At 37.6% G+C, this 57671-nt stretch carries 60 protein-coding genes and 2 pseudogenes (1 of these 62 running past the window's edge); 12 read left to right on the forward strand and 50 right to left on the reverse strand.

Features of this window, described 5'->3' with window-relative positions; translation table 11 throughout:
- Positions 1 to 171: 171 nt before the first annotated feature.
- Positions 172 to 1362: a coenzyme F420-0:L-glutamate ligase gene (locus BLR86_RS22540; RefSeq protein WP_090767116.1), complete on the forward strand. Its 1191-nt coding sequence runs from the start codon at positions 172 to 174 to the stop codon at positions 1360 to 1362.
- A 77-nt stretch (positions 1363 to 1439) separates the two neighbouring features.
- Here BLR86_RS22540 and BLR86_RS22545 read toward each other — a convergent pair whose 3' ends face one another.
- Genes BLR86_RS22545 through BLR86_RS22555 form a run of 3 tightly spaced genes read right to left on the reverse strand, consistent with a single transcriptional unit; the run spans position 1440 to position 3387 of the window.
- A complete protein-coding gene (locus BLR86_RS22545; protein ID WP_090767119.1) occupies positions 1440 to 2126 on the reverse strand; it encodes a hypothetical protein in 687 nt (228 codons plus the stop codon).
- Entirely contained in the window at positions 2123 to 3019 is an 897-nt protein-coding gene (locus BLR86_RS22550) for an ABC transporter ATP-binding protein (RefSeq protein WP_090767121.1), read from the reverse strand. Before BLR86_RS22550 ends, BLR86_RS22545 begins: the two co-directional genes overlap by 4 nt.
- Positions 3016 to 3387 carry a GntR family transcriptional regulator gene (locus tag BLR86_RS22555; protein WP_090767124.1) on the reverse strand — a complete coding sequence of 124 codons (372 nt, stop codon included), beginning with the start codon at positions 3385 to 3387 and terminating at the stop codon, positions 3016 to 3018. The genes BLR86_RS22550 and BLR86_RS22555 overlap by 4 nt, the downstream gene beginning before the upstream one ends.
- A gap of 304 nt (positions 3388 to 3691) precedes the next feature.
- On the opposite strand from BLR86_RS22555, the gene BLR86_RS22560 reads away from it, so the two are divergent.
- The 3 genes from BLR86_RS22560 (at position 3692) to BLR86_RS22570 (ending at position 5845) form a co-directional block, all read left to right on the forward strand.
- A complete protein-coding gene (locus tag BLR86_RS22560) occupies positions 3692 to 4501 on the forward strand; it encodes a DUF3888 domain-containing protein (protein WP_254782431.1) in 810 nt (269 codons plus the stop codon).
- A 338-nt stretch (positions 4502 to 4839) separates the two neighbouring features.
- Complete coding sequence (locus BLR86_RS22565) at positions 4840 to 5139, forward strand: hypothetical protein (protein ID WP_090767127.1); 300 nt, start codon at positions 4840 to 4842, stop codon at positions 5137 to 5139.
- A 565-nt stretch (positions 5140 to 5704) separates the two neighbouring features.
- Complete coding sequence (locus tag BLR86_RS22570; protein WP_090767130.1) at positions 5705 to 5845, forward strand: YjcZ family sporulation protein; 141 nt, start codon at positions 5705 to 5707, stop codon at positions 5843 to 5845.
- 627 nt (positions 5846 to 6472) lie between these two features.
- Here BLR86_RS22570 and BLR86_RS22575 read toward each other — a convergent pair.
- The 4 genes from BLR86_RS22575 to BLR86_RS22590 form a co-directional block, all read right to left on the reverse strand.
- Complete coding sequence (locus BLR86_RS22575) at positions 6473 to 6895, reverse strand: VOC family protein (protein WP_090767133.1); 423 nt, start codon at positions 6893 to 6895, stop codon at positions 6473 to 6475.
- A 223-nt stretch (positions 6896 to 7118) separates the two neighbouring features.
- Positions 7119 to 7457, reverse strand: coding sequence for an ASCH domain-containing protein (locus tag BLR86_RS22580; protein WP_090767136.1), 339 nt, complete (start codon positions 7455 to 7457; stop codon positions 7119 to 7121).
- Positions 7458 to 7888: 431 nt separating this feature from the next.
- Positions 7889 to 8953: a DmpA family aminopeptidase gene (locus BLR86_RS22585; RefSeq protein ID WP_090767139.1), complete on the reverse strand. Its 1065-nt coding sequence runs from the start codon at positions 8951 to 8953 to the stop codon at positions 7889 to 7891.
- A gap of 435 nt (positions 8954 to 9388) precedes the next feature.
- A complete protein-coding gene (locus BLR86_RS22590) occupies positions 9389 to 11335 on the reverse strand; it encodes a PhoX family protein (RefSeq protein ID WP_090767142.1) in 1947 nt (648 codons plus the stop codon).
- A 289-nt stretch (positions 11336 to 11624) separates the two neighbouring features.
- Here BLR86_RS22590 and BLR86_RS22595 point away from each other — a divergent pair, with 289 nt between their 5' ends.
- Together BLR86_RS22595 and BLR86_RS22600 are read left to right on the forward strand one after the other, a co-directional pair.
- Positions 11625 to 12221, forward strand: coding sequence for a type II CAAX endopeptidase family protein (locus tag BLR86_RS22595; protein ID WP_217642426.1), 597 nt, complete (start codon positions 11625 to 11627; stop codon positions 12219 to 12221).
- Between the two features lie 19 nt (positions 12222 to 12240).
- Positions 12241 to 12639 carry a hypothetical protein gene (locus tag BLR86_RS22600; protein WP_090767148.1) on the forward strand — a complete coding sequence of 133 codons (399 nt, stop codon included), beginning with the start codon at positions 12241 to 12243 and terminating at the stop codon, positions 12637 to 12639.
- 377 nt (positions 12640 to 13016) lie between these two features.
- On the opposite strand, the gene BLR86_RS22605 is transcribed toward BLR86_RS22600, so the two are convergent.
- From BLR86_RS22605 to BLR86_RS22685, 17 genes are all read right to left on the reverse strand, one after another.
- On the reverse strand, positions 13017 to 13349 hold the full coding sequence (locus tag BLR86_RS22605; RefSeq protein ID WP_090767151.1) for a DUF3221 domain-containing protein: 333 nt from the start codon (positions 13347 to 13349) through the stop codon (positions 13017 to 13019).
- Between the two features lie 298 nt (positions 13350 to 13647).
- Positions 13648 to 14586, reverse strand: a complete 939-nt coding sequence (locus BLR86_RS22610; protein WP_368086820.1) for an ABC transporter permease subunit — start codon at positions 14584 to 14586, stop codon at positions 13648 to 13650.
- The gene (locus BLR86_RS22615) at positions 14576 to 15529 is read right to left on the reverse strand and encodes an ABC transporter ATP-binding protein (RefSeq protein ID WP_090767158.1); all 954 of its coding nucleotides are present in this window, start codon (positions 15527 to 15529) and stop codon (positions 14576 to 14578) included. Before BLR86_RS22615 ends, BLR86_RS22610 begins: the two co-directional genes overlap by 11 nt.
- Positions 15530 to 15737: 208 nt before the next feature.
- Complete coding sequence (locus BLR86_RS22620; protein WP_090767311.1) at positions 15738 to 16343, reverse strand: lysozyme inhibitor LprI family protein; 606 nt, start codon at positions 16341 to 16343, stop codon at positions 15738 to 15740.
- Between the two features lie 91 nt (positions 16344 to 16434).
- Positions 16435 to 17499 carry an undecaprenyldiphospho-muramoylpentapeptide beta-N-acetylglucosaminyltransferase gene (locus tag BLR86_RS22625; protein ID WP_090767161.1) on the reverse strand — a complete coding sequence of 355 codons (1065 nt, stop codon included), beginning with the start codon at positions 17497 to 17499 and terminating at the stop codon, positions 16435 to 16437.
- A gap of 123 nt (positions 17500 to 17622) precedes the next feature.
- Positions 17623 to 18501, reverse strand: coding sequence for a radical SAM/SPASM domain-containing protein (locus BLR86_RS22630; RefSeq protein ID WP_090767164.1), 879 nt, complete (start codon positions 18499 to 18501; stop codon positions 17623 to 17625).
- An 875-nt stretch (positions 18502 to 19376) separates the two neighbouring features.
- Complete coding sequence (locus BLR86_RS22635; RefSeq protein ID WP_217642427.1) at positions 19377 to 20822, reverse strand: right-handed parallel beta-helix repeat-containing protein; 1446 nt, start codon at positions 20820 to 20822, stop codon at positions 19377 to 19379.
- A 225-nt stretch (positions 20823 to 21047) separates the two neighbouring features.
- Positions 21048 to 23477 (reverse strand): beta-glucosidase, encoded by a 2430-nt coding sequence (locus BLR86_RS22640; protein WP_090767170.1) that lies wholly within the window; start codon positions 23475 to 23477, stop codon positions 21048 to 21050.
- 544 nt (positions 23478 to 24021) lie between these two features.
- Entirely contained in the window at positions 24022 to 24786 is a 765-nt protein-coding gene (locus tag BLR86_RS22645) for a sugar phosphate isomerase/epimerase family protein (protein ID WP_175493019.1), read from the reverse strand.
- A 96-nt stretch (positions 24787 to 24882) separates the two neighbouring features.
- A complete protein-coding gene (locus BLR86_RS22650; RefSeq protein ID WP_090767177.1) occupies positions 24883 to 25860 on the reverse strand; it encodes a Gfo/Idh/MocA family protein in 978 nt (325 codons plus the stop codon).
- A 73-nt stretch (positions 25861 to 25933) separates the two neighbouring features.
- Complete coding sequence (locus BLR86_RS22655) at positions 25934 to 26692, reverse strand: SDR family oxidoreductase (protein ID WP_090767180.1); 759 nt, start codon at positions 26690 to 26692, stop codon at positions 25934 to 25936.
- 15 nt (positions 26693 to 26707) lie between these two features.
- Positions 26708 to 27718, reverse strand: a complete 1011-nt coding sequence (locus BLR86_RS22660) for a zinc-dependent alcohol dehydrogenase (protein WP_090767183.1) — start codon at positions 27716 to 27718, stop codon at positions 26708 to 26710.
- 22 nt (positions 27719 to 27740) lie between these two features.
- Complete coding sequence (locus tag BLR86_RS22665) at positions 27741 to 28760, reverse strand: TRAP transporter substrate-binding protein (RefSeq protein ID WP_090767187.1); 1020 nt, start codon at positions 28758 to 28760, stop codon at positions 27741 to 27743.
- Position 28761: 1 nt separating this feature from the next.
- Positions 28762 to 29760 (reverse strand): 2-hydroxyacid dehydrogenase, encoded by a 999-nt coding sequence (locus BLR86_RS22670; RefSeq protein ID WP_090767190.1) that lies wholly within the window; start codon positions 29758 to 29760, stop codon positions 28762 to 28764.
- Between the two features lie 37 nt (positions 29761 to 29797).
- Positions 29798 to 31075, reverse strand: coding sequence for a TRAP transporter large permease (locus tag BLR86_RS22675; protein WP_090767193.1), 1278 nt, complete (start codon positions 31073 to 31075; stop codon positions 29798 to 29800).
- 3 nt (positions 31076 to 31078) lie between these two features.
- The gene (locus BLR86_RS22680) at positions 31079 to 31618 is read right to left on the reverse strand and encodes a TRAP transporter small permease (protein WP_090767196.1); all 540 of its coding nucleotides are present in this window, start codon (positions 31616 to 31618) and stop codon (positions 31079 to 31081) included.
- Positions 31619 to 31657: 39 nt separating this feature from the next.
- Entirely contained in the window at positions 31658 to 32344 is a 687-nt protein-coding gene (locus BLR86_RS22685) for a GntR family transcriptional regulator (protein WP_175493020.1), read from the reverse strand.
- Between the two features lie 644 nt (positions 32345 to 32988).
- Between BLR86_RS22685 and BLR86_RS22690 the strand changes: the two genes are divergently transcribed.
- The gene (locus BLR86_RS22690) at positions 32989 to 33735 is read left to right on the forward strand and encodes a type II toxin-antitoxin system Phd/YefM family antitoxin (RefSeq protein WP_090767199.1); all 747 of its coding nucleotides are present in this window, start codon (positions 32989 to 32991) and stop codon (positions 33733 to 33735) included.
- 522 nt (positions 33736 to 34257) lie between these two features.
- On the opposite strand, the gene BLR86_RS22695 is transcribed toward BLR86_RS22690, so the two are convergent.
- On the reverse strand, positions 34258 to 35220 hold the full coding sequence (locus BLR86_RS22695) for a helix-turn-helix transcriptional regulator (protein ID WP_090767202.1): 963 nt from the start codon (positions 35218 to 35220) through the stop codon (positions 34258 to 34260).
- A 110-nt stretch (positions 35221 to 35330) separates the two neighbouring features.
- On the opposite strand from BLR86_RS22695, the gene BLR86_RS22700 reads away from it, so the two are divergent.
- Positions 35331 to 35810, forward strand: a complete 480-nt coding sequence (locus BLR86_RS22700; RefSeq protein WP_090767205.1) for a GyrI-like domain-containing protein — start codon at positions 35331 to 35333, stop codon at positions 35808 to 35810.
- A 21-nt stretch (positions 35811 to 35831) separates the two neighbouring features.
- Positions 35832 to 36299 carry a phage tail protein gene (locus tag BLR86_RS22705; protein WP_090767208.1) on the forward strand — a complete coding sequence of 156 codons (468 nt, stop codon included), beginning with the start codon at positions 35832 to 35834 and terminating at the stop codon, positions 36297 to 36299.
- Between the two features lie 124 nt (positions 36300 to 36423).
- Here BLR86_RS22705 and BLR86_RS22710 read toward each other — a convergent pair whose 3' ends face one another.
- The 8 genes from BLR86_RS22710 to BLR86_RS22745 all read right to left on the reverse strand — a co-directional run bounded on the left by BLR86_RS22710 (position 36424) and on the right by BLR86_RS22745 (position 42184).
- Entirely contained in the window at positions 36424 to 36921 is a 498-nt protein-coding gene (locus BLR86_RS22710; RefSeq protein WP_090767211.1) for an LURP-one-related/scramblase family protein, read from the reverse strand.
- A gap of 116 nt (positions 36922 to 37037) precedes the next feature.
- Positions 37038 to 37901 carry an EamA family transporter gene (locus BLR86_RS22715; protein ID WP_254782432.1) on the reverse strand — a complete coding sequence of 288 codons (864 nt, stop codon included), beginning with the start codon at positions 37899 to 37901 and terminating at the stop codon, positions 37038 to 37040.
- 328 nt (positions 37902 to 38229) lie between these two features.
- The gene (locus BLR86_RS22720; protein ID WP_175493021.1) at positions 38230 to 39087 is read right to left on the reverse strand and encodes an alpha/beta hydrolase; all 858 of its coding nucleotides are present in this window, start codon (positions 39085 to 39087) and stop codon (positions 38230 to 38232) included.
- Between the two features lie 157 nt (positions 39088 to 39244).
- Entirely contained in the window at positions 39245 to 39442 is a 198-nt protein-coding gene (locus tag BLR86_RS22725) for a DUF4177 domain-containing protein (RefSeq protein ID WP_090767221.1), read from the reverse strand.
- Positions 39443 to 39593: 151 nt separating this feature from the next.
- Positions 39594 to 40016 (reverse strand): arsenate reductase (thioredoxin), encoded by a 423-nt coding sequence (gene arsC / locus BLR86_RS22730; protein WP_090767223.1) that lies wholly within the window; start codon positions 40014 to 40016, stop codon positions 39594 to 39596.
- A 36-nt stretch (positions 40017 to 40052) separates the two neighbouring features.
- Positions 40053 to 41111: an ACR3 family arsenite efflux transporter gene (gene arsB / locus BLR86_RS22735; RefSeq protein ID WP_090767226.1), complete on the reverse strand. Its 1059-nt coding sequence runs from the start codon at positions 41109 to 41111 to the stop codon at positions 40053 to 40055.
- Between the two features lie 25 nt (positions 41112 to 41136).
- Positions 41137 to 41415 carry an ArsR/SmtB family transcription factor gene (locus BLR86_RS22740; RefSeq protein ID WP_254782436.1) on the reverse strand — a complete coding sequence of 93 codons (279 nt, stop codon included), beginning with the start codon at positions 41413 to 41415 and terminating at the stop codon, positions 41137 to 41139.
- Positions 41416 to 41683: 268 nt separating this feature from the next.
- The gene (locus BLR86_RS22745) at positions 41684 to 42184 is read right to left on the reverse strand and encodes an arsinothricin resistance N-acetyltransferase ArsN1 family A (protein ID WP_090767231.1); all 501 of its coding nucleotides are present in this window, start codon (positions 42182 to 42184) and stop codon (positions 41684 to 41686) included.
- 269 nt (positions 42185 to 42453) lie between these two features.
- Between BLR86_RS22745 and BLR86_RS22750 the strand changes: the two genes are divergently transcribed.
- A complete protein-coding gene (locus tag BLR86_RS22750) occupies positions 42454 to 43185 on the forward strand; it encodes a class I SAM-dependent methyltransferase (RefSeq protein ID WP_090767234.1) in 732 nt (243 codons plus the stop codon).
- A gap of 79 nt (positions 43186 to 43264) precedes the next feature.
- On the opposite strand, the gene BLR86_RS22755 is transcribed toward BLR86_RS22750, so the two are convergent.
- The 5 genes from BLR86_RS22755 to BLR86_RS22775 form a co-directional block, all read right to left on the reverse strand.
- Complete coding sequence (locus tag BLR86_RS22755; protein ID WP_090767237.1) at positions 43265 to 43834, reverse strand: GNAT family N-acetyltransferase; 570 nt, start codon at positions 43832 to 43834, stop codon at positions 43265 to 43267.
- A 30-nt stretch (positions 43835 to 43864) separates the two neighbouring features.
- Positions 43865 to 44086 carry a hypothetical protein gene (locus BLR86_RS22760; protein ID WP_254782434.1) on the reverse strand — a complete coding sequence of 74 codons (222 nt, stop codon included), beginning with the start codon at positions 44084 to 44086 and terminating at the stop codon, positions 43865 to 43867.
- A 113-nt stretch (positions 44087 to 44199) separates the two neighbouring features.
- Positions 44200 to 44640, reverse strand: a complete 441-nt coding sequence (locus BLR86_RS22765; RefSeq protein ID WP_090767240.1) for a cell wall hydrolase — start codon at positions 44638 to 44640, stop codon at positions 44200 to 44202.
- Between the two features lie 171 nt (positions 44641 to 44811).
- Positions 44812 to 45201, reverse strand: coding sequence for a hypothetical protein (locus BLR86_RS22770; protein WP_090767242.1), 390 nt, complete (start codon positions 45199 to 45201; stop codon positions 44812 to 44814).
- A 258-nt stretch (positions 45202 to 45459) separates the two neighbouring features.
- Entirely contained in the window at positions 45460 to 45990 is a 531-nt protein-coding gene (locus tag BLR86_RS22775; RefSeq protein ID WP_175493022.1) for a YhcN/YlaJ family sporulation lipoprotein, read from the reverse strand.
- Between the two features lie 340 nt (positions 45991 to 46330).
- On the opposite strand from BLR86_RS22775, the gene BLR86_RS22780 reads away from it, so the two are divergent.
- Together BLR86_RS22780 and BLR86_RS22785 are read left to right on the forward strand one after the other, a co-directional pair.
- Complete coding sequence (locus BLR86_RS22780) at positions 46331 to 47413, forward strand: branched-chain amino acid aminotransferase (protein WP_090767248.1); 1083 nt, start codon at positions 46331 to 46333, stop codon at positions 47411 to 47413.
- Between the two features lie 527 nt (positions 47414 to 47940).
- Entirely contained in the window at positions 47941 to 49491 is a 1551-nt protein-coding gene (locus BLR86_RS22785; protein ID WP_090767251.1) for a multicopper oxidase family protein, read from the forward strand.
- A 40-nt stretch (positions 49492 to 49531) separates the two neighbouring features.
- Here the strand turns inward: BLR86_RS22785 and BLR86_RS22790 are convergent, their stop codons facing one another.
- The 12 genes and pseudogenes from BLR86_RS22790 to BLR86_RS22840 form a co-directional block, all read right to left on the reverse strand.
- A complete protein-coding gene (locus tag BLR86_RS22790) occupies positions 49532 to 50098 on the reverse strand; it encodes a hypothetical protein (RefSeq protein WP_090767253.1) in 567 nt (188 codons plus the stop codon).
- A gap of 244 nt (positions 50099 to 50342) precedes the next feature.
- Complete coding sequence (locus tag BLR86_RS22795; protein WP_090767256.1) at positions 50343 to 51215, reverse strand: GNAT family N-acetyltransferase; 873 nt, start codon at positions 51213 to 51215, stop codon at positions 50343 to 50345.
- Between the two features lie 94 nt (positions 51216 to 51309).
- Positions 51310 to 51837 carry a cysteine hydrolase family protein gene (locus tag BLR86_RS22800; RefSeq protein ID WP_090767258.1) on the reverse strand — a complete coding sequence of 176 codons (528 nt, stop codon included), beginning with the start codon at positions 51835 to 51837 and terminating at the stop codon, positions 51310 to 51312.
- 200 nt (positions 51838 to 52037) lie between these two features.
- A pseudogene (locus BLR86_RS26705) lies at positions 52038 to 52148 on the reverse strand (cell wall hydrolase); the annotation flags it as partial.
- Between the two features lie 646 nt (positions 52149 to 52794).
- Complete coding sequence (locus BLR86_RS22810) at positions 52795 to 53418, reverse strand: class I SAM-dependent methyltransferase (RefSeq protein ID WP_090767261.1); 624 nt, start codon at positions 53416 to 53418, stop codon at positions 52795 to 52797.
- A gap of 75 nt (positions 53419 to 53493) precedes the next feature.
- Positions 53494 to 53589: pseudogene (locus BLR86_RS26710) on the reverse strand (alpha/beta hydrolase); the annotation flags it as partial.
- 68 nt (positions 53590 to 53657) lie between these two features.
- The gene (locus BLR86_RS22815) at positions 53658 to 54719 is read right to left on the reverse strand and encodes a glycosyl hydrolase family 18 protein (protein WP_090767264.1); all 1062 of its coding nucleotides are present in this window, start codon (positions 54717 to 54719) and stop codon (positions 53658 to 53660) included.
- A gap of 351 nt (positions 54720 to 55070) precedes the next feature.
- Positions 55071 to 55541, reverse strand: a complete 471-nt coding sequence (locus BLR86_RS22820; RefSeq protein WP_254782435.1) for a hypothetical protein — start codon at positions 55539 to 55541, stop codon at positions 55071 to 55073.
- 70 nt (positions 55542 to 55611) lie between these two features.
- Positions 55612 to 55818 carry a hypothetical protein gene (locus tag BLR86_RS26715; protein WP_090767270.1) on the reverse strand — a complete coding sequence of 69 codons (207 nt, stop codon included), beginning with the start codon at positions 55816 to 55818 and terminating at the stop codon, positions 55612 to 55614.
- Positions 55819 to 56170: 352 nt separating this feature from the next.
- Positions 56171 to 56773 carry a hypothetical protein gene (locus BLR86_RS22830; protein ID WP_090767273.1) on the reverse strand — a complete coding sequence of 201 codons (603 nt, stop codon included), beginning with the start codon at positions 56771 to 56773 and terminating at the stop codon, positions 56171 to 56173.
- A complete protein-coding gene (locus BLR86_RS22835) occupies positions 56773 to 57645 on the reverse strand; it encodes an ATP-binding cassette domain-containing protein (RefSeq protein WP_090767275.1) in 873 nt (290 codons plus the stop codon). The genes BLR86_RS22830 and BLR86_RS22835 overlap by 1 nt, the downstream gene beginning before the upstream one ends.
- Positions 57638 to 57671: the 3' end of a GntR family transcriptional regulator gene (locus BLR86_RS22840; RefSeq protein ID WP_090767278.1), read on the reverse strand. It continues 347 nt past the right edge of the window; the window shows 34 of its 381 coding nt (coding positions 348–381); its start codon lies off the right edge, out of view — the gene reads right to left on this strand; its stop codon occupies positions 57638 to 57640. The genes BLR86_RS22835 and BLR86_RS22840 overlap by 8 nt, the downstream gene beginning before the upstream one ends.

The following is a 57671-nucleotide window of genomic DNA, read 5'->3' on the forward strand; positions in this document are numbered from 1 at the left end:
CTTAGAAATGAAGCAATAAGACTTCTAACCGCAGGAACTGCGGGGCTAGCCTATTAAGAAAACTGAAGGATACTTTGGTGTTCATAGGAATCCCCTTCTTCAATCAGACCGTAAGGTTTGATAAGGAGGGGTAGTTCAAATTAACGTAAGTAGTTATAAGGAGCGATTATATTGGAAAGAGTTGTTGGAACTGTTGTAAGAGGTCTTCGTTGCCCAATCATAAATCAAGGGGATAAAATAGAAGAGATCGTTGTAGATAGTGTGTTAAAGGCTTCAGAAGTTGAAGGCTTTACTATTAACGATAAAGATATTGTTACGATAACAGAATCAATCGTTGCTCGTGCTCAAGGTAATTATGCGACGATCGATCATATTGCTAAAGATATTCATACAAAATTTGGAGAAGATACGATTGGAGTCATATTCCCTATTTTAAGTCGAAATCGTTTCGCAAACTGTCTCCGTGGTATTGCAAAAGGAGCTAAAAAAATTGTTTTAATGCTTAGCTATCCAGCTGATGAAGTTGGTAATCACTTAGTGGATCTTGACATGCTTGATGAAAAGGGAGTTAATCCTTGGACAGATGTATTAACAGAAACACAATTCCGTGATTATTTTGGATATATTAAGCATACTTTTACTGGTGTTGATTATATTGATTATTATAAATCGTTAGTTGAAGAATACGGTGTTGAATGTGATGTAATCTTCTCAAATAATCCAAAAACCATTTTGGAATACACAAAAAATGTTCTAACCTGCGATATACATACACGATTTAGAACGAAGAGAATATTAAATGCAAATGGTGGAGAAAAGATTTACAGCCTTGATAACATATTATCGGAGTCTGTTGATGGCAGCGGATGTAATGAAGATTTTGGTCTACTAGGATCAAATAAAGCAACAGAGGATAGTGTTAAACTTTTTCCGCGTAATTGCCAACCTATAGTTGATAAAATACAGCATATGCTTAAAGAAAAGACTGGAAAAAATGTTGAAGTGATGATTTACGGAGATGGAGCGTTCAAAGACCCTGTAGGTAAAATATGGGAACTAGCTGATCCAGTTGTTTCACCTGCTTACACTTCAGGTCTTGATGGCACACCCAATGAAGTAAAATTAAAATATCTCGCTGATAATAACTTTGCTCATTTAAAGGGTGAAGAACTTAAACAAGCGATTTCTCAATTTATTAATAATAAAGAATCTGACCTTGTTGGATCAATGGAATCGCAAGGGACTACACCAAGAAAACTTACCGATCTTATCGGTTCTCTATCAGATTTAACTTCAGGAAGCGGAGATAAAGGTACACCTATTATCTATATCCAAGGTTATTTTGATAATTATACAAAATAAAGTATTCAAAAAAACTAGATGCCTCCATATATGGCATCTAGTTTTTTGTGTTACTCTCTTTCATTTCCATACTTCACTTAAACGGTTGCTCTTCTCAATAACAAATACGGAAGGTATATATATAAAAGAGTAGGAAGGATGAGCCAATATGCAATTTCGATAGCAGTATGACTTGCGAACCATTGAAAAATATCCATCCAAGCCCCATAGTAAGTTACAAGCAGTACAATGGCACTTGAGATCAATACTGAGGATATTGATGCAATTAGCATACCTTTACCGCCAAAGCGGCGAGCTAAGCTGGATATCAAGAATCCAAGAAAGAAAAAATTAATAAATAAGATAATATAGATCGTGAACTGTTCCAAAAGTGTTCCGTCATTCAAATAGGGAAAGTGAAAGTAGTGGAACTGGCCTCCCCAACCATTTGTTGCGCTTTCAATGGCTGATAAGATTACCAACATTATTGCGTATAATATATTTGTAGCGACGGCCATAACGACAGTACCAAGAAAATAGTCAGTTCTTCTAATTGACATACCAATTGCATATGGAAAGGTTTGAGTTACGACAATGATCCCCAAAACCAGCATATAAACAATGATATAAGAGACCCCCCCTCCAGAATAAAATTCTTCATCGCCTGGAATAAAAAGGCTGATGATAAAATTCAGAAGAAATACTGAAAAGAGAATAATATTTGGTATTAAAAACCATGCCCATTTATCTCTATAATACATTTTTAACACACTTTGAATATTCATTGGGCAATCGCTCCTTTTTGAGTAGACTTTCCTTTTGTTAAATGTACAACCAATTGCTGTAATGAAACTGGGGAAATTTCAAGTCCACTAGCTGCTGCCAGGTTCCTATCAGAGTTGTTCTTACTTTGAATGACTGTAGCGGAAAGCAATCCCCCAAAAGGCTCACGATGAATAACCTCTTTGCCCCTAAGAAACGCTTCTACTTTTCCAGTTTGGCCTGTTACCGTAAACGCAGTACCGCGTAAATTCTCCGCTTCATCATTAATAATGATTTGACCTTTGTCGACGACTAAAATATGCTCAAGTAAGTTGCTTACCTCATCAATTAAATGGGTGGAAAGGATTACAGTGCGTGGATATTCTGAGTAATCTTCCATCAATCTGTCATAAAATAATCCTCTTGAAACCGCATCAAGTCCTAAATATGGTTCATCAAAAATTGTTAACGGTGCCCTGCTGGCAAGGCCGATGACGATTCCAACTGCAGATTGCATTCCCCTTGACAATTTTTTTGTTTTTTTCTTTAAAGGTAAATTGAAATCTTTTATTAGGGACTGTGCAAACTCCTCATCCCAATTTAAAAATAGTGATTTTGACACTTTTAAAATATCATGAACACTGAAGTTATCTGGATACTTCTGACTTTCTTTGATGAAGCAAATTTTACTTAATACTCTCCTGTTTTCTTCGGGATTCTCACCAAAGACTTTTAATTCCCCATCAGTAGGAAAAACCTGAGCTGTTATTAATTTCATTAACGTTGTTTTACCTGCTCCATTTCTTCCAAGTAAACCGCAAATTTTATTCTCTTCAATCGTAAAACTGATATTATCAATTGCTTTAAACTCACCATATAACTTATCAAGCTGGCTAACCTCGATTACCTTTTTCATACTTTTTCATCCCCTCTCCGAATCATATCTGTCAATTGTTCAACTGTAATCCCTAGTTTCTTTGCCTCATGGATCATCGTGACAATATACTGTTCAAAAAACTGTTCTGTCCGTTTATAAATGACCTTTTCTCGAGCTCCTTCCGCAACAAACATTCCAATCCCCCGCTTTTTATATAAAATTCCCTCATCCACCAATAAATTAATGCCTTTCGCAGCCGTAGCAGGATTAATTTTGTAAAATGCGGCGAATTGATTAGTAGATGGAACCTGTGATTCCTCGGTAATTCTGCCTTCAATAATGTCATCTTCGACGCGTTCGGAAATTTGTATAAAAATTGGCCTGCCATCATCAATTAACTGTTTCATATCCTCACCACCATACTGGTTAGTTACTTATGTAATTAACCATATAACAAAAGAACCATAATGTCAACAAATTACCAAATACTTGCAAGATTTTTTACGAAGAAATTTCTGCATTAAAAAAACCCCTAGTTCCTAGGAGTTTTAACATAATCATTATTAATAAAAGGGAAGGCTAGTTCCCATTACTTTTAATATGAACTATGGAAATCTTTCCTCAATGAACAAGGAATGGCAGACATCAAGATTTTCAATTGAGGGAAAATAATAAAAGGCATTCAGACACGGTAATGGTGGTGAAAAATTAATGAAAAGGTTAGTCATATTATTCCTGGTCTATACTGTAGTTTTTCTGCCGGTTCAACTAGCAAAGGCGGATGTCTCAATAAAATCGGAGGACGTTGCTTCCATTCAAATAAACCGCACTTCTGGAGGTACGCGTACTTTTAATGAAAATGATGGTATTGAAGAGTTCGTCATCAGGAAGGTAGTGGAATGGATTAACACATCAAGTCCTGTAAAAGAAGCAACGGAATTAGATAATACAAAAACTCCGATATCCTTATTAAAAATAAAAATGAAGAACGGTAATGTTGCTACAGTAGTACCTGCTTATGACTGCCATGTTCAAAATCAAACAAAATATTGTTCGCTGGCAGATGGTGATGTCATACTTGACCAAAATAACCAAAAAATTCGGTTGAAATCGGTCCAGCTCTTTGATTGGCTCCTAACAGGGTGGAAACAAGAAAATACAAAGCCTCCCCAAGATACGAAAGAAATGATGGTCCATGATATCCTAATGCTTTTCTTAGGTCCGGAAATAGATAAGGCGGTGAGCAACTATTACTCAGAATATTTAACTTATTCACCATTGGTCTATCCCTACCAAATTGAAATTGTAAATGTAGAAAGAATTGGTGGATTCCGCACCTTTGATTTTTCAATCACATTAGAAATTACCCCTGTAGTGGGACCCCATATTTCTGTAGGGAAAGACAGATTGACTTTTGAAATTGCTCCAACAATAATTCCAGGTCAAATTAAATTAAAGAAATTTGAACATCTTGAAACACATGAACTTCCTCCACACTGGCAACACATCATTAAACATTAAATGAAAAGGAAAAATAAATACGGCGAAGGTTTGATTTCTGTGTTCAAACCATAAAGAAAAGGTGTAATCTTTTCCTATGTGATTTTATAGACTAGGATCGTATTTATTGCTTCTAGGAAGTTTTTCGTTCTTCTTCTTCAAACCAGGCATTTACAACATCCCTATTCGTTTTTTAACGCAATGCCCTTGGTGTATACCTTTATAGCTGCATTAATGAGGATAAAGCGTGCTTCCTATACATGTAATGAGTAAAACTACTTCAGCTGGGTAGTATATGTTTAGGATGGTGTGCGTTCATATTTAACATATTCCCAAATAATGAACGAGGAAGTGAATAGATGAATCACAGTAACGAACGCAATAACTTGGATGAAAATGTGGGGGAAGTTGGAAACAACCAGGCTGAAAGTAATGCTAATCAAGGTACAAGTGACTTTGGTGAAGCAGTTGGAACTTTTACTGATGCCGTTGCGGGTGCTATGATAGGTGCTCCATATGGACTAATTGGTACTGTTATAGGCGGTGTTTCAGGTGGTGTTATTGGTAACCAGATCGTGGAGACGGCTGAAGCAGATAACAATACAGTATCCAATAATCGTGATGTAAATAATAATGATATTAACCCTATAAATAAGTAGCTATTTTTCATAAGGTCTCCAATCAATTTAACATGGAAATGTAATCTCACCGTTAACCTCAGATGTTGAAGAACTGCTGCATGGGTGGCTAACGGGTGAACTGTTTAGAAGAAGAACTCAATAATGGGTTCTTTTTCTTTTGATATTATATGCTCCAAGAACGTTTAACAGAAAAACTCATATTCATCATGTTCTTCGTCTAACCTTCCCAGTTACTTGAAAAAGAAAAAGCAATCCTTCGTAATTGAAGCATCGCATCCGTTACTTGAATAAGAAAAAAGGCTTTCCCCTTATGAAGGATAGTACCTGTTCAGCTTATTAAAAAGGAAACTTCAATTTCCAATTACAATTTCTCCTTCACCTATTGATGCTTCAAAACCAATAAGGTAGTCAGTTACTTGAAGAAGAAAATATTTAAGTTGTTTTCAGCAGCAGTCGGCTCGCTATCTACTGCTTTACTCATATTCCGTAGTTTTGTCCTCATAAAAACTAGTGAAATAGCCCTTCCCACATTAATTACTCAGCATATTTTATAAGGAATAAGTATATAAAGGAGGGCTATCTAATGTTTGGATATGGTGGATATGGCGGATTTGGTGGTTGTGGTGGCTACGGCTACGGCGGCGTTGGTTTCCGCGGCGGTTTTGCATTAATCGTTGTATTGTTTATCCTGTTAATCATCGTTGGAACAGTGATCTGTTTCTAAGTAATAGCCAATTACACTTTTCATAAAAATACAAAAAAGCCCTTGTAGGGCTTTTTTGTATTTGAGAATTCCTGGTAAGGCGTATATGCAATTTAGGTTATGGGGCTATGTTGCTTCGGCTACACTATCTTATGCATCCATTCATGTGAATTCCCAATAGGTTAAGCCTTAATTTCGGAAATAATTTTCCTTTGGCTGTGTTAAAGGAAAATGTTGAGTTCACTCAATTTGAAAAATAGGCGGAGAAATTCCGTTTATTTCGGGAAATTCCCATATTTCCCTTAAAATAAGCGGAGTTTTTCCGGTTATACGTTCCAAAACGATGGCTTTTGTCTTATTGTGAACAGTTAGTCGGAATATCTCCGCTTATATCTGCTCCCTAAGCCTCCACTATCGACATTAGCCGGAAATTCTCCGCTTAAAAATTTTTCTACACGAAAATCAACAATGAATAATAACAGAGCCTTTACTTTAAATCATCACTTGTTCACTCTGCCTTTTACCTTGTACATATGGCCAGCACCTGTTAAAGTAAAGCACCATATAGTTTAGGTGCATTTTTTCCCAATTTTCCCGGTTATCGAACAATGGACAGGCGATGATTTATTAAAACATCGCCTCATTTAACTATCCATTAGGAATAAGATATTTTTCTTTGAAGATTGGACTAAGTTCACTCCACACATCAAATTTATTACCATCTAAATCATAAAAAACAAAATTTCTTCCAGAGTGTCCTCTGTCTTCAATCTCTCCAACTCTAATTTCACTTTGCTTAAAGTCTTTATGTATTGCTTCTAAGGCATTTAATCCATTAACTTCGAATGTTAACGAAAAACGCTCATTACCGTAAATATCAAAGAAATTGGAGCTTTGATTTTCATTAGACTTCACAAGAAAAATGCTTTGATTGGCAAAGTTTAAAATAGCTTTGTCTTGATCTTTGTAGCTTAACTCTGCTCCTAATTTATTTACATACCAATCAGAAGAAAGGTCTACATTCGTTACTGGTATATATGTTGTTCCTATCCTTAATAATTTCTCGCCCATTTTTTGTCTCCTTTGAGATTCCATTATTTTAATATCTTGAAACTAAAGGTTTTTGATTTGTACTACAAATTGGACAAAATCTATCCTCGCCAATAAATCCTTCTATTTCAATTCCTCTATAATTACAGTTGTATCTATTTCTTTAATATTCATAGAAGCACAACCACCTTTTTTCCCGATAAAACCATGTATAAACACACCCGTTAGTGAAGTAGTATCGGCTTTAATATTTTATTGTAATAGCCAATGTTCCCCATTCCTTTTCTTGTTCGGGAGTATAAATTTCGTATGTTCCCTCTATCATTTCTTTCATTGACCAATCTGCACAATCAAAGTCTTTAAAAGGAATGTCTTTATACATAGCTTGAAATGTATCATACGTTCTAAGCCCTGTTACTTTTACTTGTAATGTATCATTTTGTTCAGGAACTTTAATAAATTCAATGGCATCACCAATTTTTATTTTCCTTCTTTTTTCATCGTTAAGTCGAATCTCAACTGTCTTTTTACCATCTTTAATAGCTTTAAAATATTCACCGTATAAACCCATTTGATGCACCACTTAGATTCACCTCTTTACCTGATTGTAGCTTAAATTATATCAACTGCTTATTGTGCTAACTCTGCACCACCGCAAGTGGGACATCAGCGAACTTCTTTTTTTGGTATGTATTTATTATAAATTACTCCATTATTTGACTCTTCACTGCTGACCCGGTTCCCCATCTCATTTCGTCCGTATCTTGAATTTCTCTTGTAAGATTACTGATATTATTGTTTCGATTACTCATTCAACTTCATCACCTTTTTTAATTTTAGTTTATTATTCGTGATAGAAAATGATTTCTCCTTCTTGGTTGCGAACAGTGCCTGGCACTGTTCGCATGGGAAGAAATAAAAAATCCTCTATTCATGATGAATAAAGGATTTTGTCAATAAAACTAGTTTTTTCACAGTTAAGTGTATTTGATAATAAACGAATTTCACCTTTATCTATGTTAGTGAAATGTTAAACTCTTCGATTAAATCTTTAAATGCCGGCCTTTTATTTCCATCTCGACCAACTACTGCCTCGGCGGTAACTAAAGAATTTAACACTGCTTCTTCCGTTGCTTCTCCTACCGCTCTAAATGCCAAATCCATATCTTCTTCATGAATCTGATGCATTACTAGACAGTGTTCCGGTTTTTCATGTGGAATTTTGGTTGCTGTTGAAAAACCAATAATGACCTCGCCACTTCCATTTGTAATGATAGAGCCCGTTCTAGATAATCCTGTTACTGACCGTTTTATTATTCTGTTCAGTTGCCTTTCTGATACAGGTAGATCGGTGGCAACGATAACCATGATGGACCCTTTATCCTCTTCTTTATAAGACTGGATAATTGCTTCCTTCAATTCTTGACCGACGGCCTTACCGTTTATCCTAAGATCACTTAAAATCCCAAAATTGGATAATACCAAAACACCCATTGTGTACTTCCCATGATCCATTTCCATGATTCGAGAAGCAGTGCCAATACCCCCTTTCAGGGAGTAGCAGAGCATTCCTGTACCAGCACCAACAGTTCCTTCTTTACATTCAGATGATGTATTTTCCAATGCTTGAAGAATATGCTCATCTTTCACGAACTTTTCTCTTATATCATTCAAAAACATATCATTGCATTCACCAACGATGGGATTAACGGTTCCAGTAGTTCGGCCGATTTCAAGGTTTCGAGCTAACATGTAGTCAATTAACGCATCTGCAGCTGTACCAACATTTAATGTATTGGTTAGGAGTATCGGTGTTTCCAAAGTGCCTAACTCTGCCATTTGAATCGTTCCCATCGTTTTTCCGAATCCGTTAATAACATGGCTTGAGGCAATCAGCTTCTCCTTAAATATATTCCCTTGGTGTGGCAAAATTGCTGTGACTCCTGTTTGCATATTTTTATTGCTAAGTGTCACATGTCCGACGGTCACTCCTTTTACATCTGTAATCGCATTAATACGCCCTGGTTCCAGACGCCCTATTTTGACTCCGTAATCTCGTATTCTTTTTTGACCAATCATTGTATATCTCCTTTTTAGTGCTAATTTTCTATATATCCGATTAGTTTGAATCTCAACCAAAAAAAATATGAAAAAACTTCACAAACCTTATTTAGATTCACCATGGTGAATCTAAATAAGGTTTGTGAACATGGAAGTAACTTTTTTCTTTTGTTCTTGTTCTTTTAAATTCATACGTCTATATAAATATCTTAGCATAGTACTTTGCATTACTAGTTTTCTATTAGAAGAGTCCCTAATGTTACAGAATTTCTCATTAAAAAACAAAGTAAAAATATGCGAGATACAATGTCGCATAAAAATCCTACACCATGGAAAAATGAAAGAAAAAACCGCACCTATTATGGTACGGTTTACTGAAAGCACATATATATCCTGCTACATCACTTGCTGATACTTAAATTTGTGTTCGTTCACTTAGGTTTTTACCTAAACTTATTTTCCCTTTTTATCTATTTCCAAGTCTTTTTGATATTTACCATTATTATATTTTGTTAAAGAAGGTATACCAGAGATATAACCAATACCACCTGTTTTATTAATACCAATTTGTTCGTCAATAGCTTTAACTAAGTCATCTTTGTTAACAGCTGTAATTGACTTACTCTCTACTTCATCACCAGGATGTTGGAAATTACTGAAAATGTATGAGAATCCATTGCGGTCATCTGCCGCAAATAATCCTGTTGCTTCCGCTCCTGCTGGAACAGATAAAATACGTTCTAATTCTTTTGTATCAACGTTATATGCCCAAACAAAGTTATTTGTGTGAGCGCCGCTATCTTCACCAATAAAGAGGGTTCTCATTGCTTCAGAATAGCTTAAGTTATCTGGATTCGCTACTTTGTCTACATTTGCAGTGTTTCCATATGCATCAGCTTTAGGAAGGTCTTCCCCTACTACCAATCCATGCATGGATGGTGCTACATAAGAGCTATTAATAACTTTTCCTTTGCTATCCTTTTGACCACCTTGCAAATCTAATTGATAGGTAACACCAGCTTTAATTTTTGGTAATTGAATATGGTCTGCTGGATCTGTTCCTGTTGAATCTTTTTCCATGCTCTTACTTTGATCGGAAATAGCAATATATACTTTTTTATCCTTTTCGTTTAGCGCTACACCTTCCATTTTGTTAAATTCAGTAGTCGCACCAAGCAATGCTGCATATCGGCGTGTTTCAAGGGAGGCCGCTGCTTTTTCTTTACCAGGTTTAAGTTTTAGATATTCTGTTTTACCATATGAATATTGCTTAATCGCTGAAAAACCTTCCTTAGGTACATCAGAAGTTTCAAAAATATCATTGAATGTAATGCCGCTGTCAATAATTTTTTTCACTTCTTTATTCGTTGCATGTCCTAAATTAATCCATTCTAAGTCTCCTGAACCACCATTCTCAGTACCTGTTTGTTTAAATTTCGCTGCATATAGTGTACCCGCTGATAAATTTTTTGCTTTATCGGCTACATACATAAACATTCCTGTATTACCGCCATCATCGCCGTAAAATACAGTTTTGTTATCAGGCATTACTTTAGCTAACTCATGGGAGAAACGTCCTGTGCTGTAATGTTTTACAACGGATGCTTTACCCTTTTTATCTACTGTAATTTCAGGAGTGTAGCCATACAAATAAGGATTAGCCTTTGCTTTATCTCCAAAATAGAAGTGAGCAAATGTTTCAACTTGACTTCTTGTTTTTGATGTAGGATCCGCAAATTGTCGAGCATCTGGCTCATACTCTTCTGAACCTAAGTGGGTATTCCAAGGTGATAAAGATCCATTACATGGAATCCAAAGTCCATCTACTGCTGAAAAATCAATTTTTTCAACATTGACAGGTTTAAGTTCACCTGTTTTTTTGTCCTGTTTCATCTCAGTTAAAGACATAGATGCTGGAACTAAACCGTATGCTGATTGGCCAGCAGCATCAATGGTTTGATATTCATAATGTGTAACCATATAAAGTTTGCCGTCAATTGGCATTAATAAACTATTTGAATCCGGAGCATCCGAAACAAAGTATTTTCCATCTGTACTACTTGGATCAACGATTGGATTTCCGTTCACATCAATCGGTGTACCTGCAGGGATTTTTTTCCCTTTAGCTGTTGCTACCTTATCTTCCGATTTAAAAAGGTAGTTATAAGACAAAGGAAATGTTTTTATTTTTCCATTGCTATATTTCACATCAACGGTTGCGTTTGTATATGTTTTCACCATGTCATCAATTGTAGATGGTGCTTTCATTCCATTAAATTTAACAAATTCTATTTTACTATTATCCTTAGCGGCCGCTGCTGTCGGTGATAATGCTGGAACTGTAATAGCTAAAGCAAGTGCTAAAGTAGCTCCTGTTTTCACAAGTTTCTTATTAATCATCTAAACATTCCTCCTTAGTGATTGATACAACCCAATTAAACCATCTCAATGTTAATTTTCTATTAATGTATTATTAATTTCTTGTAGAGTTTAACTTTGGCGGTGGTCATCAGGAGGAGATAAAATTTATAATGTTATAATAGACTAGGGTTTAATAATTAATAGGTGATAAGAGGTGATAAAAATGCTGTTTCTGACCCTATTTTTACTAATAATCATTGTAGGTTATCCAATATGGGACTATTTTTATTTAAAAAAGATAAAAAGTACCCATATAAATAAGTGGAGAATGTACGGACAAATTATGATTACCCAATGGGTAATGGTGATCATATTTTTAGCCTATTGGTTCTTGACTAAACATACTTTTAACGACTTATTTTCTATTGAAAATCCTTTATTTTCTTTCCAAACTGAATCTTTACTGGCACTTGTGTTTGGAGCAGGTATTAGTATTGTAATGTTTGCTTTGATTATTCGCTTCTCAAAAACAATAAGAAAGAAAATTTCCGAAGCATTAACTGATGAGAGTATTCAATTTTTATTACCATCAACCTTTGGAGAACGTTTGTTTTTTCTTTTGATAGCAATTACGGCAGGAGTTTGTGAGGAAATCATTTTTCGTGGTGTGATGCTGTATTATTTAAGCCATCTTCCATTTGAATTACCAATCATGGCAATTGGTATTATTTCAAGTCTGTTTTTTGGAATTGTTCATCTATATCAAGGGTGGAAAGGTGTGCTGCTAACTACCTATCTAGGTGCCATATTGTTTCTTCTTTTCGTGGGAACAGGTTCTTTATGGGTTCCTATCTTGCTACACTTCATTATTGATGCGAAGTTTGTATTTTTGCCTAATAAAAAAGGTCTAAAAAAGAGCAAATAAACTTCTTGAAGGTGGTTTAATGAAAAAATCTTTGTTCCTAATCTTGTTGTTAAGTCTATTTTTTGTTTCTGCTTGTACTAATGGAAAAACGCAATCATTAGAGGAATTTTATAAGGATGCAAAAATTGAAAATGTAGATAAAATCATCATTCAAGATGGTTCGACTGGTGCTTCAAAAGAGATTACTGCGCAAGAGCAAATCGAGGAATTTCTAACTTTGATTAAAGATATAGAGTTTACTCCGCAAGATAATCAAGAAAAACGTGATGGGTGGCGATATGGTATTACTCTTTTTGATGGTGAAAGAGAATTTAAATTCACACTAAGTAAAATTGGTGAAACCTATTATGATTCAAACCCAGATATTCATCCAATCGTAGAGAACTATTACAAACAGTTGAAAATTGAAAAAAAGTAGAAATTTTTCAATTAAAAAAGGCTCTTTTCTAAAAGTTTGTTGCTTTTAATAAATGTCCGAAATTTAATGGAATGAACAAGCCATCTGATTACCGCAAATCCTGAAAAATCATGCTAGAGGGAATCAGATGGACCTTCTGATTACCGTTGAACCGGAAAAATCATGCTAGAGGGAATCAGATGGACCTTCTGGTTACCGTTGAACACGAAAAAACATGGGAATGGGAATCAGACTAGTACCTAATCTGATTAAACCCATATTCCAAAACAACAAAGTTTGCGAAAATAGCCTTAAAAAAAATGGCTCTGTTCACTATACCGAGCCATTTTTGTAACTTATTGAACTAACGCCCGTTAATTGAACACGGAATTATTTTATCAATCAACCAATTCAACAGAAAGAGTATTAATTTTAGCTGGATTCGATTCTTTAATGGTGCCATCAAATCCTACTTTTACCTTGTCTCCAACTCGGAATGTTTCATCACTATTCACGGAAAGGTCAACAAACACATCACCTTCGGGATTACCCTCAAATACTTTAGCAGAAACAAGTGCACGGTTACCGTTAATTTCCTTGATTTTTCCTATAAAACTGGAACTTTCCGTTTTGATTTCATTGTTTTTTTCTTCACTTCTGTCTGTTGAATTAGAGCACCCAATAATGGTTAATAAAGCCATGACTACTAATGCTTTAAATATCCTTGTCATCTCACATTATTCCTCCATTCATATGTTCACAATCACATATTAACATAATATTGAAAAAATAATTAATAAAATAAAAAGACGATCGTATTGATCGCCTTGTTTAACTCTTGCACTCTATTGTTGAATCATTTAAAAGCCCTTCGCTCTTGATCTAAAAACTATATGTATTAAAAATTTCAGGAAACGAAAGGATTAGCACTAATTCTAGAATTACAGTTGCAAAAAAACAAATCCAGCCAATTATTTTTACTACTTTATCAATTTCATCTTTTTTCTCTAATTTACTAATGTAATTAATCTAAATACTAACATCCCGTTTTTGGAAGATTGTAAACGTTAGGGCAATGAAAATGATATAGTACACGCCCAAGGTTAGTAAGGAGATTGGCAGGGTTACATCCCCAAGTATGTTGTCCTGTAGTGCATACACGGTAAGATCCAAATGGGGGAAAATTAAAAATTTGGCCCATGTATACTTTTCGGCGAGAACCACTATCAGTCCGCCCAATGTTGAAGATAAAAATAAAACAAAAATTCCGATTCCCACTGCCAGAGCCTGACTCTTAAACAAAGTAGATAACATAAAGGAAATCGTGATGAGAATCAAAAGACTTGGCAAGTAATACACGTTCTTCAAGAAAAATTGTGGTCCCAACTCTGCTACTCTCTGTCCTTCAAGTGTGTATTCAAAGAATTTAGTATTAAAATCCACGCTGTCGAAAAGAATCGAGCCTGTAACGAAACCTGCAAAAATGAGCACAATCAGCAACAGCAAGGAGTAGATGATCACCGATAAATATTTTGACAAAAGAATGAACCATCTTTCATGCGGCCTGATTAGTAGTTGTTTTATCGTCCCATCGGAAAATTCCGAGGATACACTGGCACTGCTTACGATAACAGCAAAAAGCGTGACCAGCATCGTGACACCAGACACAGTCATATTCATAAAATGCCAATTACTCTTTGCATTTGGATTAATATTCTCATCGAGATATCCCTGCTGCCGTTTAAGTTCGGCAGCCATCCACTCTTTTTCTTCTTCTGGAGCCGCTTCTAAATCCTGCTGCAGTTTGTTCACACTGGCCTGGGTTTCCTCGCGCCAGTTTTTGTTAGGTTCCCCACCGATTCTATCCTCAAGAATCCCTCCAAGAACCACCGCGATTACGATGATTAGCATATAAATCCAGCTAGCTTTCTTTCCAAAAATCTTTCCTAATTCATTTTTAATTAACATGAACACTCGTTTTTACCTCCTGACTCCCTTTGCCGGTTAATTCCAGGAACCGGTCCTCAAGCGTGGTTGTTACTGTATGAATAGCATATACATCGACATTGTTCTTAACCAACAACCGATTGGCAGCAGCAATCGAGTCCTTATCTAGGATTACCGAAAACTGATTCTGGTCCACCTTCTTGAAATCAACTCCTAGATTGTTTTCATTGAGTAACTGGAGAGCCATTTCCAAATTACTTACTTCAAACATGACCGTATGTACTTCCTGATTTTGATCGTTTAACAGATTAATCGAAGAAATATGAATAAGCTTCCCCTTTTCAATAATCGCATACCGATCACACATTAGCTGCATTTCAGACAATAAATGGGAGGATACGAGGACAGAAATTCCCTCTTTTGTAATTGAACGCAAGTATTCCCTAAATTCTCTTATCCCTTGAGGATCTAGCCCATTTGTCGGCTCATCCAAGATCAGAAGTGATGGGCTATGCAGCAGCGCTTGCGCAACGCCAAGCCTTTGCCGCATCCCAAGTGAATAGGTTTTCACTTTTTGATGAATCGCTTCTTCAAGGTCTGCAACCTTAATTACTTCCTGGATTCGTTCCTCTGATATTTTGTTTTTTGCCATATTGGCGTAGTGCCTTAAATTTTTATAACCGCTCATATACTTATAGAATTCTGGATTCTCAACAATCGCACCAATTTCACTCATTGATTCTTTAAATTGAGTATCCAAATTATAGCCATTCACGAATACGTTGCCTTGTGTACGGCCTATCAAGCTTACAATCATCCGGATAATGGTCGTTTTTCCTGCACCATTAGGGCCGAGCAGTCCAAAGATTTCTCCCTTTTCAACGGAGAGGCTAACATTATCAACAATTACTTTATCCTTAATTTTTTTCGTTAAAGATTGTATTTCAAGTGCTTTTCCTGTCATTTATTCTCCCTCTTTTCAATCTTTTAAACATATATTCTATATTAATCCAATTTCAGTAACAAAGAAGTAAAGATATTGTAAATTCAAACATTCGTTATAACGATATATTAAAAACCTTGCGTTTGGATAAGATTTGATTACGGCTAGAAGCATATTCCACTACTGTCCTGTTTATAGCGAACAGTGCCAAGCACTGTTCGCTATAAAATCATTTCATATAATTTGCGACTAACACATAGCATCTTTCTTCTGTTAGATTTGCTAGTACAGCCACATATTCTAAATGTTCCTCCGTACCGCCTTTATATTTTAGCGATGCCTCTAGTGCAGTATCATCTCTTTGTTTTAACCAATTCCGTTGTTCTGTTCTCAATTGGTCCATCTCTTCTGTAGTAAGTTGCTCCTTTAGGACTCCGTAAACTTCATTCAACAATGCATCCCACATTTCCCATCTATCGTTTTCCACTTTTTTTAATGCGAATGTTGATGAATCTGTTGCTTTCAATTCTTCCGTTGCTTGTTTAGTAGTATTTAATTTTTGGAGATACTCTTCCTTTTTACTTTCCGTTACTTCCTTGTCACTATTATTGAAATTTGATGACTCTTTATCATCTGAATTTGTGGAAGTATTAGTAGAAGTATCTTCTTGGACATTTACCGGACTGTTGTCACCACTGTCTGGAGCATTGTTTTCTACTGAATCTTTATTTGTTGTACTAGCTGCTATGTCTTTATTCGTTGGGTTTCCACAAGCAGCCAATAAAACAAATGCAATGGTGAACAACACCATTAAAAATATTTGTTTATTTTTCATTGTAATCCCCACCTTTAATACTACTTTAACATAAATTTTCCAGTTACCTGCAAAAAAGATAGTTCGCTTAAACATTAAGCGAACTATCTTTTCAAGTACTAGATTTATTAATTTCGTCAACAAGTGTTTGTAATGCGTTCCCCTTATGTGATTCTTTCATATTTTTTTTGAATTCATATCTGTTTTTATAAACGGTATTTACTTTTTCGATTAGCGTTTCACTAGTAAGTTTTTCTTCCTCCAATGTAAGGGAATACCCTTTATCTTGAAAAGCCTCTGCATTTAAAATTTGGTCGCCTCGACTTTGATTTAATCCTAATGGAATAATAAGCATTGGAATATTTAAAGTTAGAAATTCAAATATGGCATTTGAGCCGCCTCTAGTAATCACGATATCCGTTGCAGCTAATATATCAGGTAGTTCATCATGAACATATTCAAATTGTTTATACCTTGGATGGGAGGCTAAATTGCCATCTAAGTTATTTTTTCCACACAAATGAACAACCTGGTAAGTAGCCGTTAGTTGATCTAAAGATTGCCGAACTACTTCATTTATTTTTTTTGCTCCTAAACTTCCTCCCATCATGGTTAAAATGGGACTTTGATGATCAAATCCTAGAAAATCTCTTCCTTTTATTGCTGAACCATTTACTATTTCTTTTCTAATAGGCGAACCAATATCAACCGTTTTATTTTTAGGAAAAAATTTTTTTGTCTCTTCAAAGGAAGTAAATATCCTTGTTGAAAATCTTTGCGAAATTTTATTTGCTAGTCCTGGCGTCATATCACTTTCATGAATATAAATCGGTATTCCTAATGTTTTAGCCGCTATGATGACAGGAACCGAAACAAATCCACCTTTAGAGAATACTAAATCAGGCATGATCTTTTTTAGAACACTTCTAGCTTCAAAACATCCTTTTATTACACGAAAGATATCCACGAAATTTTCAAAGTCTATATATCTTCTAAGTTTCCCACTATTTATTCCGAAGTAAGGAATGCCTGTTTTTTCTATTAATTCCTTTTCAATTCCTTTTTTCGAACCAATATAATATTTGTCCCAATTGTCGAGTTCATTAATTAATGCAATATTTGGTGTTACATGCCCAGCAGAACCTCCACCAGTGAATACAATTTTCTTCTTTGGCATATTCCCTCCTGATTAATCATTGTTCTACTATTCATTATACGTAATTACAATCTGCAAATTCTTCATTCTTACTAAACTCTGCAAACGAAAGTTTAGGGAACAGTGCCAGGCACTGTTCCCTATCTATTTTCCAAACCTTTTGCGATATCCGCATTTTCTACATAGTTCCTCCACTGCCACTCTTCGTGAAAAACCATCTACAAGGTTTTTTGCTCTATCCATCTCGATAATATCAGAAAATGAATGATCATTAATATTTCCTAGATTGATAACTCCCTCACCATCTAGACAACAAGGAATAACCGTTCCGTTTGCTAAAATACCTGCTTGATTGCGCATGCCATAGCAGAAGCCCTTCCCATCATCTTCTTCTTCATGTAACGCAGGCCACTGAAACTCGTAATCTTGATTGATGAAGATGCGTTCTGCAATTTTCACGCCGCTTCCTGGTTCTACCTTCTCTTCAATTTTGTAGTCTAAATCAAACTCTTTCTCAATTATTTCTAGTAATTCTCTGTTTCGCTGTCTTTCCATATTCGTCATATTGTCTTGTGTAAGGTTCCATAATCTCAAGGAAACAATCAATTCTGATTGGCTCGTTGCTTCTTTAATAAAAGAAAGGATACTTTTCACATACCCTTCCTTATCTTTAGAACCAATATGGCCATCAAAGCTATGGAGTGAGAAATTCATTTGTCTGAGCGCAGGCTTATTTAATAATTTCTCCCTCTTTTTATTAATTAATGTTCCATTGGTTGTGATATTAACTTTAAACCCTTTTTCATGACTTACGTCTAACAATTGATCTATTTTAGGATGGAGCAGCGGCTCACCTTTTACATGTAAATAAATGTAGTCTGTGTGCGGTTTAATTTGGTCTAATCTCTTAGAAAAATCCTCCACAGAAATGAATTGCTTCTGTCGTTCTGTTGGCGGACAAAAGCTGCATGCAAGATTACATACACTTGTAATCTCTAAGTAAAACTTCTTAAATTTTTTCACTATCAATTCCTCACTTCTTTGACTGCTTAGAACAAGATGAACTATTATTCTATCACTATTACAGCATTTTTGGCATACAATAGAACATGCTTATTTAAGGAAACTACTGGTACCATTTCTCTGTTTAATAGAATGCACTTGTATTTTCCTTATTATATATCCTACTACTATCTACACAGGAATTTCTTCACTTGTACTGCTTACTTATATAATAGTAGAAAACCATCAGAGAATTTTCTCCAATGGTCTTCACATGTTAACGAACGATTAGGTAACTAACATATTGTTGAAATTTTAACCAAAAACGTTCCACCATATAGTGTATTCCATTTTATGTAGTCTTAGGAGACATCCTTACCTTACCTTACTTAGATACGGTTCCCCGTGGCGCACCAAAATGAGGTTCTCTTGGATTCTTTTGAAATAATAAAAAGATTGCTAAATTAAATCACTTTCTTTTAAATAAGAAGTCCTGTCCTCAATTGAGTAACCAACGAAAGGAAAATAAGCGGAGATTTTTCCTTTATATGCAAAATGGAGCTCGTTTCGGGATAAATAATCGGAGGTTTTCCGATTATGCAAAGCAAAATCGCCCTTTTTCACGTTTTTCGAGCCAATAGGCGGAATCTCTCCGTCTATTTGGAATATTTTTAATGTCAATTACTAATTAAGCGGAATTGTTCCGGCTATTTATCAGATCGGGTGTTTAACCTGATCCCCAACCTAAAAAAATATTTATTAATGGTTTGAGTGGACTTTTTAGAAGAACCCAGCCCTCTTTTTGATGAAGGTTGGGTTCTTTATAGAAGTTATAATAAATGACTAGTACTCAACTTTCGCACCGTTGCGATTCTATAGGAAACCGCTGGACCTACCTACCGGCTCACATCGATCCCGTCGGCCACCCTCTGTTTGACTCCGTCGATACCGTCAACGACGTTTTCGACCAATCTGAGTTCCTTTCCGGCATCGATCCTAATGCCGTTGGCGGCCTGTCGAATGACGTTCCGCTCGATCCTGACGCCTGTGGGGATTCCTTTGCCACGTCCGTCAGCACCGCGGTCCTCACTAAGCCGGATGGCCCAGAACCCGTCAGTCCCTCCAGTGATATGGTTACCGTGCAACTCCGTTCCCGGCGCATTGCGGACCTCAATGCCGGCCTTCGAATTCTCCCCGGCGGTGATCCTATTTTCCTCGATGCGGGTGTCAGGAGTTCCCAAGATGACGAGAATTCCCTGACGATTTCCAATCAGGTTGTTGGAGTGCACCCAGTTTCCAGGTCCAGAAGCGTCGTGCTTGTTCTTGGAACCGCCGGAATTGCCCAGCGCGATGCCCGCTTGCTGCCCGCCAATGACTGTGTTGTTCCGGATCTCGTTCAGGTATTCACCCTCGCCGTGCAGGTCGATGGCGTCGAGGAGACTGCCGGAGATGGTGTTCTCCGCCACGAGATTGTTGTGCGTTGGGAACTGCAGCAGAATGGCGTGCCGGAGATGCCTGCCATCGAAGGTATTGCCAATGGCAACGTTGTGCCGGGAATCGTTGGCAGCATCCGGTTCGTGTTGGTCTGCTATGCCCTCGATAGCAATGCCATAGCCCTGTCCGCCGGGACCAACGGCAGTTGCCTCACTGACATAGTTTCCAGAGAGAGTCACTTCACGGCTGGCCTTGACGGAGATTCCGTGGCGCTCGAACCTGCGGATCCCTAGGTTCTCCACAAGAACCCGAGAGCTGGCCTTCCCTTTGTGGGCACCGAGGTAAATCCCGTACATCGGGCCCCCACCCGCATCGCTGTCATTAGGGTCGTCGCCGAGTGAACCCTCATGACGGGAGGTAATGGTGAAGTCAGCGACGATAACGTCGTGGACGCCGGAACCGCGGATTACCCGGCTGTCATCCTCGCCGTCGAGGGAGGTTAGCAGCACAGTTCTCTCCTGGCCCTCGCCGCGCAGGTCCACGCCGCTTCGCAGCACGATGTTCGCCGACTCGTCGGTCGGGTCAGTGGAGCGCAAGTCATACGTGCCAGCTGGCAGCATGACCTCATCACCCGGTTTGGCCGCATCCAGGGCCTTCCTGATGGCTGCTGCGTCGTCTTGTGAGTCCGGATTCGGATCTGCCCCGAAGTCCGTGACGTCCAGGGTCCTGCCAGTTGCCGGACTCGGCGTCGGCACCTTGAACGGCGCGCCGGACCGGTCTACCAAGCCGGGGACCTGCCAGTCGCTGGACGCGGACGGGGCTGGTTCCACAGCCTTATCGCTCCCGACAAGCCCTTCGGATTCCGCAACGTTACATGCGGTCAAGAGGACCATCAGGCTAATGGCCATACACCACAAATGCGCCGGACCTCGTCTACTATTTCGAACAGATTCCTTCATAAATACTTCTCACGTCCTTCCTTAACTCTTTTCGTCTTTTGTCGATTATAAAGGTGTTGAGAAAAGCAATGAACCCGCGGGCCTCGGCTTGATTCACCGAGCACGCGGGCTCACTGTCTTCGGAATGCCTGACGATTCCTCCCCAGTTGCCGACGTTATCCCATGGTCAAAGGCCTATCGATTACTTTTGAAGTTCAACGGGATATCCTTTACTAATGGGGTGTCTGCTGAGGAACCCCCGACATGCACGCGGTATTTTCCCTTAGCGGTAGCCCACTCGCCGTTAGCCCAGTTCGCCAGGTTATCCGGATCTTTCGGAATGAAATAGGAGAACGGGTGATTAGAGTCAGCCAGGTTAATCCGCAGATTCACTCGCTTGCTCTCACCTGGCTTAAGATCAACCTTCTCGAAGTTGACAAGCCGCTTGGCAGGCTGTCCCGCCTTGTCCGGCAGGGTCAAATAGACCTGTGCCGCTTCTTTGCCGGCAACTTTACCGGTGTTTGTGATGGTAAAGGATACATCAATACCAGACAAGTCTTTTTTTCCTTTACCCTTCGGCGTTCCTGGGCCCCCTACTTCACCGCGGACACTCTTCACCTTGAGGCCGTCATACTTAAAGGTCGTGTACGACAGGCCGTAACCAAATGGGAAGACAGGCTTCACTTTGTTGGCCTCGTACCAGCGGTAGCCCATCTTAAGTCCCTCTGTGTACTGGGCAATTAACTGGTCTGAACCGTTACCGTACGGACCAGGGCCTCCTGGCTTGCCTGTGTCTTGACGGGTTCCAGGGAACTGTTTCTCGGTCGCGAAGGCGGCCTCACGCTCAGTAGCACCGAACGTCATAGGCAGCTTGCCGGACGGATTGACCTTACCGTAGAGCAGATTGGCGACGGCATTGCCATCCTCCATACCCGGATACCATGCTTCGAGGACTGCAGGGACCTTATCCAGCCACGGCATGAGCACCGTACCGGAAGTTTTCAAGACCACAACTGTATTCTTTGCATTGGCTTTCAGAACCGCGTCGATCATTGGCTCCTGCTTCACCCAGTCCACTTTATCCGGGTTCTTGTTGAGGTCGATAGGCGGGAAGCCGAGTGTCTCGCGGTCTTTGGTCTCATGCGGGTTGTCGCCGATCATGAGAAGCACGACGTCAGACTCAGTGGCAAGCTTAGCAGCAGCCTGCGGGTCACGGCCATCATTGTACGTCACTTTGGTTCCATAGCCCCGCTCCTTGATGACATTCTCTAAACCCTGTTTTGGTGTGACCGTATAAGGGGTCACGACGTTCTCGTTGTCGTCCCGAACGGAGCGCGGGGACAGCTTGGCTATACCGGCGAACCACTCGACGCCAATCAGCGCGATTGACTTCGGCTTGCCGGCCAGTGGCAGGAAGCCTCCAGCGTTTTTCAATAGCACGGAACCTTCCTCGGCCATCTTCCGAGCGCTAGCTCCGTTGACCACCGGATCGGCGATCGTAGGCAGGAACTTGTTGAAAGGCTTATCCATGTGGCCGTACTCAATCATCTTGATATAGCGCGGACGAAGTAGATTGTCAATGTCATTCTCGGTCACTTGACCCGAGTCGATGGCCTTCTGGATCGTTTCTTTAGTGTAGTACTGCGGTGCCCAGTCGAGCTCGACATCTGTACCCGCCTTGATGGCAGCGACCGTGTTGTGAATCGCGCGACGGTCACTCATCACGTAACCGTCGAAGCCCCAGTTTTTCCTTAGTGCAGCTTGTAGCAGTTCAGGGCTGTCACAGGCAAAGGTGCCATTGACATCTGGGAACGAGCACATCACAGAGGCTGGGTCAGCATTCTTAGCGGTCATCTCAAATGGCAGCATGTACAGCTCATTCATGGCCCTTGAGGGAACCTGGACACCCATCGTCCAGCGCTCGGTTTCTTGCTCATTGCCAGCTAGATGCTTGAGTTGGGCCTGGACCCCTTGTTTTTGGATGGCCTTGACCTGCTCGGTCGCTAGGATACCTGTCAGGTACGGGTCCTCACTGAAGTACTCATAGTTCCGGCCACCGTACGGGTGGCGCACGAGGTTCATGCCAGGTCCGAGCATCACATGATGCGCGAAGGCACGCGTCTCCTCGCCGAGGATTCGACCGACCTCATAGTTCAGCCCGCGGTTGAAGGTCGCGGCCATAGCTGGGGTTGACGGCAGGCCCGTCGCCACCGGGTCATTGCCACACGATCCACCCTTCACACCCGTACCGCCGTTGGTCATGCGGACTGTGGGGATACCCAGTTCCTCGATTCCACGGATCTGCCGGCCTGTATCCTGCCACTCACACCCGGGCAGGGTACCCTGAGGCGGGAATATGCCGCTTTGGTACTTGTTACTACCGCCCCTTTTGATGACAACCGTCTCACCTTTGTCGTTCTCATTGAAGCGCGAGATGGCGATTTGCTGGATCTTCTGTTCCAGCGTCATCGCATCGAGAAGCAACTTGGTGCGCTCCACAGCAGGGAGCTTGGTGTTCATCCAGGGCTTGGTCCCTACCGGTCCACCTTCCTGCGCATTAGTAGGCATTACTAACGTAGACATGAAGAGTATTGCTGTCAATAGAATTGAAATCATTCTTTTCATCTTAAAATCTCCCTTACATCTAGTTGTCTATTCGAATTGAAATTAATACATTTCATAATATCTCCCTTACATCAAGTTGTTTATTCGTATTAAAATAATTCATTTTTTAAACTCTCCTTTACTATCTAGTAAATCTTATTAGATATACTATTACGCTAGGAAGCCACGGGGAAGGTTCGAAACCACTGAAAAAGTAGCACATTTTGAAAGTATCAATAATACAGATTAACAAAAAAGAACAAACAACTAATATATAGTAGATTGTTTGCTCCTTTTCGTATTTAAATGGACTTTTTCAGTGGCTTTGGACGGTTCTAGTGGCACTCTTTTTGCAGGTGCAAAAAGAGCCGAACCATCCCCATGGTTTTGAGTTTTACAATCCGTAATTGAAGTGGCTCTGCCTTGTCTCTTCTATTTCATTGTGGGAAATAGGGGGACCCCTTATATAAAAAGGTGCCTGCACTCGATACGTTAAAGATTTAACGTATCGAGTGCAGGCACCGAGGAAAAAATGGGTTCAGGAGTTTGATAGATGTTCTACAATTTAAGCTAACGATAACAGTTTTATATAGTCTTTCGTACTGTTTTCTACATCTTCTCCTCTAATCAGAAATTCGCCGCCGCGAGGAAGGTTCTTTGGAAAGGAAGATAGGACTTCTTTCCATGAACCCTTATCATCCTCTGTTAATGTTCCTGTCGGATTGGAGGAATCATCCACTTGCTTGCAATGCACATATACAACATCATTCATAAATGTTTTTACTGCTTCAAATACATTTGCCCCTACCCATGACCAGTTACCGATATCAAACGTCATTTTCATCGGAATCCCTACTTGCGCACAATCATCGAGAAATTGACGTAATATTTGCATGTTACCGCCAAAAGCAGTTGGGTCATTTTCTACTGTCAACTGAATGGAAAGATGCATGTAGCCTGCTTCTTCTATGCACAGTTTTAACTGGTCAATATTATTTATTTTTGGTTCATATGCCCCGAGTGGTACTTTGACATAAGCCGCCCCTACTTGCTTTGCTTCTTCTAACACACGAGAGAATTCACTTTTGTTTAAATTTCCATCAGATGTCCATAGTGGAAATGGCGCGGAATAAACAAACGAGAGATCATATTTATCCCTCACACCAATCAACTCGTCAAACTGAATATCATCATAATTAAACAGTTCACGTCGGATTTCAAACCCCGATGCGCCACATTTTCCTGCGGCGGAGGCTAAATAAGCTTGCCCATATTCTTCGGCCAAATCACGATTATAGGTTGTTGCTACAATAAATACAGGTGATTTCATATCTTTTTCCTCCATTTTAAGCAATAGGTACGGTTCTCCTGGCTTTTTGGGGTTAGTGGAGCCACAAGAACCAACCGCCACTGTAGACCCCTTGGATCAATAAAAGTTCTTCACCATTTTGTCCATAACCCAGTTGGATCGTGCACCTGTCAATCCGGTACTAGGACACTGGCTGCCCTCTCCAGTTAAGTCGGCTACAATGGTTTCTATAAGCGGTTGATGGACGTGTTCTGCTGGTTCGAAGCTAAATTCCTCGGATCCACTTGCTGTCGTCAATATAATCGGATCGTTTCCAAAAACGGAAAAGGTTATTTTTCCTTTATTGCCGACGATTTCATTCGCATCGACATTTTCAAAAGCAGAAAAACACCAATTCCCTACGCCATGGACGCCAGATTCAAATAGATATGTACCAGAGACGATATCTTCTGCACGATAATCACCCGCTTGATTTGAAGCAAAACCTTGAACGTCCTTAATTGGACCTAGCAAAAAGTCTAGCATGTCGATCGTATGACTGGCTAAATCAAAAAACAGTCCCCCGCCGGCCAGGTCTGGTTGCACACGCCACGGGATATTTTTTTCATCTACTAAAACTGGTTGATACTGGGTTGTTGATACGAAACGAACGTCACCGATCGCTTGATTTTCCAATAACTCTTTTATTTTTAAAAATCGAGGCTGCGCCCTGCGGTAGTAGGAAACATACAGAGGAACTCCAGCTGCTTCGCAAGCAGCGATCATCTCCTGACATTCTGCGTAATTTCGCGCCATCGGCTTTTCTACATAAACCGGTTTACCCGCTTTCGCTGCCTTGATCGTATATTCTTTATGTGATGCTGGTGGTGTAGCAATATAGATCGCATCGATATCTGGATCATGAATAAGTGCCTCAGCGTCATCATACCATTTCGGAACATTGTGCCGTTTTGCATAGTCTTGTGCAAGTTCTCCTGTTCTCCGCATCACAGCGACCAACTCGGAGTTCTCTACTTTCTGGAATGCAGGTCCACTTTTCACTTCTGTGACGTCCCCGCAGCCGATGATTCCCCAACGAACCTTGTTAAATTTCAATGCAGCATTCCTCCTATTATTCTACTTTTTAAATCTCAATTGGTGGTATATCAGATTTCCAATTCCCGTCTGCTTATCTACCTAACCAACCGCCGTCAACAGCCAGTAGGTGTCCGTGTACAAAATTTGATGCATCTGATGCTAAATATACAACCGTTCCTTTAAAGTCTTCCGGGGTTCCCCAGCGACCCGCGGGGATTCGATCAAGAATTTGTTTGCTGCGTGTGTTATCGTTAATTAAGGCTTCGTTCATTTCGGTAGCAATATACCCCGGTACAATCGCATTGACGTTAACATTATGCTGTGCCCATTCATTAGAAAGTGCCTTTGTTAGCTGTGCTACTCCACCTTTAGCTGACGCATATGCTGGGATCGTGATACCGCCTTGGAATGAATTTAGGGAGGCTAGATTAATAATTTTCCCACTTTTCTTAGGTACCATATATTTTCCAGCCTGCTGGGATAACATCCAAACAGCTTTCAAATTCACCTTCAGCACATCATCCCAATCTTCTTCAGAAAAATCGACTGCTGGTGAACGGCGTTGAATTCCTCCATTATTGACTAAGATATCTATTTTTCCAAAGCGTTTAATTACCTGTGGAACTGCATTTTTAACTTGCTCTATATCCGTTAAATCACATTGGATAATTTCACACTTTCTTCCTAATGCCTCGATTTCTTCCTTGACAAACATTTGGGTTGAATCACGCTGTAATAAAGCAATATCAGCTCCTGCTTCAGCTAAACTCACTGCTAAAGAATGTCCGATTCCTCTCGTTGCACCCGTTATAGCTGCTACTTTGCCCTCTAATGAAAACAAATGTTGCATCTTAGGTCCCCCTCTCTATTGTTTTATTAATACTTTTAATGATTCATCTGGTTTCTGCATTAGTAAAAACCCCTTTTCGATCTCGTCTATATCCAATTCGTGTGAAATAATGGAGGGCAAGTCGATTTTTCCAGAAGCCATTATTTCAATTGCTGCACTGAAATCATCGCTGCTGTAACAGCGAGTGGTTGTCAAAGATATTTCACGAAAATGCATTTTTGCAAGGTCAATCATTGGTTTATTTTTAAATACACTTACAACAACAATTTGCCCTTGTGTTTTGATAAGATCGATCATTTGATCAACCGTAGACTGATTGCCAGCTACTTCAAAGACTACATCTATTAATCTTCCATTTGCTTGATATAAAATTTCATCCACAACATTTGTATTCGAGGCATTAATAGCTTTGAAACCTAGTGATTCAGCCTTTGCTAAACGAAATGGACTAATGTCAGAAACAAAAATATCTTTTGCTCCATTTAGTTTTGCGATTAATCCGATTAATAACCCGATTGGACCTGCGCCTAGGATCGCTACATTGTCTCCGGCTTTCAAAGTAGACCGTTTAACGGTATGAACAGCAACTGCAACGGGTTCAGCCAGGGCGGCAGCTGCTAAGGAAAGTTCTGCTGGTACCTTATGTAATCGATCGATAGGGACGCGGACATATTCCGCAAATCCCCCATCCATATCGATTCCAATAAGTTTTAAACTTTCACAAACATGACCATTTCCTGATTGACATGGTTCACATTCTCCACAACCGATGGTAGGTTCTACTACCACACGGTCACCTGATTGAAAAACATGAGCACCATTTATTTCCTCGATTACTCCACTAAATTCATGTCCCATCGTTAATGGGGCTTTTGCTCTTGGATGTTTTCCGAAATAAATCATCATATCTGTACCGCAAATTCCGGCGTGTGATACTTTAACCAATGCTTCCCCTTCGACAATCGAAGGCTTTTCTATATTGGCCAAGGCAACCCTATTTGGCGATATATATTGTCCAGCTTTCATGAATTCCTACTCCCATCAAATCTTATTTAAGTTCTTCAATTTTTTTCAAAATGTCCTTTGCCCATGGATATTTTGCTTTACGCTCTGTAAAGAAAGGTCCCATTGCATCAACCATATCTTGTCTAAAATCTTTACTTGGTTCAGTTACCTTTACTCCATGCTCTTTTAATGTTTTTATATCTTTTTCAAGACTTTCACCATACAATTTCCATTGATATTCGGTTGATTCTTGAGCAGCCTTATCAATTGCGCTTCTTTGTTTATCCGTTAATTTATTCTCATATAAGTCTGCATTCATGACATACATACTAGGACTGAATACATGATTAGAAAGAAGAATGTGATCTTGTACTTCATAGAAGCCGTTTGCTACTACAGTAGAGACTGGGTTATCTTGACCATCCGCAACATGCTGTTCTAATGCAGTAAAAATTTCAGAGAATGGCAGTGAAATAACTTCTGCATTTAATGCCTTACCGATACTAATATATTCTGGCAGGTCTGGCATCCGGAGACGGAAAGTTTCAAAGTCTTTCATACTTTCAATTGATTTATTACTACTGAATGAACGGAATCCGTTAGCAGCCCATCCTAATACTTTAACACCTGTCTTCTCTTGTAATTCCGCAGCAATCTCCTTACCAACTTCACCTGTGTAAGCCTTTTTCGCATGCTCTAAATCTTCGAATAGGAACGGCCAGTCACCGACTTTTATTTTCTCGGGATTACCTGATACAGTGGTACCAGCGATTGCCATTTCAATCGTTCCGTTTCTAACTCCGTCAAATGCAGCTAATTCTGCACCTAACTGGTTACTTTCATAGATTTTTATTTCCAGACTTCCATCCGATTCTTTTTCAGCAATTGTTTTAAATTTTTCCCTTAATGCTACATTATGCGGATGATCGGTTCCAAAGTTATTCGCAATTTTAATAACGACCTTTTTTTCGTCTGAGCTAGAAACAGATGATTTTGAATTACACCCGGCAATGAGTAAGCTTATAATCATTAGCAATGTGAATATTCCGAATTTTTTCTTCATATTAAATCCTCCTAGTTTGAGTTTGAAGCCCATTCAATTCCTTTTCATTGACACATGTAGGTAAAGGTTTATTTTCTAAACCTGCTAGTATATTATCTACAGTTAAATTTGCCATCTTCGTTCTTGTTTCTATTGTAGCGCTTCCAATATGAGGAGTAATCAAGACATTATCAAGACTCATAATCGGATGATCCATATTGATTGGTTCTGGATCTGTAACATCTAATGATGCATAAGCAATTTGTTCTTCCTTGAGTGCCTCATAAAGAGCATTCGTATTGACAACAGGACCTCGGGATGCATTGATAAAATAAGCAGAGGATTTCATCTTTGTAAATTCCTCTTTACCAAACAGCCCTCTTGTATGGGATGTTAATGGGACTAAAACGACGATAAAATCAGATTTTTCTAGAAGCTGTTCAAATGATACGTATGTCGCATTTAACTTATCGTTTTCATTATTTTCCCTTCTATTATGATAAATGACATTCATTCCACTGGCTTGCGCACGTTTGGCTACACCCCTTCCGATATTTCCCATACCGACAATACCCAGAGTTTTTTCAAATAAGTCAACCCCCATTGGGACATCAAATGGGCTCTTCCATTTACCTGATTTAACGAATTGACTCCCTTCAGGAATTCTGCGGGCTGCAGACAATAGTAAACCAAAAGTCAGGTCCGCCGTAGCATTATTTAATACCTCTGGTGTATTACCAAAAGGAATCGAACGTTTCGTGCATGCTTCCATATCAACGTTGTCATATCCTACTGAAGATTGGGCAATGACACGTAGATGTGGTGCTTGTAATAGCAATTGATCATTTACTTGAATATCCCCTCTACTAATAAAACCTTCTACATCTTTAAGCCATTGAGTTAACATGTCTTGGGGAATTCTTTCAGGTCGGTCCCATACCTTTAGCTTTGCTTTTTGTTCTAACCTTGCAAGTACTAGTTCCGGCAATTTTCCGATGACAACAACATTAGGTTTTTCCATTCTCAGTCTCCTCTTTTTATAATCTACTAATGACTAATTACAACAACCACTCTAGTGGAACTAGAATAATAGCTGGGAACAAAATTAACAAAATGACGATTAGAACATAGACTAATAGAAATGGCCAAACACCCTTAACGAATTTCTCAATACTGATTTTCCCTACACCAGCGGCTACATTCATGACGGTTCCTACTGGTGGGGTTAATAAACCAATTGTGGCCGTTAGGACAAAGATAATCCCAAAGTAGACTTCATTAATGCCTGCCATTTTAACGACTGGCATAAAGATTGGTACTAAAATTAAGATCGCAGGTGTAATATCCATTGCAGTTCCAACAACTAATAAAATCAACATAATAACGATCAATAATAAAGTTTGATTATGTGAAAAAGGCCCTAAGAAATCACTAATCAGAGTAGGAATATTTGAAACAGTAATCAACCAAGCAGAAACCATTGCTGTCGCTATTAAAAACATAACCGTACTTGTTGTCTTAGCTGTAGATATAAAGACCTTATAAAGATCAGGCCAATTGATTTCGCGATAAATGACAACACTTACCACTAGTGCATAAACGGCTGCCACTACCCCTGCTTCAGTTGGTGTGAAAATGCCACCACGTAATCCAACAATAATGATGACGGGGAGCAATAACGCCCAAAATGAGCTTCCAAGTGCTTTAACTATTTCCAATGCCGACTTTTTTGGAATTGCTGTCATTTTACTTTTCCGAACGACAAGTGTCCAAACAATCACTAAACCAATTCCCATCATGATCCCTGGAACTATACCGGCCATAAATAAACTTGTAATGGATACGCCACTTGTAACCCCAAAGATAATTAAAGGAATACTTGGCGGTAATATTGGTGCAATAATACCAGCTGAGGCGATTAAACCAGTGGAACTTTCACGATTATATCCAGCTTGAACCATCATTGGAATCAGAATCGCTCCAAGTGCTGCTGTGTCTGCAACAGCTGAACCAGAAAGACCAGCAAAAAGTATACCTGCAAAAATAGCAACATAGCCTAATCCGCCACGGACATGTCCGAAAATGGCCATGGCAAATCCAACAATTCTTTTTGACATTCCACCAGCATTCATAATCTCTCCAGCAAGAATAAAAAATGGAATCGCCATAAGGGGGAAATTATCTGCGCCACTGATTAAGTTTTTGGCAATAATTTGTGTATCGAAATTACCAAGGTAAAGCATGAGTGCTACTGAAGTGGCTAAGAGAGAAAAGGCAACAGGCATTCCGATTAAAATGAGACCGAATAATACAACAATAAATATCACTAATGTCATCTTTTATTCCTCTCTCCCGTCAATAGACTCATCCATTAAATCCATTTCATTTGCGCTCAATATATACTGGTCGATATCATCTTTTTTAATAAAAACCTTGAAAAGGTTAATGAAAATGATGATTGCCATCCCGATACTCACTACAATCCCCATACCGTCCATAAACGCAAGAGGTATTTCCGTTGCTGGGGCTGGACTATCCAAACTTAGTTGAGTAATTTTTATACTGCCGTCTAAGATGTTATACAATAAAATTAAAATAATGAGATTCGTGATGATGTATAACGTCTTTTTTACTTTTTTTGAAAACCTTTTAACAAGCATATCTACACCCATATGCTCGTTCTTAATGAACGCACCAATGGCACCAAAGAAAATCAGCCATACAAAGAAGAAGCGGGATAATTCATTTGCCCATGTAATACTTGAGGAAAAAATATACCGGGAAACAACGTTTGAGAATATTAATATACACATTCCAACTAAACAAGCAACCATAAAGCCATTTAGTAATCTATTTAACAATGATCCTATTTTCTCCATAATTTTCACCCTTTCTTTTTTTATTTGATAGGTTATCACTCAAGATTTAATTTCCCTCAGGTAAGCATTCATTACTGTAACCTTCGTATCATTGAAATGTTCTTCCATTAATGAATTCAGCTGATTCTCATTCTTTTCTACTAAAGCATCAATAATCGCCCTATGTTTTCTCAATAAATTTTCTATTTCCCCTTTATCCTCTAAAAAGCGTTTCTCTGTAGCAACAAACAAAAGGCAAAGGACAATGTTTCGAATATTCTTCCATAAATGTAAAATTCTCTTGTGACTTACGCTTAAGATAAACATTTCATGAAAAAGCAAATCATGATAGGCGAATTCCGAATAATCATTATGCTTCATATTCAATTCCATTAAATCAATCAATCGATAAAATTCATTTGCCTTTTCTTCATCAAAATCTTCTAAAAGAATTTGCATACAAAATTTTTCTAGTAAAAACCTCACATCATATAATTCTTTAATATCTTTTTCTTCTAAACCAAGGACTACTGCTCCCATACGTTTCAAATGGATGAGCCCCTCTGTTTCTAGAATTTTAAAAGCTTCTCTAACAGGTGATCTGCTAGTGTCAAATTTATTAGAGATTTGACTCTCTGTTAATACAGTATCTCTAGGAATTGTCCCGTTGATAATTTGCAGCCTTAATTCATTAGAAATTAATTCTCCTAAAGAATCACTCTGCAGCCACTTTTGTGGAAAATCCAATGTACTCATCCCCTTTTGGTGTTTTATATCATGTAAGCGCTGTTATTACCTTAATCAATATACTAGTCGACAAGTGGACAACAGTCAATAATTATTTGTATAATCTGTAAATTTTAATAATTTGGGTTAACCCTTAGTTCTACTCCGGTTATTTCCAAAATAATCCAGTTATCACCAAATCCCCCTACAAGATAATGTGCCATCGAAAAAGGTACCTAATCCCCGTAAAATATTTAATGCATCCGGGGTTAGGTACCTAGTTATTGTGTGTATATGGGGATAGTGTATTTCGAATTTGATTCGAGCCTGCCACCATCCTCTGTTTGAAAAAGAAAAGATAGACTCCAAATTTCCACAGGCAATAATAGTGTAAGTTCCTTAATCTTTTCTTCCATGGTTTAGAAAAGCCTTTCTATATAACGTTTATTATCGCTTATTAGAAAAACTAGCACTTTACTATATTGTTTACACAAGGAGAGCTCTGCCAAACATACGAATAAAAGATTATTAGCGCCAAAAGGCAAACAGTGCTTGTAACTGTTTGCTTAATATTCTTGTTTCATTACACTTGAAAATAAATATTTATTATCATACAATCCAATTAGCTAAATTAGCTATTTTAGCTAACACAGGAGGTGTCATTAATGATTATCAGCTCAACTGAGTTACAAAATAATTTTGGAAAGTATTTAATGCTTGCGGTACAAGAGGATATTCTCATTACTCGAAATGGTTTAGAAATTGCTAAATTAACATCGATTAAAGAATCGGCATCAGGGTATACAAACGTAACAGATGAGATCCATGAAAAAGCACCAGAATACAGCCTTCTTGGAAAAAAAGCATCTTATGATGAGTTTCTTCAATTACAACAGGCATCCGATGAAAGGTACGAGTATATTGACGGAGAAATCTATTTGCTCGCCTCGCCAAAAACTGTTCATCAAATCGTTATAACTGAGTTATTTGGCATTTTTTATAATTTTTTTCAAGATACAAATTGTACCCCAATTGTCGCTCCTTACGATATTGAGCTTAGAGGAACATCGGAAAATATTAATATTGTTCAACCCGATATTATGATTATTTGTGATCTAGAAGAAAAATTAAATGAAGATGACTATTATAAAGGTGTCCCGTCACTTGTCGTAGAAGTACTTTCGAAAAGTACACGAAGAAAAGATCTTATTAAGAAACTCGATCTGTACATGTCTTGTGGGGTGCGCGAGTACTGGATCGTTAATCCAGACAATAAGGAAGTAACTGTCTATCTTTTTGAAGATAATAATATTAGCAATAGTACAACATATAAAAATAGCGACGCAGCACAATCCTTCATCTTTACGGGATTAAGTGCTGAAATCAGGAGAATTTTCAGAGTGAAAACTTAATCGGTTTTCATGCTAGGAACTTAAAAACTAGACTGTGGTGTTAAAGGTAAATGTTGATTTCACCCAATTTGAAAAATAAGCGGAGAAATTCCGTTTATTTCGGGATATTCCCATATTTCCCTTAAAATAAGCGGAGTTTTTCCGGTTATACGTTCCAAATCGATGGCTTTTGTCTTATTGTGAACAGTTAGTCGGAATATCTCCGCTTATATCTGCTCCTTAAGCCTCCACTATCGACATTAGCCGGAAATTCTCCGCTTAAAAAATTTTTCTACACGAAAATCAACAATGAATATTAACAGAGACACCCATGCAAATAAATTTTCACCATGTGGTATGAAAATAAGCGGTATTGTCTATAATATTTATCCATTTTTATAACACTGCTTATTTTTAGGGTAGCCAAAAACTAAAATGAATTAGCATTTTTCACGCCAACGATTACAAGAATGTCACGCTTGCGAATAGTTCCTGCACTGTTCGCAAGGTTCACAGTAACAGATAAAGTGTAACTGGCATTGCTTATGGGCAGAATAAGCATAATCTCTTTTGTAAACCTTCTAGAACTTCTACTGGCATTTCCTTGACCTTGATATCTTCACCTAGGAAAAGCAGCCAATTGGTTATTTCAGTCAATTCTTCGGGATTCTTGACATTGATAAAAGTCTTTAGAATGGCTGTGGCTTGGTAAGGATTCGTATAGGAAATGGAAACTTTTAAAGGGTGGTATTTTTTAAACTGTGCAATCGCTTTAGGACCAAGTTCAAGGAAAAGGTTGATAACTTCATCCTGCTTACTTAGTTTTTCTAAAATCTTTTTCTTACTCGAATTTTTTGGGGTAGGGTATGGTTCGACATCGGTTAGATTGTCGACATGAAAAATCTGCTTCTTTTCTTCCTTTAAGTCAAAGCCTTCAATCAGCCACAGGCTTTTTTCACGATAAAGGTGCAGAAGATAGATGGGATAAGACTCTACTACCTTTTCTTCTTTAATGGTAATCAATAAATACCGATCCAATAGAAGGATTTGGATGAGTTTTTCTAATATCGGATGTGGGAGGTCTGTCAGATCAAGCAGGTCAGGATTATTCGGGTTGGTCCCTTCAAATAGCAAGATTTGATTTAAAAGAACTAGGGTCTCTTGCTGGTTTTCTGAAATGAGGCCTAGTAATTTTTCAGCTAGTGACTGACGACTCTTTAGATAGGGGAGTTGTTGATTTCTTGTGGCCATAAAGGCAATAAAAAGAGCTTTGACTTCATTATCGGTAAAGCGAACATCGGGCAGGACAGAGTTGTGCATGACAAAATACCCCCCATCCCGTCCAACTTCAGCAACAAGCGGCATCCCCATAGCTTCAATTTCTCTGATATCTCTAATAGCTGTCGAACGAGAGATAGTAAATTCTTGCATGATTTCAGAAATGGTAAAGTGGGAACGGTTGTTGATATACCGCATGATGATGTTAATTCGTTCAACTTTTTTCATTGGAATCTCCTAAACAGTATCATTTTTTGACATGATTTAAAGCTATTATAAACTCATCAAGTGAAAAGACAAATCATTTGATTCATTTTTAAAAAAGGAAGGTTTTGAATATGACAAATTATACCCTAGAAGAAAAAGATAGCTTTACCGTTTTAGGTTTTGGAACTGAACTTAAGAGCGATTACACAGACTACGTTGGCATAACCAAGGAAAAGTCAGACTTTTGGTCGGCCGTTAAACAAGATGGAACGCTTGACACTTTAAAATCAGTAGCCACAAATGACTACATTTTTGCCGTGAACGAAGCAGTAAATAACAAGATGATGCATTATGCCGGTGTCATGACAGAGAAATCGTTACCAGAAGCAACCAGAGTGATTCAATTTCCTAAAGGGGAATACCTCGTTGTGAAAGGGGAAGCGGGAAGTTCTGAAGAGTTGAGCAATATGCTAACTGGCATAGCCTTTGGCCAAGCCTTGGCAGAGGCAACGGATGTTGCCTATGTTGGCGGCCCAAATGCATCCGTTGAGATGGGGCAGAGAGATGGCTTAGTTTTTGGTGAAATGTGGATTCCGGTTGTTAGGAAATAAAGAGACAAAGGGTGGATGGAAATGTCCTATATCGTTGATTTTAAAAATGTTTCGACGGTTGGTTTAGAGTCTTCGCCAGCAGCAGATGCACTTGCTGGTTTACGCGCGAATGAAGCTCGTTACTTTATGAACAAATATAAGCATGAATTTACGGTTGTACCAGCTAGCGAAAGCCAGGAGACCCTAGATTATGTGAATCGGATTTTGAAGGAAGAACGGGATATTGAGTTTGCGGCCAAGCCATTAGAAACATCGCGTTTTCAAGTGGAAAATATAAAAATAGCCTACGTCTTTTATGAGGATGGTCTTTCGGTCAACGTCATGTATACGGTTGATGACCCTAAGCCGAAGCGAGCTGTTGGTTTTAAGCTTTCAGAGGGGATGGAGGTACCAAAGGAGTTAGAAGGGAAGTTTAAGTTTGCTAGGCAGAAGTCTAAGCTGGCTGGAACCATTCGGGGCTCGTATTTTGTCATTAAAGGAGAATATTAAAGGAAGCAAAATCAGTTTGCAGGCATTCGAATAGCAAAACAGCACTTCTCCATCAAAATAGTGGAAGTGCTGTTAATTTTCTCATTTACCTTTGGTAAGGTTCACCACATTTTTACACTCTATGTTAAGTGGTTGGTGCTGAAGCAGCAGCTGCATGGTCAGCCTTCACACAATCAATTGCAACAACGAGAGCAATAATAATGGTTTCCATTTCTTCGTCCAATATTTGGACCTTGTAGCTATCTCCCCAAGTGAACCATTCCTTGCTCACTTGACCTACGACTTTACCATTCTGTACTACCTGAAAATCCATGTCCCACCAATTACCATGTACTTCAATGCCTGCACCATCAATGGTATAGCGAGCTTTAAAGAAGGAAAATTCCTTCTTAATCGTTAATACCTCACGACCATGTACCTCAACAAAAAACTTCGGTAAAAAGCTGAACACCTTTTTCGTAATAAGTGCTACTTCATTTCTTGTTGTATCCATAATGGAGAATGTCTTGGGAATCTGCATAAAACTGCCCTCTACGTAATATACGTCCTTCTCCTGCTGATTCTTCACTGTAAATTTGCCACTAAGACTGAATACCTTCTGCTTTATATATAGTTGCTTCATATTATAGCTCCCTCCTATGTAGCATATTACTAAAAAGAGTATTTTAATATTATTATACCTTTATTAATGAATGCAAAAAAAGATAGAATCTCCCATAGAAGTTACCGCCTTATGGATCAAAATATTAGTAAAAACGTTCCTGCTGTTATGACGATACCGCCAATAATCGTATGCTTGGCCGCTTTTTCTTTTAAAATTGTAAAACTCAATAGCATCGTGAGAACAACGCTAAATTTGTCAATTGGAGCGACGACGGAAACCTTCCCCATCGCCAGTGCTGCAAAATAGCATAGCCAAGATAAACCAGTAGCCACTCCAGATAAAACTAAAAAGAGGTATCCTTTTTTCGAAATGCTTTTCAATTTCTTATGGGTTCCTTGGGAAAATACAATGGCCCAAGCAAATAAAAGGATCACGATGGTTCGTAGGAAAGTAGCCACATTGGAATCAACATTTTCCATTCCGACTTTTGCTAATATCGATGTTAAGGCCGCAAATACTGCCGCTAAAATAGCATAAACAATATATCGTTGCGATCCTGAAAATCGTTTCTTTTCTTCATTTTTTCCAATCAATATAAACGTTCCTATCGCTATAATTGCTCCTCCAGCCATGACCAAGGGGTCTGCTGGCTCTCCTAAGACCAGGATGGAGAAAATAATGGTTAACACGACACTTGATTTATCAATCGGTACCACTTTGGAAACATCACCAATGGCGAGCGCTTTAAAGAAAAATAACCATGAAAAACCCGTTGAAACTCCAGATAATAGAATAAACCATAAAGCGCTAGTAGAAATTTGAGGTATCGTGACAAGCTGGCCAGTTATGATGACAATGATAAAAGCCATGATTACTACCACAATCGTCCGAATGGCTGTCGCTAAGTTGGAATTGACATTTTCAATACCGACTTTTGCTAAAATCGCTGTGAATGAAGCAAATAAAGCTGCCAATAATGCTAAAATAATACTCATCATGCACCCGCCTTTTTCTTTATATAAAAATATTAATGGTCATGCACACCTTATCATTATAAGGCTTTTTGCCCAGAACCACCCAAATTCATAGATTCAATAAATCCAAATTATTAGGAGGTTTATTCGCTCTGGGAGTAATAACTCGGTGTTCCGCGTCCAATCAAAAAACGGCGAACAGTGCCTGTCACTGTTCACCATCCGCCAGTTTTTCTTGCTATCCGCCAGTATTTTTCGCTATCCGCCAGTATTTTTCGCCATCCGCCAGTATTTTTCGCCATCCGCCAGTATTTCTCGTTATCCGCCAGTTTTTCCTGCTATTTTCTTTGGTTTAAATTGCCTGTCTTGCTCTTTTACGATTTTTTTCAACCTGTTGGTCTAACCAGCTGACCATATCTTTTAAAAAGGTTTCTTTTCCTTCTCCATCAAAGGGACGGTGTTTTGCTCCTGCGTACTCAAGTAGTTGTTTATCCGTTGATGAAACTTGATTAAAAAAGTCACCAAGCTTTGTTGGGGGTGTAATTTTATCATTCAGTCCGTATTGCAGTAAAATAGGAAGATGTATAGTGTATGCCTGATTTACTACTCGAGATACTGCTTGAATCAAGCCACTTCCTAATGCAGGTGTAATGATATTGTGCCGTAACCGATCAGAATAATATTTGGAAGCCACCGCTGATTTTTTCCTCCTTAATCGGAAATTTTTAGATTGATTAATGCTTAAGTCAGGCTTCAGTTTCCCCATTAAGGTTATACCTAAGCGCTCAAAGGGAGTGACTTCGTAAGAGATGGCAGGAGCAATCGCAATGATCCCTGAAATATCGGCAGTATAATGTAAAATGTAATCAAGAGTAATGACACCGCCAAGACTATGTCCTATTAAATACAACGGAAGTTCGGACTGCTTTTTCGAAACAAGTTTTTGAAATGCGTGTAAGTCTCCTCGAAATTCATCCCAATTTTTTATATACCCTCTTTTTCCAGGGCTTTTTCCATGCCCACGTAAATCAAATGCATAAACGATATATCTTTCATGAACCAAGCTTGCACTTAGATTTGCTAGTCCTCCACTATGATCGCCGTGTCCATGAACTAAAATAACTGCCGCCTTTGGAGCCTTTACAGGTTCGATTACCCGGTAAAACAGTTCGGCCCCACCTACACCAGTAAATATTCCTTCTAATTTCATGATCTGTACTCCACTCCTGTTGCGGTTTTTCATCAATATTAAAAAGGCTTACTGTAAGTAGGAACGAGTAAGCCTTTTTGAATAATAGTCTTATTTTATCATAAAAAAGATGACAATAACCCTAACGGATTCCGTTTCCTATCGCGTTTCTGTCTGATTATTGTTTTATTGGTCTTTCGAAGATTAATTCATAGTATGTACCTACTGCAACTCCTGAAGTTGCAAAGTCAGGAGAGAAAATTTGAACAAATCTCCACCCTTCATTTGCATGATTTTTGATTACCTCTTGATAGTCTTCCTTAGGTTTACCAGACAATTTTTTAAACTCTATTTTAACAAACTTATATTCATACATTTTTATTTCCACCTTTCATGATATATCTAATTAAATTGAATAAGATTAAGGTTCTGTTTGCACTATTCATACGATTTTAATTAGAAAAAGGTTTCAAATCAATTCAAATCGAAGGGACAAGAGGAACCCCCCTCTTGGTTATTCTGTTGTCTTATTTCCCCGTTTCTGCAAAGCGTTTCATTCTATCACCAATCTCATCACGAACACGTTGGAAGAATGCCCACTTTTCTTCCTCTGTTCCTTTCGCTTTTGCTGGATCATCGAAACCCCAGTGTTCACGTTTTACTTTAGGGGGCGTTACAGGACATTTGTCAGCCGCATCGCCGCATAATGTAACGACTAAATCCGCATGATTTAAAATTTCAGGGTCAATAATATCTGAAGTTTGATTTGAAATATCAATGCCTGCTTCATTCATTGCTTTAACGGCATTTGGATTCAATCCATGAGCTTCAATACCCGCACTCCGAACTTCCCACTCATCACTTAAATATTTTTTTGCCCAACCTTCTGCCATTTGGCTTCTACAAGAGTTACCTGTACACAAGAAGTAGATTGTTTGTTTATTTGACATGTGATTTCCTCCAGATTTGTTTTCATTTTTGGTGTTTTATAATTTAATCGTTCGAAAATATTTCTTTTCCCATCTTAAAGCAACACCCACTAGGGCAATGAGGACAGGCACCTCTACTAACGGGCCAATAACGGCAGCAAAGGCTTCGCCACTATTAATTCCAAACACCGCAACTGCTACAGCTATCGCTAATTCAAAATTGTTACTTGCAGCTGTAAAGGAAAGTGCTACAGTCACTGGATAAGATGCACCTGCTTTACGAGAAGCAAAGAAGGATACAGCAAACATGATCAAGAAGTAAATGAACAATGGAATGGCAATTCGAACGACATCCATTGGTAAAGCGATGATTTGATCTCCTTTTAAAGAGAACATCATCACAATTGTAAATAATAAGGCGATTAATGTGAGTGGAGAGATTTTAGGTAGAAATTTGCTTTCGTACCATTCCTTCCCCTTCAGCTTTAACCCCATAAAACGTGTTAACATGCCTGCGACAAATGGAATTCCCAAATAAATAAGCACGCTTTTCGTAATCTCCCACATGGAGATGAAGACAGATAAATTTTCTAACCCAAATACACCAGGAAGGACATTTAAAAAGAAATAAGCAAAAACAGAATAGAATAAGATCTGAAATACAGAGTTAAATGCCACTAATCCTGCTACATACTCACGATCTCCACGCGCTAAATCATTCCAAACAATAACCATGGCAATACAACGAGCGAGCCCGATCATGATCAAGCCTGCCATATACTCTGGTTTATCATGTAAAAAGATAATTGCTAAAAAGAACATTAAGAAAGGTCCTAACAACCAATTCTGTAATAAGGATAGTAAAAGGACTTTCCAATCTTTAAAAACACGCCACATTTCTTCATATTTTACTTTCGCTAGTGGTGGGTACATCATGATAATCAACCCGATGGCAATCGGAATATTTGTTGTCCCCACAGAGAAGGTATCTAGCACCTCTTTAAAATTGGGGGCAACTACCCCAATGAAGATTCCTAACGCCATGGCTGCAAATATCCATATTGTTAAGTACCGATCTAAAAAGGATAACTTTTTCGTTACACTTTCATTTGACATCATTTTCACTCCTTCTTGATGATCTTTAACAATTGCATTTAATAATTGAAATGACTTCTAATTCATCAATAATCGTTTGAATATAGGGTGGCAGCACATCGTTTAATCGATAATGCTTCCATGTTCCTGCTGGTCTTTCGACAATAATTCCAGCTTCTTTTAGCTTTTTCAATTGTTGACTGACAGCAGGTTGAGAAACATTTAAAACTTCAACGAAATCGCAAGCACATACTTCCCCTTTTTTTAAACAAGCCAACAACTTTAAACGATTTGGGTCACTTACAGCTTTTAACTGTTTCGCCATCAATTCGATATTACCCAAATAGAATTCCTCCCTCATACATAATCATTACCTTATATAACATAATGCTTATATATTAGCTAAAATGTTATATATTTTCAAGTGTTACACATCAAATATAAATCTTATCATGTACGAATGTTATCAAACTAAAGGTCTTTTTTTAGCAGCATATTTCTGTATTACCTACTATTGAAATCCTATAATCATCATCTCATTTTCAATCAAATAGAATGTTTAGTGCTAGTAATTAAGAAGTATAACCATCATGTTATCCCAATAATTTTTCCATCGCCATTACATCAACAAATTCGCCATCTAACTTCCCTTGGTTTTGAAATACTCCTACTTCACGGTATCCCATTTTCCGGTATAATCCTTGCCCTAACTGATTAAATGGAAAGGTAAAAAGGACAATTTTATGGAAGCCATTGGCTGTTGCCCATATTTCAATTTCAGCGAGCAGTTGTTTTCCCAAACCAATCCCTCTATGGTCTCTTGAAATATAAATGGAAAGATCCGCGACTCCTTCATACGTGCAGCGGTTACTGTATGGATTTAGCGATGCCCATCCTGCTACATTTCCATCCTGTTCCGACACCATGACTCTATATCGACCCTGATGCCTTTCAAACCATTCCTTCATATAGGAGTAATCCTTTGTTTCTTCCTCTAGTGTAGCAATTCTGTCTTCAATCCCCTGATTGTAGATTTCAAGTATAGATTTGATATCGGATTCCACTGCCTGTCGAATAATAGCGGCGGCTTTCATGGTACCACCCCTCCATAAAGACATTTGTATATACGTATATCTTAATATTCTCTAAAAAAACCTCAAATTCCTTGTTGAACTAAACTGCCTTTAATTCAATAAATATGGGAGCTCCCGTAACGACAATCCTTCTGTCGTTCAAGCAGATTTCTCAGTGAGATTTGCCCCTCAATATTTTTCTAGTATTTTACAATTTATATGATAAAATATCCAAAGACTATCAACTTATGAGTATCTGCGAATAGCGTACGGGAGGGGACATGGATTGTATGGAATTTAGAGGTGCAAGCGTTTATGACCAAGAGGACTTTTTTTCAAATTATATGAAGAGAAGGGGTAGAAAGGATAGCCCCAACAATGCAATCGAAAATCCTATCATTTATGAACTCATTGGTGACTTTCAAAATAAAAGTATATTAGACCTAGGATGTGGTGATGCTTCGTTTGGAATTGAGTTACTTAATCAAGGTGCAGCGTTTTACACAGGAATTGAAGGCTCTCAACAAATGGTAACATCTGCAAATCTTAAGCTAGCAAATGAAAATGGCGCGATTCATCACGAGACAATGGAATCATATAGTTACCCAACCGAAAAATTTGATATTGTTACTTCTCGTTTTGCAATACATTATGTCTCTGATGTTCATTTACTATTCCAGAATGTGCATAAAACCTTAAACGATAATGGTAAATTTGTGTTTAGTGTTCAACATCCCCTTACTACTTCTTCATTTATAAGCAAACAAGCAGGAGATAAGCGTGGAAACTGGATAGTTGATGACTATTTTCTTGAAGGGGAAAGAAAAGAGCCTTGGATTGAACAGATAGTGGTAAAATACCATCGAACAATTGAACATTATTTTAAGGCTCTTACTAAATCTGGTTTTTCAGTAGTTGATTTACGGGAAGGAACACCGAAACGAGAACATTTTACTTATGATGAAGAGTTCAAAAGAAGACTTAGAATTCCAGTCGTATTGGCTTTTTCTTGTACAAAGTAAACACTTGAATAGATGAAATGACAAACGCTTGGAGAACCAAGCGTTTTTTATTTCGTTCCAATTAAATATACTTTTGCGTCTAACTATTTTTAATTTTATCAAAGTCTTGCCTCAACAAAGAATACATATATAAATCATCAAATTTACCACATGTAAACTCATAATTCCTCAATAATCCTTCTCTGATAAAACCCAACTTTTCTACTAACTTTTGTGATGACAGATTAGGTGGCTCTATTAATGCTTCTATCCGTTGAAATTTCATATGTTCAAATCCGTAACTTATTATAGCTTCAACTGCCTCAACAGCTATACCTTTTCCCCACTGCTCTTTACTCAATTCAAAGCCAATTTCAGTACGAAAATGCTGAGAAACATTGTTATGAAAACCGCAACTGCCAATAACAACTTCTTGCTCTTTTAATGTAATTCCCCATCTAATACCTGTTTTGTTGTTTTGTATTAATTGATACCATGAAATCTCATCCAGGGCATCGTTTATTGATTTAAAAGGTTCTAATCCATAATACTTCATTACTTCTACATCAGACAAATAATTCAGAATGCTGTTCGCATCCTCTTTTGTAACTTTTCTTAATACTAATCTTTCAGTCTCAATAACGGGAAATGTATCAGTATCTATGGTCATAGTAACCTCTTCTCAATATTTATTAGTTTTTTAGTATCCTGCTCGATAGTTGAGTAACATTATTAAATTATAATTCATTAATCTTTTTGTATACATATCAATATAACGAACGCTTTCAATAGTGAAGTCTAAATTTCTTTTAGTAAGGTTCTCTTTATCCCAGGAATCCTCTGATACATCCTGATACATTAATTTTGCGATGCCTTTTAAATCATCTTTTATTAATTTTGCTTTATTTATAAAACTAAACATAAGTTCGGATTTCTCCTTTATCAATTGTCTACCTATAAAGGTAAGCTAATTATATCTCTTATTCCGCTATAGAATATTCCAAATATGTAAAAAAGCTTACTCAAAGAGTAAGCTCAACCTCTATAAACACTATCACATGTATTAGGTTTTGGTTCATAAAAACAATGTTCTTTAAATTGACCAGATTTAGGTTGATCGTACCATGTTGGAGGACATGGAGCATGTGGATTAAAATACCATAGCGCAAATTTCGCTGGGTGATCTCTCCAATAATCCAAAGTCTGTTTTGCTAATCTTCTTTCAGCAGTCCTTGCTCTTTGATAAAATACATTCCCTTTTTGAACAGCTTCAAAAGAAAAATTTCCTCCTTGTACTTGAAAAATGACATCATTAACATTTCTTACTGCTTTAAAGTCTAAACAATCTGCTACAACACGATTCACAATTACATTTCCAACATATAACATTCCCTGTTTTCCTTCACCTTCGGCCTCTGCTCTCATCATCCTTGCCATTAAGGCAACGTCTGAATTTCGGTAATTTACTCTTGGCAATTTAACACCCCCAAAATATAGTATGAAAAAATGCCTACGTTCATGCCATTGTATATTTAATAAGAATTCTTAGTTTTTTAAGCATACAGTTTTTAAGTAAAAGGAAAACTATTTCGCCCCCAATAGTTGAAGATGTTTGTTGCTTAATTATTCTTTAAATACATAACATCATCACTTGTATCTTAAATCAAAGCTTTCACTTGTATCGTTCCATTCTACCTTTATCACTAACTCATCTTCTGCATCCGTAGAAGGGCTATTAACACTTAATGGTTTATTGTGATATACGCCTTCTTGATTTAAAGTAGCGTCATTTGCACCAAAATCTACTACTCCGATATTTTTTGATTCCACATAAAAACGAAAAGTGTCAATTTCCTCTATATTATTTCCTTTGTTATTTAGCTGAATTTGATATGTTTCTTCTCCATTAGTTTGATGAACTGTTACTTCAGCTACCCAATTTTCACTTTCTCCAGCAAACGTTAGGTCATTCTTATTTGTTTGGCACGCAGATAATAGTGATACAAAAAATATGATTAGTACAAATAATTTTTTCAAAATATTGACTCCCGTATAAATAATTTTGTTGTGACATACCTGTCTTTCTATAAATTTTTAGTTTTTCGATTACATTAGATATTCGAGATTTATTGTTAAGTTCCTTCTTCTGCTATACTGCTTAATAAGCTTACGTATGCAAACCGCTTTTCACCAATAAAAAAACGAGTGCAAATTTACATGAAATTTGACACTCATTTTAATTAACATGTTTACTATTTACGATAGGTAACGGGACACGTTACAATAATCAGGGTTTCACCTGGTATGATTTAAAAAGAATCTTTGGACCATTTTAGTAAATCCATCTGTGGATTTGCCGTTCTGGAGATTTTCCCTATATTGCCTCATCTGTGTGACAAAATCACGTTTACTTGAAATATATACATTTTGAATATTTGGATTTGCTTCTCTTACCTGTTGAGCAATTTGATCTTCAACAAATGGGCTAATTTCACCATGAAAGTCTTCATCCATCTCGACGGCTACATATGCATTTCTATTCGAAACAATGATATTGGCTTGATTTACTTCAGGTAGATTTTCAACTTTATCCTCTGCTTCATTTTCTATGTGTAAACCTGAATGATTATGTTTGATATTATTTGTTGAAGTGTTCGTAAGATTAAGATTAGGATTCCCTAAACTATTTCCTATATTTATTCCGCCCGAATTCCGGTTATTTACCTCTCCATGCTGATCGGTTTCTCTGCCTTCTTCTTTCATATTGCACCCAGTCACTAATGTACCAATCAATAAGCAGGTAAATATTCGTTTCATTGCCTTCATCGATATTCCTCCTAAAATGAGTTCAAGCTTACCGTTGCCTTTAACGTCATTTTTTATGTAGAGATTTGGAGGGATTTTTTTTAGGACCAAAAACACATGAACTCTGGAACTCTGAAGAATTCTATTAAAAGAATCTACGACCATTGTTCCAAATTCACCTCTTATTTTTCAAGCACAACTAAAACAAAAATATCCTGTTTTTATTTAAAAAGTGGTATAGTAAAGAAAAGTATTTTTACTATTTCAAAAATATAATTATTAGATGTTTTGACATGGGTCAGTTTAGAATGATTTAATTGTGTTTAAAACTGAACCTAGTAATATGAATGAGGTGTGGAGCATGAATCAAGAAATTTCATTTATTCAAAGAGAAGTTTTAAAGGAAAAACCCGCAACAGATTCTTTAGGTTTCGGAAAGTATTACACTGATTATATGTTTGTAATGGACTATCATAGTGAACACGGCTGGTATAATCCGCGAATTACTCCTTATGAGCCACTAACCCTTGAACCGTCCGCAATGGTTTTTCACTATGGACAGGCGATTTTTGAAGGAATGAAGGCTTATCGGACCGCGGATGGAACAGCCCAGCTCTTCCGCCCAGAGAAAAACATGAAGCGATTTAATGATACCTGTGACAGAATGTGTATCCCTCAAATTGATGAGAGCTTTTTATTGGGAGCCATCAAGCAATTGATTTTTACCGAAAAGGATTGGATTCCAGAGGGTGAAGGAACATCTCTTTATATTCGCCCGTTTATCATTGCAACAGAAGCCTATCTTGGTGTGCGTCCTGCTAAAGAATATAAATTGCTGGTCATCCTCTCGCCATCAGGAGCGTATTATGGCAGTCAATTAAATCCTGTTAAAATATATGTAGAAGAGCAGTATGTCCGGGCAGTCATTGGCGGAGTTGGCCATGTGAAGAACGCTGGGAACTATGGCGCAAGCCTGAAGGCACAAGAAAAGGCCGATAAACTTGGCTTTGCTCAAATCCTTTGGCTAGATGCCAAAGAGAATAAGTATGTTGAAGAAGTCGGCAGCATGAATATTTTCTTTAAGATCAATGGCGAGGTGGTCACACCAAAGCTAAATGGCAGCATTTTACCCGGTGTTACCCGTGACTCTGTGATTCAATTATTAAAGTATTGGGATATACCTGTACGCGAAGTGAAAATCTCAATTGAAGAAGTATTTGCAGCACATGAGCGTGGCGAACTTGAGGAAGTTTTCGGGGCAGGGACCGCTGCCGTTATTTCCCCAGTAGGCGAATTAACGTGGAACGACAAAACCATTGTCATTAATGAGAATAAAATCGGACATGTCTCACAGGACCTTTATGATGAAATGACCGGTATCCAACTTGGAAGAAAAGAAGATCCATTTAACTGGACAGTGAAGGTTGCCCAGGTTGAGGTCTAAAAATGATATTTCGATAGAAAAGATCCAGATAAACTTAACGGGTTCCGTCACCTATTGATAAAGCCCGAAAATGTACCCAATTTTTAATCTGTTTTTTAAATATAGGCTCTGTTATTATTCATTGTTGATTTTCGTGTAGAAAAATTTTTAAGCGGAGAATTTCCGGCTAATGACGATAGTGGAGGCTTAAGGAGCAGATATAAGCGGAGATATTCCGACTAACTGCTCACAATAAGACAAAAGCCATCGTTTTGGAACGTATAACCGGAAAAACTCCGCTTATTTTAAGGGAAATATGGAGATTTCCCGAAATAAACGGAATTTCTCCGCCTATTTTTCAAATTGAGTGACATCAACATTTACCTTTAACACAGCCTAAATATAAGAAATGGCTCAGTTCAATAGTGAACTGAGCCATTTCTTATATTTAGGGTATTACCCCATTGTTAAGACATATATACATATTCAACAGGTTCACGTTCATAAACTTACTGTAGATAGTAACAGGAAGGAGGTTTCCTATTCTTATGCATGAAAAGATAAAGCTGCAGAAATTCGTGGATGCACTGCCTATTCTAAAAACCATATCTCCTAAAAGTAGAAGTAATAATAGTTCCTATTACGAAGTAACTATGAAGGAGTTTACTCAGAAGCTACACAGGGATCTTCCGCCAACCCGTTTATGGGGTTATGATCGAACATTTCCGGGACCTACATTCGAAGTAATGAAGAATGAAACAGTGTTTGTTAAATGGTTGAATGATCTGCCCAATAAGCACTTTCTTCCCGTTGATACAACGATTCATGGTTCCGAAATCACTCTTCCAGAGGGTAGAAGTGTGGTGCATTTACACGGGGGAAGTACGCCTGCTCATAGTGATGGTTACCCCGAAGCGTGGTTTACGAGACATTTTCATGAAACGGGACCTTTATTTAAGCGAGAGGTTTATACCTATCCAAACATAGAGCGAGCAACAACATTGTGGTACCACGATCACACGGTAGGAATTACAAGATTAAACGTCTATGCCGGACTCGCGGGATTCTATCTGATTCGCGACATGCACGAACAATCCCTTAATCTGCCTGGAGGTAAATATGAAATCCCACTTTTAATCGTGGATCGCTCGTTCAACCCAGACGGATCACTTTACTACCCCAGCACTTGGGATCCAAATGATAAAAGTCTTCCGCAACCTTCTCTTGTCTCTCCTTTTGATGCAGATACGATTTTGGTCAACGGGAAGGTTAATCCATTTCTGGAAGTTGAACCAAGAAAATACCGATTTCGAATTTTAAACGCATCCAATAGTCGAATCCTTACTTTAAAAATGGACTCCAACCAGCCTTTTTATCAAATTGGCACGGATGGTGGCTTACTTGAGACAACAGTAGCAATAAATGAGTTTATACTTATGAGTGCCGAGCGAATTGATGTTATCATTGATTTTTCCCGATACTACGGACAAAACATTATTCTCAAAAATGTCACCAAGAGTGCATCTCCTGAAACAACAGATGTCATGCAATTTAGAGTAATCGTTCCGTTAAAACGTACAGATACCAGCTCCCTTCCTTTTTATTTAGGGAAGATCAACCGACTTCTAAGAAGGATGGCTAAGAGAACAAGAGATTTAACACTCGTCAGAAATAAAGATAGATATGGTCGTTCATTGAATTTATTGGATGGAAAAATGTGGATAGACCGAATATCAGAAAGGATTGAAGTAAATACCATAGAAATTTGGCGGATTATTAATTTAATAGATGATGACCCTCATCCCATCCATCTCCATTTGGTTAATTTTCAAATTCTTGATCGCCAACCTTTTGATGTTTCTCAATTTCAAAAGAACGGGAATCTTATTTTTACGGGACCTCCCATTCCACCTAATCCCTATGAAATGGGATTAAAAGATACAGTTCAGACCCCCTTTGGTTATGTCACATCTATTATAGCCCGTTTTGGCCCCTTCACTGGGCGTTATGTATGGCATTGTCATATGCTGGAGCATGAAGATCACGAAATGATGCGTCCCTTTGAGATTTTCAAAGCACAGGACGGGCGAAGGAGATGAGTGGTAAAAATCACTCCAATAAGAGAAATTTCTTCCCACCTCATAAAAGCAAAGCACTCATTTTTTCTTTTACAATATTTGCATATTGTTCAATTTCGTTTAATATCCTTGCTCTACCCTTTTCACTTTGTGTCCATTTGGTAGGTATAATATCTCTATTATCTTGTAGTGGTAATACATCTAAAACCTTATCCTCATTTGCATAGATAGAAGCCAAGAAATAGAATCGTTTACAAAAGAATGATTTTCCAGCCAATAAGATATTTTTATTACTGGTGTTGTTGAGAAAACTAAATGCTGATTGAATTACACCGTCCACCCCTTTTATATCGTTACTAGTGGGAATTGGCATTAGTTTTTTCTTTTCGATACCTTTTTTTATTAATAGTGGGGAATAAAAATCAAATTCACTACATTTTAAGAAATCATTAAAAACCTCGGGAATCATAATTAAATTTGCTCCCGATTTCTCATAGTAATCCAATAATTGTTCATTTAGCTCTGGAAAGTGACCTGGATGATAAAGAATAACATCAGGTTTTTCAAAAAGATTCATTCTATCCATAAATACCATTTTATCTATACATTCAATTGTTGATTTATTCACTTTCTGGCTCCCTTCCGCCAATATATGCATTAAATTAGACCTTTCATTGGTACTGTGCCACCACTTTCACTGACATAAAGACAAGTTTTACAATAACTAATGTCATTATTGCCTTCCTTGCCAACGCTTCTTCGGAATTTACACACCCCATCGGCTAGGCTTATAAATGTAGTGAAATGGCAACGGATACTTCCGCTGCCTTTTCACTATTGCACCCTTTCGTTGAATAAGGATATTGCTATCCTTAACCAAAGATTTGTGCAGTAATAGCAAATAACTCTTTATTTCTATATGGCATATTAATAGAATTCTTTATCATTATCGGAGGATTACTAACTTTTATAAATCCACTTTTCTCCAAGAATAACATTAACTCGTCATTACTAGATGGCACATCAATCCTTAACTTTCCTTGATGATTAAGAACTAACCCATCGATTATTAAAGCAGCTGTTTGTGAATCTGGTGCTACAATAGGTCCTATTAATAAATTTACTGGACCTAATATGGATAATCCAAATCCAATAATCTTCCCCTTTAGATTTTTAACAACTACACATTGTTTTGATTGATTTATCCTGTTAAGAAGTAATTTTCTTCTCTTATCACCAAATGCAGCCCAATCTAATTCAATAATTTCATTAATATCATTCTCACGGTATTTCTCTAAGGTAATTTCTCGATGATTATTAAACAATTTAGTTGGAATATAATTATCACTTAAATACTTATGTACAGAGTCGACAGTAATAAAACCCAGGTTTTCATATAAGGGTTTCCCATCTTCAGTTGAAATTAACATTATTGAGGTATTTTGAGAAACACTGTCTATACATTTCTGAGTAGCCTTTTTTCCTAAGCCTAAACCTCGATATTCTTCATTAACAATAACCATACCAATTGAAGCTAAATCAGTATCATAAGGTATAATCGCGGCACTCGAAACAATTTTCCCCACAGCATTTTTATGTCCGTATATTTTACCTGATGACATAACAGTTCTAATTTCATGTTCATCATAATCCCAGCCAACTGATGCAGAAAGTTCTATTAAACCTAAGACATCATATTTTTCAAATTCAACTAATTCTAATACTGTTTTATTGTCTGTATGCATTAGAAATCTCCCTATTTTATTCTATTCTTATCATAATTTACTATCTAGCCCTGTTCAACTTAAGCCCCCAATTAGTTTAAGTACATAATTTCACTCATCTATCAAATGTAATATCTTTACTTGGGTAAACAGCGGCAAACCAACGTAATACTTCGTTGTGATGGTTAATAATTTGTTGGGCAGTAATGTCCTGTGAATTCCAAGTGCTGTGTGTATCTGAAACTAAAGTGACCTTATATTCCATACTAAAAGCCCTTCTGCAAGTTGTATCCACACACGCTTCTGTTTGAATTCCTGCAACAACCAAATGCTCAATCCCTTGTTTTTTCAGTTCTTCATCTAAAGAGGTATTATAAAATGAATCAGGAGTTGTTTTTTGAATGATTACATCCTGATTCTTCTTTGGAGTTAGTTCAGGATGAATCTCCCACCCCTTTGTCCCATACTCTAAAAGATTACCAGCAGGTGCGTTATGCTGTATATAAAAAATAGGTGTCTCGGTAGAGCGTGCTTGTACGATTAAATCTTTTAAATTTTGTAGCATTCTTTCCCCTTTATAGACGACATTACCTTCTTGAAACATTCCATTTTGAACGTCTATAACCAGTAGTGCTTTCTTCATTTTTCCCCCTAAAAAAACATACGTTCGTTATTATTTATTGTACACTTATTCATTAAGATTTGTTGAACAAACCTGCTCCGTTAGCTTAAGTACAATATTTCACAAACTTGCTTTCTTCGATAAAAACTATTACTAAAAGATTTATTTTATTTTGTGTAGAATATTCTTAATATGTAAAAAAGCTTACTCAAAGAGTAAGCTCATCCTCTATAAACACTATCACATGTATTAGGTTTTGGTTCATAAAAACAATGTTCTTTAAATTGATCAGATTGAGGTTGATCGTACCATGTTGGAGGACATGGACCATGTGATGTTCTTAATTACTTTTCAAATAAATAACATCATCACTTTTTACCACTTGAAAAGTTATCGGTGGTGAAGTTGTTCAATCGACGACTTCTGTTTGTGTAGTTAAATACAAATCGGTAGTCAGCAGGAGGTGCCTTATTTACTTTTGCTTTTTCCCAATCAACATCTTCTAATATTTTCTAAACCTTTTGAGCTATTTCATTGTCAGTAACCTCATTGAAATCTTCATATTTATTTTCTTCTCCCACACGTTTTATGCCCTAAACATAGAAAAAAGTAAAGTTTAGGAATGCTGGTATAACAGCATTCTTGGACTTATAATTTGGAGTGAACGACATGTAATTGGCTTTTAGACAGCCCCTTTTATCTTTGTAATAATCTTTCGCAGTTTTTATCTAGTTTTATGTTTGGTTGGTGGTTTTTTATTAAATTGATAAAATCTTTTTGTTCATTTAATTTATTTAGATACTGTAAATGTACGATTCCTAACACATTTCCGTCATCTTCATAAAGTGAAATACTTTCCATTTTCCTTCAAAAAATATCTTCACAAGAGAATCATCTTATCCGATTCGAACCTTTTTCTCCTCTTATTTCAAAAAGAATAAAAAGATAAAGTTAGTCTATTCGTATTTTTATTAGTGTCTAATTATTAAATTGTTCTAACTTTTGTGGTTTTGCCCAGATTAAATAAAGATATCCTAAAATCCCACGTTCATGCTTCTTAATTATCAAATTGGATCGCTTTACTATTTCTAAGATATCTCGATTTTGATGGCATCCAATAGTATTAACTGCAAGCTTATCAAGTTTCTTTTGAATCCAAGCAAGGGTTGGGGCGGAAAATAGCCCATGTTCCAAAAGTAATATCTGTCCATCTTCTTTACACCATTTATTAAAAAGGTTTAAAACATGGACTGGTTTTTCATAACCGCAAAAAGAACCGGATGAAACAATTGTATCAAAGGAATTATCAGGAAAATCAAGGCATTCAACATCAGATAATATAAATTTGGCTTTAACACCATATTTTTTTGCAGATTCTTTAGCAAGTTCAATCATTTTGGGGCTGAAGTCTACTCCTAAATACTCTACTTCATTTGAATAGAAGGAAAAATTCATTCCAGCCCCAACAGCAACTTCTAAAGTCTTTCCTTTAACCGTTTGGAAAATTTGCTTTCTCCATTTATTTTGCTCTTGTTTTTTACGCTTTTTCGAATATTTGGCAGCTTGTTTATTAAACTTTTGTATTAATTGCTCGTTCTTCATAAGCCAATTCACTTCCTGATATTATAAATTTCACATCAACTATTATTATACTTATTTAATAATTTTTTCCATATTACCTGATCCAGACATGAATACAAAAGTATTCTCACCATCACCCTTATTATATACATTTAGTTTTTTGTTATGAAACTCAACGAATGTTCCCTTACTGCCCGCTTAGTGCAATAAGAAAAAGGGATCGCCGCAGCCATCCCAATAGGATTTAGAAGACCATACCATCACTTTTTTACTTTTATTTTCTCGGGTATAATCGTCCAGTACATTGGGTCTTCCAAACCGAGCCGCCAAATACCGATTCCCCGTAAGTTATATTTTTCTACAAGGTTTAGCTTAAACCGCAGACTATGGCTATTCTCAAACCATACCTGGTGGCTATGTTGATCTTTATCTACGTAGCTGAAATGAGGTGTTTGCGAACGGGAGTCCCATACAACTTTAGCTTTATATTTTTTTTTCTGATCCATTAACTGTGCATAGGAGCTATAAACGGCTTTGTCTGTTGTTGTATCCCAGTCCCATCCATATCCTGCGATACCGAGTAAAATTTTTGAAGGTAGTACTCCCTGTTTCAAAGCATAATGAATCGTTGCTTCTGTCCAATCGACTGATGCTGTTGACCCGGGCTTTGTTCTGGGATTGTGTTCATCGTATGTTATAATCATTAACCCATCTGAATATAGACCGAGTTTTTCGTAATCAAACCACGGTGACCAGGGATTAGCACGGGAATCACCTGTGTTTGCCGGGACTGAAACAGTAACTACTTTTCCATCACGGTGCAAAGCATTAGACAATTTTTTTATCATCAGACTAAAGGAATCCCGGTCAGTCAAATTCAAATTTTCCATATCAATATTTATACCGTCATATTTAAACTGATTCATTTCATTGCGTAAGTTCTGAATGAAAACATTGCGGTTACTATCGTTAATGAGTACATTCCTCGCTACCTGCTTGCCCTTCTCCACGGTTTCATAAAAGAGATTATGTACAACCATATATACCTTGAGATGATTTTCATGAGCACTCTGAATAATCTTTCTCTTATGATCTGCTTTAACGGAATCTATAAGACATCCTGGACGTTTATCATCAAGCTTATACCAAAAGGGTGCAATAATGCTTAAACTGTTGAAATGCGAGTTAACTGTCGGTTGAGACCCTGGATACGTTCCTTCCTTTTCTGTGTAGAAACCTAAAACTTCACGAGGAGTTTTATTCTTATTGTATTCCTCTTTTCTTTGTAATTGACTACAGGATGACATTAGTAATAATGCCATGCTTAAAGAAATGATGGTGAATGACCGATAACAAATTTTCGCCGTAATACACCTTCTTCTAATTTGTATATTTCTTAAGTTGATACGAAAAGTTGTAACTTATTCACGAATTGACTTTCCCACATAAAAGGGTCTCTGGAAATAGACCTCACAAGTTTGTTTAAGTAGTTCAGTTTTAAAGTACAAAAACTCATTTAGAAGGCAAAATGGAAAAAGAATTTTCCATCGAATTACCAATGTAAATAACATTACAATTGGCAAAAAAAACACTCAGAGCGAAAAAAACTCAGAGCGTTTTTTATAATGTCTTATTCAGTTAAAGCACCTGTTAGCACAAAATCAAGCATATTGTTAATTATTTATTGAGGATTCAAGCTTTTCATTTAATGCCTCTGCTTGGCTCATGAAAGAATCCATTTTGGCACTTATAGTTATATTTAATCCTAATCCAACTTCACGAAGTGCTTTTCGTAAGTCTTCAAAGTTCTGTTCATCCTTTTCGGTTAAATCAGCAAAGCTATATAATTCATCATTAGGAAATTGATTTAACTTGGAATACAAATCTTCAAGAATTATCTTGTCACTTTTAGAAAGCATTCCTAATTGCTTTCCAGTAGTCATGCCAAGCCAAATTCCATTTAATATATCGCCTAATTCAGTTGTAACCAAGTTAGGTTCAGACCAATTTTCATCAATCTGGTTAGCAATCAAGCCTTCTAATTCTACTAAATTATTTTGGACTTCTGTAACTAGAACTTGCTCCTTTACGAAGTTCATTTTTATAATTCCCCAAGCTACAATTGCGACTAGTAATATATTCAATCCTATTGAAATTCTGAATAGTAACTTCCTTTTTTCACTCAATATTTCTCCCCCGTTTTTTTAATAATTTCTATCCAAAATTCCTATCCAAAAACAGAAGTAGGTAACTACCTGCACACAGATAAATTGCAACTTGAGTTATGATATAAATTGAAAGTTCGAATAAGGTTAACTTTCTTTCTCTTTTAATTTTCTTAAAATGTCTATAATAATAGAATGAACATAGGAATAGTATTATTGCTGTTATTTGAAATATGTTTTCTAATAGACTAATCAAAAAAATCCTCTCCTCTAATTAATAATATATTTTTTATATAACTCTTCTGTTCTACTTCAATAAAACGGCACTTCTTCTTAAAGATACCTGCTCGTTAGCTTAATAACTTCAACAAAAATAAGCGATAATCCTTCTTGGACTACCGCACCCGACTTTAAGTACTATTGTTCACAAACTAAAACGTTTTCTAATTAAAATATTGTTCTATATTTGACGTATCTATGATTGAATTAGCAATATTAATGGCATCTTCTCTCCAGAATTCATTCAAAAGAATGTATAAATTGGTTTATTTACTATTAATTCGTATAAAAAATAAGACGGAAGACGCCTCCCGCCTCGTTAAACCGCTTTAGACTTTCAACGGAATTTGAGAAATGATGCGCGGCAGAATTAGTAACACTGCAGCTAATAACAGTATCACTGATCCTAAAACTGCTAGTTCGGATAAAGCAAGAAGTCCAGGTACAGTAGTTATGGCATGAAACATCACTACAGCACCTAAAACCCCAAATATCGCCATATGCCATTTAAGGAATTGAAAACCCACCACAGAACTCCAGCCTATGAGAAAATACAGCGGCATATGCAGATAATGTGTAATTGCAGACAACAGTGAAATGTTTTCAAAGTAAATGATTGAAGCTAAAATCGGTATGAGAAGAAACAGCGATACAATGCTTATAGCTCCAGTATAGGCCCAAAAGAACTGTTTTCTGGTCAGGCCCCTTGATACATATAGTTTTGTTGCAACCAGTGGATATACAATTCCCATTACCAGAAGGTATATTTTAGGTGCATATATGATGGTTTCCCGTATCCATGAAGTATCATCTATTTTTACATAAGAAAATACTATAAGAACGATAGCCATTGTCAAGGCATAGATGCCTAAAAACCAACATGTGGCCTTAGCCTGTGTTGATAGCAGAAGCTTCAAAGCTTTTTTCACCATTATTCTTTTCCTCCTTTTTCGGTCATGTAGATGAATAAATCCTGCAGCGAGGGCTGAGAGAATTCAAGACCTGCGTTTGCGGCAACAAGCCGGTCCTTTTCTGACAACTCCCCGAACAATACAGCCTCTTTCTGCCGACCTAAGGTTCGTTGCAACAAGATTTCACGACCGTTAATGAAGCTGTCTACGGCTTCACTGACTCCTGTTACGGCTGTTCCTTTTGAACGCAGGGTATCACAGTCGTCGTGTGCAATTATCTGTCCCTTGTTAATAATTATCGCTTCGCTGAAAAGCCCCTCCATCTCATTGATAAAGTGCGTTGAAAACAGAATAAGCTTAGGCCTCTGTGTGTAGTCTGATAAAAGTTCGCTGATAAACAGCTTGCGTACGGCGGCATCCATGCCAAGATATGCTTCGTCATAAATGGTAATCGGCGTCTGTCCTGCTAACCCGATAATCACATGTACTGCTGAACGCATACCGTGACTTAAGGCTCCCATTGTTTTCTTCATCGGTATTTCAAACAGTTTTATAAGTTTTTCTGCATAGGCCGCATCCCAGTTAGGACGGAGCGCAGCCGTTATTTTAAACAGGTCTTTTACATGTAAGGCATTTTCCGCTTCACTCTGATTGTCATCAATATAGGCGATTTGTGGCATTATGTTCTTGTTTTCATAAGGATTTTCGCCCGATATGGTTATTGTTCCTGTGGTTGGTCTGCGGTAGGCGCTGAGCAGCGACAAAAGTGAGGACTTTCCTGCACCGTTCCTGCCAATCAGCCCGCAGATTGCCTGCTCGGGAAGGTTTAAACTTATATTATTGAGTGCAAGGGTATTTCCGTATTTAAGCGATACATTTTCAAGATTAATCATTTTTTTCTCCTTTCCACGCACTATCG

This window comes from Bacillus sp. OK048, from assembly GCF_900103525.1.
Taxonomy (GTDB): Bacteria; Bacillota; Bacilli; order Bacillales; family Cytobacillaceae; genus Neobacillus.

Coding starts and splice junctions, on each gene's coding strand:
- BLR86_RS22545 (WP_090767119.1), bottom strand. CDS start 2,126: ATGAATATTCAAAGTGTGTTAAAAATGTATTATAGAGATAAATGGGCA.
- BLR86_RS22550 (WP_090767121.1), bottom strand. CDS start 3,019: ATGAAAAAGGTAATCGAGGTTAGCCAGCTTGATAAGTTATATGGTGAG.
- BLR86_RS22555 (WP_090767124.1), bottom strand. CDS start 3,387: ATGAAACAGTTAATTGATGATGGCAGGCCAATTTTTATACAAATTTCC.
- BLR86_RS22560 (WP_254782431.1), top strand. CDS start 3,692: ATGAAAAGGTTAGTCATATTATTCCTGGTCTATACTGTAGTTTTTCTG.
- BLR86_RS22565 (WP_090767127.1), top strand. CDS start 4,840: ATGAATCACAGTAACGAACGCAATAACTTGGATGAAAATGTGGGGGAA.
- BLR86_RS22570 (WP_090767130.1), top strand. CDS start 5,705: ATGTTTGGATATGGTGGATATGGCGGATTTGGTGGTTGTGGTGGCTAC.
- BLR86_RS22575 (WP_090767133.1), bottom strand. CDS start 6,895: ATGGGCGAGAAATTATTAAGGATAGGAACAACATATATACCAGTAACG.
- BLR86_RS22585 (WP_090767139.1), bottom strand. CDS start 8,953: ATGATTGGTCAAAAAAGAATACGAGATTACGGAGTCAAAATAGGGCGT.
- BLR86_RS22590 (WP_090767142.1), bottom strand. CDS start 11,335: ATGATTAATAAGAAACTTGTGAAAACAGGAGCTACTTTAGCACTTGCT.
- BLR86_RS22595 (WP_217642426.1), top strand. CDS start 11,625: ATGTACGGACAAATTATGATTACCCAATGGGTAATGGTGATCATATTT.
- BLR86_RS22600 (WP_090767148.1), top strand. CDS start 12,241: ATGAAAAAATCTTTGTTCCTAATCTTGTTGTTAAGTCTATTTTTTGTT.
- BLR86_RS22605 (WP_090767151.1), bottom strand. CDS start 13,349: ATGACAAGGATATTTAAAGCATTAGTAGTCATGGCTTTATTAACCATT.
- BLR86_RS22610 (WP_368086820.1), bottom strand. CDS start 14,586: ATGTTAATTAAAAATGAATTAGGAAAGATTTTTGGAAAGAAAGCTAGC.
- BLR86_RS22615 (WP_090767158.1), bottom strand. CDS start 15,529: ATGACAGGAAAAGCACTTGAAATACAATCTTTAACGAAAAAAATTAAG.
- BLR86_RS22620 (WP_090767311.1), bottom strand. CDS start 16,343: ATGAAAAATAAACAAATATTTTTAATGGTGTTGTTCACCATTGCATTT.
- BLR86_RS22625 (WP_090767161.1), bottom strand. CDS start 17,499: ATGCCAAAGAAGAAAATTGTATTCACTGGTGGAGGTTCTGCTGGGCAT.
- BLR86_RS22635 (WP_217642427.1), bottom strand. CDS start 20,822: ATGGCCATTAGCCTGATGGTCCTCTTGACCGCATGTAACGTTGCGGAA.
- BLR86_RS22640 (WP_090767170.1), bottom strand. CDS start 23,477: ATGAAAAGAATGATTTCAATTCTATTGACAGCAATACTCTTCATGTCT.
- BLR86_RS22645 (WP_175493019.1), bottom strand. CDS start 24,786: ATGAAATCACCTGTATTTATTGTAGCAACAACCTATAATCGTGATTTG.
- BLR86_RS22655 (WP_090767180.1), bottom strand. CDS start 26,692: ATGCAACATTTGTTTTCATTAGAGGGCAAAGTAGCAGCTATAACGGGT.
- BLR86_RS22660 (WP_090767183.1), bottom strand. CDS start 27,718: ATGAAAGCTGGACAATATATATCGCCAAATAGGGTTGCCTTGGCCAAT.
- BLR86_RS22665 (WP_090767187.1), bottom strand. CDS start 28,760: ATGAAGAAAAAATTCGGAATATTCACATTGCTAATGATTATAAGCTTA.
- BLR86_RS22670 (WP_090767190.1), bottom strand. CDS start 29,760: ATGGAAAAACCTAATGTTGTTGTCATCGGAAAATTGCCGGAACTAGTA.
- BLR86_RS22675 (WP_090767193.1), bottom strand. CDS start 31,075: ATGACATTAGTGATATTTATTGTTGTATTATTCGGTCTCATTTTAATC.
- BLR86_RS22680 (WP_090767196.1), bottom strand. CDS start 31,618: ATGGAGAAAATAGGATCATTGTTAAATAGATTACTAAATGGCTTTATG.
- BLR86_RS22690 (WP_090767199.1), top strand. CDS start 32,989: ATGATTATCAGCTCAACTGAGTTACAAAATAATTTTGGAAAGTATTTA.
- BLR86_RS22695 (WP_090767202.1), bottom strand. CDS start 35,220: ATGAAAAAAGTTGAACGAATTAACATCATCATGCGGTATATCAACAAC.
- BLR86_RS22700 (WP_090767205.1), top strand. CDS start 35,331: ATGACAAATTATACCCTAGAAGAAAAAGATAGCTTTACCGTTTTAGGT.
- BLR86_RS22705 (WP_090767208.1), top strand. CDS start 35,832: ATGTCCTATATCGTTGATTTTAAAAATGTTTCGACGGTTGGTTTAGAG.
- BLR86_RS22710 (WP_090767211.1), bottom strand. CDS start 36,921: ATGAAGCAACTATATATAAAGCAGAAGGTATTCAGTCTTAGTGGCAAA.
- BLR86_RS22715 (WP_254782432.1), bottom strand. CDS start 37,901: ATGATGAGTATTATTTTAGCATTATTGGCAGCTTTATTTGCTTCATTC.
- BLR86_RS22720 (WP_175493021.1), bottom strand. CDS start 39,087: ATGAAATTAGAAGGAATATTTACTGGTGTAGGTGGGGCCGAACTGTTT.
- BLR86_RS22725 (WP_090767221.1), bottom strand. CDS start 39,442: ATGTATGAATATAAGTTTGTTAAAATAGAGTTTAAAAAATTGTCTGGT.
- arsC (WP_090767223.1), bottom strand. CDS start 40,016: ATGTCAAATAAACAAACAATCTACTTCTTGTGTACAGGTAACTCTTGT.
- arsB (WP_090767226.1), bottom strand. CDS start 41,111: ATGTCAAATGAAAGTGTAACGAAAAAGTTATCCTTTTTAGATCGGTAC.
- BLR86_RS22740 (WP_254782436.1), bottom strand. CDS start 41,415: ATGGCGAAACAGTTAAAAGCTGTAAGTGACCCAAATCGTTTAAAGTTG.
- BLR86_RS22745 (WP_090767231.1), bottom strand. CDS start 42,184: ATGAAAGCCGCCGCTATTATTCGACAGGCAGTGGAATCCGATATCAAA.
- BLR86_RS22750 (WP_090767234.1), top strand. CDS start 42,454: ATGGAATTTAGAGGTGCAAGCGTTTATGACCAAGAGGACTTTTTTTCA.
- BLR86_RS22755 (WP_090767237.1), bottom strand. CDS start 43,834: ATGACCATAGATACTGATACATTTCCCGTTATTGAGACTGAAAGATTA.
- BLR86_RS22760 (WP_254782434.1), bottom strand. CDS start 44,086: ATGTTTAGTTTTATAAATAAAGCAAAATTAATAAAAGATGATTTAAAA.
- BLR86_RS22775 (WP_175493022.1), bottom strand. CDS start 45,990: ATGAAGGCAATGAAACGAATATTTACCTGCTTATTGATTGGTACATTA.
- BLR86_RS22780 (WP_090767248.1), top strand. CDS start 46,331: ATGAATCAAGAAATTTCATTTATTCAAAGAGAAGTTTTAAAGGAAAAA.
- BLR86_RS22785 (WP_090767251.1), top strand. CDS start 47,941: ATGCATGAAAAGATAAAGCTGCAGAAATTCGTGGATGCACTGCCTATT.
- BLR86_RS22795 (WP_090767256.1), bottom strand. CDS start 51,215: ATGCATACAGACAATAAAACAGTATTAGAATTAGTTGAATTTGAAAAA.
- BLR86_RS22800 (WP_090767258.1), bottom strand. CDS start 51,837: ATGAAGAAAGCACTACTGGTTATAGACGTTCAAAATGGAATGTTTCAA.
- BLR86_RS22810 (WP_090767261.1), bottom strand. CDS start 53,418: ATGAAGAACGAGCAATTAATACAAAAGTTTAATAAACAAGCTGCCAAA.
- BLR86_RS22815 (WP_090767264.1), bottom strand. CDS start 54,719: ATGGCATTATTACTAATGTCATCCTGTAGTCAATTACAAAGAAAAGAG.
- BLR86_RS22830 (WP_090767273.1), bottom strand. CDS start 56,773: ATGGTGAAAAAAGCTTTGAAGCTTCTGCTATCAACACAGGCTAAGGCC.
- BLR86_RS22835 (WP_090767275.1), bottom strand. CDS start 57,645: ATGATTAATCTTGAAAATGTATCGCTTAAATACGGAAATACCCTTGCA.